Annotated in this window: 54 protein-coding genes and 1 pseudogene (2 of these 55 running past the window's edge); 31 read left to right on the forward strand and 24 right to left on the reverse strand. The window is 73.1% G+C overall.

Going from position 1 to position 55419, the window contains the following annotated elements; translation table 11 throughout:
- Positions 1-516: the 3' portion of a helix-turn-helix transcriptional regulator gene (locus tag OO62_RS11205; RefSeq protein WP_033267173.1), read on the forward strand. 438 nt of this gene lie to the left of the window's left edge; 516 of the gene's 954 nt are visible here — the last part of the coding sequence; its start codon lies beyond the left edge, outside the window; the stop codon is at positions 514-516.
- Positions 517-962: 446 nt separating this feature from the next.
- Positions 963-1178, forward strand: a complete 216-nt coding sequence (locus OO62_RS11210; RefSeq protein WP_033267174.1) for an I78 family peptidase inhibitor — start codon at positions 963-965, stop codon at positions 1176-1178.
- Between the two features lie 201 nt (positions 1179-1379).
- On the opposite strand, the gene OO62_RS11215 is transcribed toward OO62_RS11210, so the two are convergent.
- Both OO62_RS11215 and OO62_RS11220 read right to left on the reverse strand, forming a co-directional pair.
- Positions 1380-2408, reverse strand: a complete 1029-nt coding sequence (locus OO62_RS11215; RefSeq protein ID WP_033267175.1) for a phosphatase PAP2 family protein — start codon at positions 2406-2408, stop codon at positions 1380-1382.
- Positions 2409-2681: 273 nt separating this feature from the next.
- Complete coding sequence (locus tag OO62_RS11220; RefSeq protein WP_033267176.1) at positions 2682-3890, reverse strand: glycosyltransferase family 39 protein; 1209 nt, start codon at positions 3888-3890, stop codon at positions 2682-2684.
- Positions 3891-4101: 211 nt separating this feature from the next.
- Here OO62_RS11220 and OO62_RS11225 point away from each other — a divergent pair, with 211 nt between their 5' ends.
- Together OO62_RS11225 and OO62_RS11230 are read left to right on the forward strand one after the other, a co-directional pair.
- Positions 4102-5757 carry an MFS transporter gene (locus OO62_RS11225; RefSeq protein ID WP_077192066.1) on the forward strand — a complete coding sequence of 552 codons (1656 nt, stop codon included), beginning with the start codon at positions 4102-4104 and terminating at the stop codon, positions 5755-5757.
- A 145-nt stretch (positions 5758-5902) separates the two neighbouring features.
- Entirely contained in the window at positions 5903-7153 is a 1251-nt protein-coding gene (locus OO62_RS11230) for an acyl-CoA dehydrogenase family protein (protein ID WP_033267178.1), read from the forward strand.
- Between the two features lie 101 nt (positions 7154-7254).
- Here the strand turns inward: OO62_RS11230 and OO62_RS11235 are convergent, their stop codons facing one another.
- The 4 genes from OO62_RS11235 to OO62_RS39550 form a co-directional block, all read right to left on the reverse strand.
- Entirely contained in the window at positions 7255-7707 is a 453-nt protein-coding gene (locus tag OO62_RS11235; RefSeq protein ID WP_033267179.1) for a cell division protein SepF, read from the reverse strand.
- Between the two features lie 487 nt (positions 7708-8194).
- On the reverse strand, positions 8195-9139 hold the full coding sequence (locus OO62_RS11240; RefSeq protein WP_033267180.1) for an ABC transporter substrate-binding protein: 945 nt from the start codon (positions 9137-9139) through the stop codon (positions 8195-8197).
- The gene (locus tag OO62_RS11245) at positions 9136-9642 is read right to left on the reverse strand and encodes a GNAT family N-acetyltransferase (protein ID WP_033267181.1); all 507 of its coding nucleotides are present in this window, start codon (positions 9640-9642) and stop codon (positions 9136-9138) included. The genes OO62_RS11240 and OO62_RS11245 overlap by 4 nt, the downstream gene beginning before the upstream one ends.
- Positions 9639-9800, reverse strand: coding sequence for a hypothetical protein (locus OO62_RS39550; protein ID WP_157850135.1), 162 nt, complete (start codon positions 9798-9800; stop codon positions 9639-9641). The genes OO62_RS11245 and OO62_RS39550 overlap by 4 nt, the downstream gene beginning before the upstream one ends.
- Before the next feature lie 478 nt (positions 9801-10278).
- Here OO62_RS39550 and OO62_RS11250 point away from each other — a divergent pair, with 478 nt between their 5' ends.
- From OO62_RS11250 to OO62_RS11300, 11 genes are all read left to right on the forward strand, one after another.
- Positions 10279-11160, forward strand: a complete 882-nt coding sequence (locus OO62_RS11250; RefSeq protein ID WP_033267276.1) for an amino acid ABC transporter permease — start codon at positions 10279-10281, stop codon at positions 11158-11160.
- On the forward strand, positions 11157-13094 hold the full coding sequence (locus tag OO62_RS11255) for an FAD/NAD(P)-binding protein (RefSeq protein ID WP_228332413.1): 1938 nt from the start codon (positions 11157-11159) through the stop codon (positions 13092-13094). Before OO62_RS11250 ends, OO62_RS11255 begins: the two co-directional genes overlap by 4 nt.
- A complete protein-coding gene (locus tag OO62_RS11260; RefSeq protein WP_033267277.1) occupies positions 13078-13977 on the forward strand; it encodes an amino acid ABC transporter permease in 900 nt (299 codons plus the stop codon). The genes OO62_RS11255 and OO62_RS11260 overlap by 17 nt, the downstream gene beginning before the upstream one ends.
- Positions 13974-14744: an amino acid ABC transporter ATP-binding protein gene (locus tag OO62_RS11265; RefSeq protein ID WP_033267183.1), complete on the forward strand. Its 771-nt coding sequence runs from the start codon at positions 13974-13976 to the stop codon at positions 14742-14744. The genes OO62_RS11260 and OO62_RS11265 overlap by 4 nt, the downstream gene beginning before the upstream one ends.
- A gap of 2 nt (positions 14745-14746) precedes the next feature.
- Positions 14747-15769: an ABC transporter substrate-binding protein gene (locus OO62_RS11270; protein ID WP_078617115.1), complete on the forward strand. Its 1023-nt coding sequence runs from the start codon at positions 14747-14749 to the stop codon at positions 15767-15769.
- Positions 15770-15804: 35 nt separating this feature from the next.
- Complete coding sequence (locus tag OO62_RS11275) at positions 15805-16881, forward strand: LLM class flavin-dependent oxidoreductase (RefSeq protein WP_033267185.1); 1077 nt, start codon at positions 15805-15807, stop codon at positions 16879-16881.
- Complete coding sequence (locus OO62_RS11280) at positions 16881-18218, forward strand: NtaA/DmoA family FMN-dependent monooxygenase (RefSeq protein WP_033267186.1); 1338 nt, start codon at positions 16881-16883, stop codon at positions 18216-18218. The genes OO62_RS11275 and OO62_RS11280 overlap by 1 nt, the downstream gene beginning before the upstream one ends.
- The gene (locus tag OO62_RS11285) at positions 18215-19033 is read left to right on the forward strand and encodes a DUF1684 domain-containing protein (RefSeq protein ID WP_033267187.1); all 819 of its coding nucleotides are present in this window, start codon (positions 18215-18217) and stop codon (positions 19031-19033) included. The genes OO62_RS11280 and OO62_RS11285 overlap by 4 nt, the downstream gene beginning before the upstream one ends.
- 289 nt (positions 19034-19322) lie before the next feature.
- Positions 19323-20222 (forward strand): S1 family peptidase, encoded by a 900-nt coding sequence (locus tag OO62_RS11290; protein WP_033267188.1) that lies wholly within the window; start codon positions 19323-19325, stop codon positions 20220-20222.
- Between the two features lie 195 nt (positions 20223-20417).
- The gene (locus tag OO62_RS11295; RefSeq protein WP_033267278.1) at positions 20418-21410 is read left to right on the forward strand and encodes a slipin family protein; all 993 of its coding nucleotides are present in this window, start codon (positions 20418-20420) and stop codon (positions 21408-21410) included.
- Between the two features lie 364 nt (positions 21411-21774).
- Positions 21775-22839: a S1 family peptidase gene (locus tag OO62_RS11300; RefSeq protein ID WP_033267189.1), complete on the forward strand. Its 1065-nt coding sequence runs from the start codon at positions 21775-21777 to the stop codon at positions 22837-22839.
- 126 nt (positions 22840-22965) lie between these two features.
- Here the strand turns inward: OO62_RS11300 and OO62_RS11305 are convergent, their stop codons facing one another.
- Together OO62_RS11305 and OO62_RS11310 are read right to left on the reverse strand one after the other, a co-directional pair.
- Positions 22966-23400, reverse strand: coding sequence for a subtilase-type protease inhibitor (locus OO62_RS11305; RefSeq protein ID WP_033267190.1), 435 nt, complete (start codon positions 23398-23400; stop codon positions 22966-22968).
- Between the two features lie 369 nt (positions 23401-23769).
- Positions 23770-24471 carry a TetR/AcrR family transcriptional regulator gene (locus tag OO62_RS11310; RefSeq protein ID WP_033267191.1) on the reverse strand — a complete coding sequence of 234 codons (702 nt, stop codon included), beginning with the start codon at positions 24469-24471 and terminating at the stop codon, positions 23770-23772.
- Between the two features lie 131 nt (positions 24472-24602).
- Here OO62_RS11310 and OO62_RS11315 point away from each other — a divergent pair, with 131 nt between their 5' ends.
- The gene (locus tag OO62_RS11315; protein ID WP_033267192.1) at positions 24603-25373 is read left to right on the forward strand and encodes an SDR family NAD(P)-dependent oxidoreductase; all 771 of its coding nucleotides are present in this window, start codon (positions 24603-24605) and stop codon (positions 25371-25373) included.
- 27 nt (positions 25374-25400) lie between these two features.
- Here OO62_RS11315 and OO62_RS11320 read toward each other — a convergent pair whose 3' ends face one another.
- Together OO62_RS11320 and OO62_RS11325 are read right to left on the reverse strand one after the other, a co-directional pair.
- Positions 25401-25724 carry a nuclear transport factor 2 family protein gene (locus OO62_RS11320; protein ID WP_033267193.1) on the reverse strand — a complete coding sequence of 108 codons (324 nt, stop codon included), beginning with the start codon at positions 25722-25724 and terminating at the stop codon, positions 25401-25403.
- Between the two features lie 95 nt (positions 25725-25819).
- Positions 25820-26887 carry a membrane protein gene (locus OO62_RS11325; protein WP_033267194.1) on the reverse strand — a complete coding sequence of 356 codons (1068 nt, stop codon included), beginning with the start codon at positions 26885-26887 and terminating at the stop codon, positions 25820-25822.
- Positions 26888-27121: 234 nt separating this feature from the next.
- On the opposite strand from OO62_RS11325, the gene OO62_RS11330 reads away from it, so the two are divergent.
- Together OO62_RS11330 and OO62_RS11335 are read left to right on the forward strand one after the other, a co-directional pair.
- On the forward strand, positions 27122-30673 hold the full coding sequence (locus OO62_RS11330; protein ID WP_033267279.1) for a DNA polymerase III subunit alpha: 3552 nt from the start codon (positions 27122-27124) through the stop codon (positions 30671-30673).
- The gene (locus tag OO62_RS11335) at positions 30670-31704 is read left to right on the forward strand and encodes a DNA polymerase Y family protein (RefSeq protein ID WP_033267195.1); all 1035 of its coding nucleotides are present in this window, start codon (positions 30670-30672) and stop codon (positions 31702-31704) included. The genes OO62_RS11330 and OO62_RS11335 overlap by 4 nt, the downstream gene beginning before the upstream one ends.
- Here the strand turns inward: OO62_RS11335 and OO62_RS11340 are convergent.
- Positions 31695-32342 carry a pyridoxamine 5'-phosphate oxidase family protein gene (locus tag OO62_RS11340; protein WP_033267196.1) on the reverse strand — a complete coding sequence of 216 codons (648 nt, stop codon included), beginning with the start codon at positions 32340-32342 and terminating at the stop codon, positions 31695-31697. The genes OO62_RS11335 and OO62_RS11340 overlap by 10 nt on opposite strands.
- A 307-nt stretch (positions 32343-32649) precedes the next feature.
- Between OO62_RS11340 and OO62_RS11345 the strand changes: the two genes are divergently transcribed.
- Positions 32650-33501 (forward strand): esterase/lipase family protein, encoded by an 852-nt coding sequence (locus OO62_RS11345; RefSeq protein ID WP_033267197.1) that lies wholly within the window; start codon positions 32650-32652, stop codon positions 33499-33501.
- A gap of 82 nt (positions 33502-33583) precedes the next feature.
- Here the strand turns inward: OO62_RS11345 and OO62_RS11350 are convergent, their stop codons facing one another.
- Both OO62_RS11350 and OO62_RS11355 read right to left on the reverse strand, forming a co-directional pair.
- Entirely contained in the window at positions 33584-34171 is a 588-nt protein-coding gene (locus OO62_RS11350; RefSeq protein ID WP_033267198.1) for a TetR/AcrR family transcriptional regulator, read from the reverse strand.
- A gap of 280 nt (positions 34172-34451) precedes the next feature.
- Positions 34452-35735 carry an APC family permease gene (locus OO62_RS11355; RefSeq protein WP_033267199.1) on the reverse strand — a complete coding sequence of 428 codons (1284 nt, stop codon included), beginning with the start codon at positions 35733-35735 and terminating at the stop codon, positions 34452-34454.
- A gap of 80 nt (positions 35736-35815) precedes the next feature.
- Here OO62_RS11355 and OO62_RS11360 point away from each other — a divergent pair, with 80 nt between their 5' ends.
- The gene (locus OO62_RS11360) at positions 35816-36283 is read left to right on the forward strand and encodes an Lrp/AsnC family transcriptional regulator (protein WP_033267280.1); all 468 of its coding nucleotides are present in this window, start codon (positions 35816-35818) and stop codon (positions 36281-36283) included.
- Positions 36284-36379: 96 nt separating this feature from the next.
- Here OO62_RS11360 and OO62_RS11365 read toward each other — a convergent pair whose 3' ends face one another.
- On the reverse strand, positions 36380-37399 hold the full coding sequence (locus tag OO62_RS11365) for a lytic polysaccharide monooxygenase auxiliary activity family 9 protein (protein WP_033267200.1): 1020 nt from the start codon (positions 37397-37399) through the stop codon (positions 36380-36382).
- A gap of 730 nt (positions 37400-38129) precedes the next feature.
- The gene (locus OO62_RS11370; protein ID WP_033267201.1) at positions 38130-38423 is read right to left on the reverse strand and encodes a DUF1330 domain-containing protein; all 294 of its coding nucleotides are present in this window, start codon (positions 38421-38423) and stop codon (positions 38130-38132) included.
- A 203-nt stretch (positions 38424-38626) separates the two neighbouring features.
- On the opposite strand from OO62_RS11370, the gene OO62_RS11375 reads away from it, so the two are divergent.
- Positions 38627-39514 carry a LysR family transcriptional regulator gene (locus OO62_RS11375; RefSeq protein ID WP_277753337.1) on the forward strand — a complete coding sequence of 296 codons (888 nt, stop codon included), beginning with the start codon at positions 38627-38629 and terminating at the stop codon, positions 39512-39514.
- Positions 39515-39991: 477 nt separating this feature from the next.
- Positions 39992-41161, forward strand: a complete 1170-nt coding sequence (locus tag OO62_RS11380; protein ID WP_078617116.1) for a methyltransferase domain-containing protein — start codon at positions 39992-39994, stop codon at positions 41159-41161.
- A 57-nt stretch (positions 41162-41218) separates the two neighbouring features.
- Here OO62_RS11380 and OO62_RS11385 read toward each other — a convergent pair whose 3' ends face one another.
- A complete protein-coding gene (locus tag OO62_RS11385; protein ID WP_033267203.1) occupies positions 41219-42148 on the reverse strand; it encodes a GNAT family N-acetyltransferase in 930 nt (309 codons plus the stop codon).
- 92 nt (positions 42149-42240) lie between these two features.
- Between OO62_RS11385 and OO62_RS38875 the strand changes: the two are divergent.
- From OO62_RS38875 to OO62_RS11410, 4 genes and pseudogenes are all read left to right on the forward strand, one after another.
- Positions 42241-42369: pseudogene (locus tag OO62_RS38875) on the forward strand (asparagine synthase-related protein); the annotation flags it as partial.
- Positions 42370-42606: 237 nt separating this feature from the next.
- Positions 42607-43002, forward strand: coding sequence for a GntR family transcriptional regulator (locus OO62_RS11395; protein ID WP_033267205.1), 396 nt, complete (start codon positions 42607-42609; stop codon positions 43000-43002).
- Positions 43003-43185: 183 nt separating this feature from the next.
- The gene (ddaH, locus tag OO62_RS11405; protein WP_033267207.1) at positions 43186-43965 is read left to right on the forward strand and encodes a dimethylargininase; all 780 of its coding nucleotides are present in this window, start codon (positions 43186-43188) and stop codon (positions 43963-43965) included.
- A gap of 120 nt (positions 43966-44085) precedes the next feature.
- Positions 44086-45048, forward strand: coding sequence for a pirin family protein (locus OO62_RS11410; protein ID WP_033267208.1), 963 nt, complete (start codon positions 44086-44088; stop codon positions 45046-45048).
- Positions 45049-45104: 56 nt separating this feature from the next.
- On the opposite strand, the gene OO62_RS11415 is transcribed toward OO62_RS11410, so the two are convergent.
- The gene (locus OO62_RS11415; RefSeq protein ID WP_033267209.1) at positions 45105-45545 is read right to left on the reverse strand and encodes a MarR family winged helix-turn-helix transcriptional regulator; all 441 of its coding nucleotides are present in this window, start codon (positions 45543-45545) and stop codon (positions 45105-45107) included.
- Positions 45546-45621: 76 nt separating this feature from the next.
- On the opposite strand from OO62_RS11415, the gene OO62_RS11420 reads away from it, so the two are divergent.
- Positions 45622-45996 carry a cupin domain-containing protein gene (locus OO62_RS11420; protein ID WP_033267210.1) on the forward strand — a complete coding sequence of 125 codons (375 nt, stop codon included), beginning with the start codon at positions 45622-45624 and terminating at the stop codon, positions 45994-45996.
- 197 nt (positions 45997-46193) lie between these two features.
- Here OO62_RS11420 and OO62_RS11425 read toward each other — a convergent pair whose 3' ends face one another.
- The 6 genes from OO62_RS11425 to OO62_RS11450 form a co-directional block, all read right to left on the reverse strand.
- A complete protein-coding gene (locus OO62_RS11425) occupies positions 46194-46793 on the reverse strand; it encodes a hypothetical protein (protein ID WP_033267211.1) in 600 nt (199 codons plus the stop codon).
- A 34-nt stretch (positions 46794-46827) separates the two neighbouring features.
- On the reverse strand, positions 46828-47508 hold the full coding sequence (locus tag OO62_RS11430; RefSeq protein WP_033267212.1) for a hypothetical protein: 681 nt from the start codon (positions 47506-47508) through the stop codon (positions 46828-46830).
- Complete coding sequence (locus OO62_RS11435) at positions 47495-48796, reverse strand: hypothetical protein (protein ID WP_129323013.1); 1302 nt, start codon at positions 48794-48796, stop codon at positions 47495-47497. Before OO62_RS11435 ends, OO62_RS11430 begins: the two co-directional genes overlap by 14 nt.
- A complete protein-coding gene (locus OO62_RS11440; RefSeq protein WP_033267213.1) occupies positions 48793-49104 on the reverse strand; it encodes a hypothetical protein in 312 nt (103 codons plus the stop codon). The genes OO62_RS11435 and OO62_RS11440 overlap by 4 nt, the downstream gene beginning before the upstream one ends.
- 263 nt (positions 49105-49367) lie before the next feature.
- Positions 49368-50660, reverse strand: coding sequence for a cytochrome P450 (locus OO62_RS11445; protein ID WP_033267214.1), 1293 nt, complete (start codon positions 50658-50660; stop codon positions 49368-49370).
- Positions 50657-51508 carry an alpha/beta fold hydrolase gene (locus OO62_RS11450; RefSeq protein ID WP_051732999.1) on the reverse strand — a complete coding sequence of 284 codons (852 nt, stop codon included), beginning with the start codon at positions 51506-51508 and terminating at the stop codon, positions 50657-50659. The genes OO62_RS11445 and OO62_RS11450 overlap by 4 nt, the downstream gene beginning before the upstream one ends.
- Before the next feature lie 177 nt (positions 51509-51685).
- On the opposite strand from OO62_RS11450, the gene OO62_RS11455 reads away from it, so the two are divergent.
- The 3 genes from OO62_RS11455 to OO62_RS39555 all read left to right on the forward strand — a co-directional run bounded on the left by OO62_RS11455 (position 51686) and on the right by OO62_RS39555 (position 52954).
- Complete coding sequence (locus OO62_RS11455) at positions 51686-52459, forward strand: DUF72 domain-containing protein (RefSeq protein ID WP_033267215.1); 774 nt, start codon at positions 51686-51688, stop codon at positions 52457-52459.
- Positions 52460-52520: 61 nt separating this feature from the next.
- A complete protein-coding gene (locus OO62_RS11460) occupies positions 52521-52787 on the forward strand; it encodes an acylphosphatase (RefSeq protein ID WP_206738506.1) in 267 nt (88 codons plus the stop codon).
- 17 nt (positions 52788-52804) lie between these two features.
- A complete protein-coding gene (locus OO62_RS39555; RefSeq protein WP_157850136.1) occupies positions 52805-52954 on the forward strand; it encodes a hypothetical protein in 150 nt (49 codons plus the stop codon).
- Positions 52955-52993: 39 nt separating this feature from the next.
- Here the strand turns inward: OO62_RS39555 and OO62_RS11465 are convergent, their stop codons facing one another.
- Positions 52994-54106, reverse strand: coding sequence for a DUF5925 domain-containing protein (locus tag OO62_RS11465; RefSeq protein WP_033267216.1), 1113 nt, complete (start codon positions 54104-54106; stop codon positions 52994-52996).
- Positions 54107-54231: 125 nt separating this feature from the next.
- Here OO62_RS11465 and OO62_RS11470 point away from each other — a divergent pair, with 125 nt between their 5' ends.
- Positions 54232-55419, forward strand: partial view of a GH39 family glycosyl hydrolase gene (locus tag OO62_RS11470; RefSeq protein WP_033267217.1) — the 5' portion only. The gene runs 186 nt beyond the window's last position; 1188 of the gene's 1374 nt are visible here — the first part of the coding sequence; the start codon lies at positions 54232-54234; the stop codon falls past the right edge of the window.

The raw sequence follows: 55419 nt of genomic DNA on the forward strand, positions 1-55419 counted from the left end.
CACGCCTGCCGGGACTCCCGGCAGCTGCGGTTCGACTACACCGCTCACGGCGGGACGGTCTCCGGCCGCACCGTCGAACCGCACCGGCTGGTCTGCGCCCAGCGCCGCTGGTACCTCGTGGCCTGGGACACCGGCCGCGAGGACTGGCGCACCTACCGCGTCGACCGCATCGTCCCCACCCCGCCGCACGGCCCCCGCTTCACGCCCCGCACGCCGCCCGCCGAGGACCTCGCGGCCTATGTCTCGCAGGGCATCTCCACCCGCGTCTACGCCCGGCAGGCCACCGTCCTGCTGCACGCCTCGGTGGAAGAGGCCGCGGCACACATCAGCCCGTCGGCGGGCGTGCTGGAGGCCGTCGACGAGGGGCGCTGCCTGCTGCGGACCGGGGCGCACACGCTGGAGATGATGGTGGTCCACCTCGTGATGACCGGTTTCGACTTCGAGGTCCGCGAGCCGCCGGAGCTGGTCGACCGGCTGCGGGAGATCAGGGACCGGCTCTCCCGGGCACTGGGGTGACGCACCGGCGCGGGGCGCCGGCCCGGCGGCCGTCGCGGGCGGTCCGCAGGGCCGGGGGTGGGCCACGGTGAAGTGTCCGTGATCCGGCGGGCTGGGCGATGTGCGGAAAATGTGTGTGGAGTGTGTCGCGTTGGCCAATTCTCGTCCGGCTGATTAAAGGGCCGGGGTAAAGGGAATCCGGCACTGACGCAGGATTAATTTCGGACTGCGCTCCGCCCGGTCCGGGACGGCCATGCCCGTTCCGTGTTCGATCAAGGCGGAATTCCGGCCGGTTTATTTTTCCACCCGGTTGCCCCGTCACTCGGCGCGTACGGGTGACGGAAGTCCCGGCAAACCCGGGAACGCGCGCTGTGACACAAGTGTGACCATCGGCGGACCGGATAGTCATCGAGGTGTGCGATGGGCGGCCCTTCCGCGGGCCCGGGCGGGCGCCTACGGTGGCTGCCATGGCTGATGTACCGAACCTTCCGGACAACCCTCAGGACGACGTCGAGACGTACGTCGGCCTCGGTCGGCAGGACGCCGAGGAGCTGGCCAGAGCGCGTGGCTGGAGCACCGTCCGCTCGCTGCCGCCGGGCGCGATCATCACGATGGAGTACGTAGCGGGCCGCCTCAACTTCGAGGTGAAGGACGACACGGTGCACCGCAGCTGGCCGGGCTGAGCCCCGCTCCCGACCCGTACCGACGACTGCCGACGACGAAGGCCCCGGCCGCTCCAGGAGGAGCGGCCGGGGCCTTCGTGGCGGGGCGGGGATGTGCGTACCGGCCCCGCGGTCGGTGGGGCGGTCAGCCGCCGGTGTTGCGGCCGCGGCCGGAGGCCGGGCTCAGCGGCGTGGTGACCGGCCCCGCGGTCGGTGGGGCGGTCAGCCGCCGGTGTTGCGGCCGCGGCCGGAGGCCGGGCTCAGCGGCGTGGTGCGCGGTACGCGGTCCGCGTGCGGCGGCCGGCGGCTGCCCGCCGGGGTGACCGGGGTCCGCTCCGAACGCGTGGTGTGCGGCCGCGCCGGGTGGTGCGGCCAGCCGTCCGGGGCGCGGCTGGCGGCGCGGGGCGCGGCGCCGATGGCCTCGCGTACGAGCACCTCGCCATCGGGGGCGATGCGCTGCCGCGACAGCCCGGGGGCCAGCGCGTCGGCCGGCAGCGGGCCGCGCAGCGAATCGGGGCGCAGCCGCAGCCACAGCCGCAGCAGGATGCCCATCAGGCGGTCCTCCACCCAGGTGATGCCGGGCTCCAGCCACGGCATCGCCAGCAGCACCAGCAGGCCGGCGGCCCAGCCCAGCAGCACGTCGCTCACCCAGTGCGTGCCCAGGTAGACGGTCGTCATGCCGACGCCCAGCGCGCCCAGCGCGGCGATCACCGACAGCGTGCGGCGGCGCAGCGGGGTGGTCGCCAGGTAGGCCAGCACGCCCCAGGTGACCACGGCGTTCGCGGTGTGACCCGAGGGGAATATGTCGCCGCCCAGCCACATCTCGTTGGAGCCGACGGTCGTCGCGTAGTGCGGGCCGAGCCGGCTCATGCCGAGCTTGGCCGCGCCCACGGTGATGTTCAGCAGCAGCAGTGAGGCGCCGAGCACCAGCAGCGGGTGGAGGTTGCGCTGGCGCCAGCAGCGCCAGCCCAGCCAGGCCGCCACCGCCACCGCGGTCGGCCCGCGCTGCCCCAGCACGACGAAGTAGTCGAGGAAGGCATGGATCGAAGGCCATTGCTTGTACGGCCTGAAGAACATGACTTGCCAGTCGAAGGTGACCAGCCATGAAGTGGCCAGCACTCCGACCACGATCGCCGCGTACACCGCCAGCGTGCCGCCGAACAGCCACAGGCGGGTCCGGGTCATCTGGGGTGGCCGGGCACGATCGGTCGGGCGCTCCTCCATCTGGTCGAGCTTCTCATCGGTACGCACTCAATCGACGTTACCGCGTGTGATGTAGGCGCTTGGTCAAACTGTGCGCTTTGTAATGACGATGTGATGTGGAATGCGTCTCAAACGAGGCTTCGCCGCTGGGATTTGGAAGGGAATTCCTGGCGATTCTCAATCCCTTCCGCGCGGTCGCGTGTCGGCCTGCTCAGCGCGTTATCTGCTTTTCTCCGGGGGAGTTTATCCGTCATTTGCCCGGGTGTCGTGCACCGTTTCCCCGGGGCGGGCGGCGGCGGAAGGGGGCCGGAGCAAAGATGATCATGGCGGGCCGGATCCGTTCAGCCAGAACGCCCCGTAGGCCGCGGAGGCCACCGCCACCACCCCGATGACCAGCCAGGAGCGCACCGGACGGCACCGTGCGAGCGCCGCCGCCGGCGGCAGCAGCAGCGGGTAGGCCGGCATCATCAGCCGCGGCTTGGAGCCGAAGTAGCCCTTGGCGGTCAGCGCGAGCAGCAGCACCACCCCGCCGTAGACGGTCAGCGGCAGCGGCTCGCCCTGCCGCACGCCGCGGACGTACAGCCAGATCACCAGGCCCACGCCGATCAGCAGTCCGAGCCCGGCCGGGAAGGCGGGCCCGGACAGCTGGTGCCAGACGAAGGCACCGAACGCGAGGCCGCCGTCGAAGCCGTTGCCCCAGCCGCCCTGGACGTCCAGGTATCCGGTGAGCGAGCCCTGCCGCGCGCCGACCCAGAGGAAGTAGCCGCACCAGCCGAGGGGCGCCACCAGGACGCCCGGCAGCAGGCCCGGGCGCGCCCGCAGCGCGGCCCGCACCCCCGTGCCGCCGGCCCGCTCCCGCGCCTGCCACAGCGTCACCGCCGCGGTGATCCACACCGCCGCGACCACCGCCGCACCCACCGGCCGGGTCAGCCCGGCCAGCGACGCCAGCACCCCCGCCGCCACCCAGCGGCCGGTCATGACGCAGTACACGCCCCAGGCCGCGAGCGCGGTGAACAGCGCCTCCGAGTACGCCATCGACTGCACGATCCCCACCGGGAGCGCGGCCCACAGCGCCGCCAGCGCGACCCCGCCCCGCGGCCCGTACAGCCGCTCGCCCGTCGCGTACAGCGCCCAGGCCGCGGCCAGCGACGCCAGCCAGGCCACCGCCATCCCGGCGTCCGCGGGCGACAGCGGGGAGAGTGCCGACAGTCCGCGCTCCAGCCACGGCAGCAGCGGGAAGAACGCCAGGTTGGAGTGGACGTCGCCGTTCGGCAGCTGCACCGCGTAGCCGTAGCCCTGCTCGGCGACCCGGGTGTACCAGAGCGAGTCCCAGCGGGCGGTCAGCAGGGTGTGCCAGTTCTTGCCGTCCGCCGCCGACCACACGGCCAGTACGGCCAGGCCCAGGCCCCGGATCGCCGCGTAGGCCGCCAGCGCGGGTGCGGCGCGGCGCAGCGCGGCCCGTACGCCCGGTGTGCCGGGGGCGTCGCGCAGGGCCGGGCCGGGAACGGCGGCGGCGGCAAGATCGTTCATCCGGACGATTATCCCTGTGGCCGGAGAACGCCCGACGGCCGCGGGTGGGGGAACGGATGGCGCTGCGATGAGCGTCTCATCGTGAGGTGAGCCACGCGGCACATGTGGGGACTCGCGTAGTCTGACGTCTCAACTCGCCCGTGCCGCCGGTTCCCCCGGGGCGTTTTCGCGCCCTGATCCGTGGCCGCGAGAGCATGACTGGAGGTGCTGCATGTCCGGGACGACCGCGTCCGGCAGTGGACGGACCGCTGGTGTTCCCCGGCTTTCAAGCGGCGGTGTGAATCGCTGGACCGTGCTGATCGTGCTCTGCGTCAGCCTGCTCTTCGTCGCGCTGGACACCACGATCCTGTACGTCGCCGTGCCGTCGGTCACCGAGGACCTGCGCCCGGGGCCGGTGGAGCTGCTCTGGATCGTCGATGTCTACCCGCTGATCGCGGCCTCGCTGCTGATCCTCTTCGGCACCCTCGGCGACCGCGTCGGCCGCCGCCGCATCCTCCTTCTCGGCTACGGCCTCTTCGGCCTCGCCTCGGCCGCCGCGGCGCTCGCGCCCAATCCGCAGATCCTGATGGTGGCCCGTGCCCTGCTCGGCATCGGCGGCGCGATGATCATGCCCGCGACGCTGTCGATCCTGCGGCAGGTCTTCCCGGACCGGCGCGAGCGCGCGGTCGCCATCGGCGTGTGGAGCGCGGTGGCCGCGGTCGGCGCCGCGGTCGGTCCGGTCCTCGGCGGCTTCCTCGTCGAGAACTTCTGGTGGGGCTCGGTCTTCCTCATCAACATCCCGATGATGGCCGCGATGCTGCTGATAGGCCGGTGGCTGCTGCCGGAGTCGCGCGGTGAGCGCAACGGCCCCTGGGACGTGATCGGCGCGATCGTCGCGGCGCTCGGCGTGCTGGGCGTCGTCCTCGGCGTCAAGCGGATCGGCAGCGGTGCCGCGGTGGTCGGCCCGACCACGCTGCTGCCCATCGTCCTCGGCGTCGCGCTGCTGATCCTCTTCGTACGGCGCCAGCGTCGCCGCGAGCACCCGCTGATCGACATGCGGCTGTTCGCCCGGCCCGCGTTCGGCACCTCCGTCGGCTGCATCGTGCTGGCCATGCTCGCGCTGGTGGGCCTGCAGCTGATCGCCGTGCAGTACCTCCAGCTGGTCCTGGGTCTCAGCCCGCTGGAGACCGGTCTGCGGATGCTCCCGCTGGTCTTCGCCGCGATGGCCGCCGGCCTCACCGGCTCGAAGATGCTGCAGGCCCTCGGCCCGCGCGCGATGGTCTCGCTGGGCTTCGTGCTGACCGCGGCCGCGGTGCTCTGCCTGACCGCGATGTCCGCCGACGACCGCGTCTGGCTGCTGTCCGGCGGCTTCGTCCTGCTCGGCTTCGGCTTCCAGTCCACGCTTTTCGGGGCGTACGAGTCGATGCTCAGCGAGGCCCCAGCCGAGCAGTCCGGCGGCGCCGCCGCCCTCGGTGAGACGTCCTACCAGCTCGGCGCCGGCATCGGTGTCGCGCTGCTCGGCAGCGTCATGAACGCCGCCTACGCGCCGGGCCTGGCTCATGTCGGGGGCGTCGCCGACAAGGCGTCCCGGTCGGCCTCGCACTCCCTCGGCGAGGCGTACAAGGTGGCCGCCGGCCTGGAGCCGGCCGCCAGGGCCGCGCTGCGCGAGGCCGCCCGGGACTCCTTCGTCCGCGGGCTGCACGTCACCCTCGTCGCCAGCGCCGTGCTGCTGCTGGTCGGCGCGGGGATCGCGCTGCGGCTGCCGCGGCGGGCCGCGGAGTCCACCGAGCGCGCGGAGGCCGAGGGCGAGGCTGCGCAGGCCGAGGGCCCGGCGGCGGGCGCCGGGCGGGGCAGCGGTGAGCCCGCCCGGGCGACCTCCGGCCGCTGAGCCGCCTCACCGCTCGTTCCCTTTCCTGTCTTCGTCCTGCCGCGCGGCGGGTGACCCTTGCCGCGCGGGGGCGCGGGCCGTACCGTCGGACGCGCATAACTACCACTGCTAGTTTTACGCGCGCTGAACCCGCCGGAGGCCCGCCATGCCCGCCCAGCCGTCCTCAGCTTCCTCCGCTGCCTCTCCCGTTCCGCCGTTCGATCCCGGCGACCCCCTGGGCCTCGACGATCTGCTCAGCGACGAGGACCGTGCGGTCCGCGACACCGTCCGGCAGTGGACCGCCGACCGGGTCCTGCCGCACATCGCCGAGTGGTATGAGGCGGGCGAACTGCCCGGCATCCGCGAACTGGCCCGCGAACTCGGCTCGATCGGCGCGCTCGGCATGTCCCTGACCGGCTACGGCTGCGCCGGCGCCTCGGCCGTCCAGTACGGCCTGGCCTGTCTGGAGCTGGAGGCCGCCGACTCCGGCATCCGCTCGCTGGTCTCCGTCCAGGGCTCGCTCGCGATGTACGCGATCTGGCGCTTCGGGTCGGAGGAGCAGAAGCAGCAGTGGCTGCCGCGGATGGCGGCCGGCGAGGTCATCGGGTGCTTCGGCCTGACCGAGCCCGACCACGGCTCCGACCCGGCCGGGATGCGGACGTACGCCAAGCGGGACGCTGGGGGTACCTCCCGCTCGAGCGGAGCCGAGAGTGGGGGAGACTGGGTGCTCACCGGGCGCAAGATGTGGATCACCAACGGCTCGGTGGCCGGTGTCGCGGTGGTCTGGGCCCGGACCGACGAGGGCATCCGGGGCTTCGTCGTCCCCACCGACGCACCCGGGTTCGCCGCCCCCGAGATCAAGCACAAGTGGTCCCTGCGCGCCTCGGTGACCAGCGAACTCGTGCTCGACGAGGTGCGGCTGCCGGCCGACGCGGTGCTCCCCGGGGTCATCGGCCTGCGCGGCCCGCTCGGCTGTCTGAGCCACGCCCGCTACGGCATCGTCTGGGGCTCCATGGGGGCCGCCCGCGCCAGCTTCGAGGCGGCGCTCGACTACGCGAAGACGCGGGAGCAGTTCGGCAAGCCGATCGGCGGCTTCCAGCTCACCCAGGCCAAGCTCGCCGACATGGCCGTCGAACTGCACAAGGGGATTCTGCTGGCCCATCATCTGGGGCTGCGGATGGACGCGGGGCGGCTGCGGCCCGAGCAGATCAGCTTCGGGAAGCTGAACAACGTGCGGGAGGCGATCGAGATCTGCCGGACCGCGCGGACGATCCTCGGCGCCAACGGGATCTCGCTGGAGTACCCCGTCATGCGGCATGCGACCAACCTGGAGTCCGTGCTGACCTACGAGGGCACCGTCGAGATGCACCAGCTGGTGCTGGGCAAGGCACTCACCGGTCTGGACGCCTTCCGGTGAGCGGCCCCGCCCTCAGCTCTGGTCGCTGCGGCCCCCCGGGGTGACCCCCGGGCCCCGGCCGGAGGCATCGGGACCCCGCTCGTTCGCGTCGGGGTCCCGGCTCAACTCTGGTTGAAGAAGCCGCCGTTGCGGTGGTCGCGGGACTCGCCGCTGAGCACCTTGTAGTCGGCGGGGGTGAGGAGGAAGACGCGGGTGGCGACGCGCTCGATCGATCCGCGCAGGCCGAAGGTCAGGCCGGCGGCGAAGTCCACCACGCGCTTGGCGTCGGCGGACTCCATGGCCGTCAGATTGACGATCACCGGGACGCCGTCGCGGAACAGCTCGCCGATGCCGCGGGCGTCCCGGAAGCTCTCCGGGGTGACCGTGGCGATGCGGGTGCCCTGGTCCTGGGCGGTCTCGTCGGCCACCTGCACCCGGGGGTCGGTCACCCAGGGGCTGCTGCCGCCCGCGTCACCGGCGCCGGGTCCTTCGGCGTAGTCGTCGTCGTAGTAGCGCTCGTCATCACTGTCGTCGACGAGCCCCAGCCAGGCACTCGCCTTGCGTACCGATCCCATTGACGCCTCCTCTCACCCGCGTGTCTTGGTGTCCTGCCCCCTATCGTCGTTCATCAGGCCAAGGGAGTGCCAAGTGGATAGCCGCCGCACGGGGGGTTCGTGACACATCTGGTGCAAAGAGGGTGGCGCACCATCAGCTTGCGCGCCGGGCAAGGAAACTGACAGTACGAAGAACATCACAGTCGGTACCCGACCGGGTGATGCCGAGTGATGACGGCATCTGGTCGCGGCGGGTTCGCATCCGCCCGGACCACCCCGCGCACGGGACCAGGGCAAATGCCAGAGGTCTCCGCACCGGGTGTGCGCCGGAGCCCGGCAGGCGGGGTCGCGGCCGCATGTACGGGAGCTGATCCGGCGTCGGGTTCCGGTGCGCGCGGGGGACCGGCCTCCCTCGAAAGGGGGGTTTGCGGATGATCGGACAAAGCGGGACTGCGGCGGTGCCGGGCCGGGGCGCGTTCCCCGGAACGGGGTGGTGGCCCGGCCCGGCTCACTTGACCTCCGGCGGGCTGATCCGCGAGGTGGCGATCGCCGACGGGCCGGTGCCCCACTTCTTCAGGATCCGGTCGTAAGTGCCGTCCTTCTTGAGCCGGTTGACCGCGGCCCGGACGGCGGGCGCCAGCGGGGTGCCCTTCTTGAAGGCGAAGCCGACGTCGAGCCGCTTGAACTCGTTGAGGAACCGCAGCCCCGGTTGCTGCTTGACGGCGTAGCGCAACCCGTTGATCGTGCTCATCACCACGTCGCTGCGGCCCTGCTGGAGCGAGATCCACAGGGCGCCCTGTTCGGCGTAGGTCTTGACGTCGTACGGCTGCTTGCCGGCCTCCTTGCACAGGTGCGCGTTCTCCTCCAGCGTCGTCTCGAAGGTGGTGCCGGCGCCGGTGGCGACGGTCAGTCCGCACAGCTGCCGCAGTGAGGTGACCTTCCTGAGCGGGCTGTCCTCGCGGGCCGCGAAGCCCTGCCCGTCGTTGACGTAGGTGACGAAGTCGATGGTCCTCCGGCGTTCGTCGGTGACGCCGAAGTTGCCGGTGCCCAGGTCGTACTTGCCGCTGCCGAGGGCCGGCAGGATCGCCTCGAAGCCGGCCACCTCCCGCTTGATCCGGACGCCGAGGACCTTGCCGACCGCGTCCGCGAAGTCGATGTCCTGGCCGGCCAGGGTCCTGCCGTCGGGAAGGTAGGTGGCGGAGGGCGGGCTGCCGACGCTGGAGGCGAGGGAGAGGCTGCCGCGGGCGCGGACGCCGGCGGGCAGCAGCTTCGCCGCCGCCGGGTCCTTCTTGACGCCGGAGACCACGTCCGTGGTGGGGATCCGGGCCGTGGCGGCGGCCGGTCCGGTGCCGTCCGACGGGTCGCCCGAGCCGCAGGCGGTGAGCGCCAGGGCGGCGGTGGCCAGGAAGGCCGCGGCGCGCAGTGCGGTGGCGCGGGGGGTGCTGGTGGTCATGGGCGCGGAATCTCCAGATGCTTGACGAACGGCAGCGGGCCGATCGACTCCGGGGGGACGGACAGGTCGAACAGGGGCCGGTAGCCGGCGGCGAGGTACAGGCCCTTGGCCTCGGGCTGGCGCGGGCCGGTCGTCAGGTACACGCGGGAGTAGCCGTGGGCGGCGGCGTCCTCCTCCAGGGCGGCCAGCACCCGCCGGCCCAGCCCGCGGCGCCGGTGCGCGGAGTGCGTCCAGATCCTTTTGAGCTCGGCGGTACGGGCGTCGTAGCGGCGGTACGCGCCGCCGGCGACCGGGGCGCCGTCCGCCAGGAGCAGCAGGAACGCGCCTCCGGGCGGGGCGAACTCCTCGGCCGGGTACTCCCGGCTCAGATCGACGGGTCTGGCGTAGCGGGTGCTGTACTCATGGGTCAGCTCGTCCAGCAGCGGGCGGGCGAGTGGGTCGGCGACGGTGGTGCGACGGATCGTCAGCCGGGCCGGCCACGGCGGCCGGGGCGTGGTGGTCATCGGGCCGCCGCCGCGGAGGCCGGGGGACCGGCACAGTCCGACCCGGCGTCCGGAAGCGCGCGTTCCGCGGCCTCGTGGAGCCGGTCGGGCGGGGCGAGGAGGTGCCCGGACCGTGCGGCCGGGGCGTTGTCGAGCGGGATCGTGACGCCGAAGTGCATACCGCGCCCTTCTGCGAGCGGGGAGGAAGAGGACACAAGGGTGGCAAGGCGGGAGGACGGGGGACGGCGGATGCCGGTGGAGCGAGGGGAGGGTGCGCCGGACGGGCGGCGCGAGGTGTGAAGGCGCGCGGTTGACGGAGGTGCGGAAGAGCGAGAACCGCGAAACGGCCCGGCCTCAGGGGCAACGGGCGTCAGGGCAGGGCGTCAGCTCAACAGGACGACGACCACACGCGACCGAAGTCGATGTGGTCACGGGTGACCAGCCGCTGCCATGCATACATGCGGCTAAGTGGAACAGGCATCCGTTTGCCCGTCAACTGTCAGATGCTGTGACGCCCACAGTGTGGACACCCTTGACAGCGGGGCGTGTTCACTCCATAGCATCAAGAGGCGGTCGTGCTGAGGGGCGCGACCCGTTTTGGTCTGTGTGAAGGCGCCGGAGTCGGAGTTCGCTCTCGGCCACCACGGAGCCTTCGCCATGTCTTCGGTAGATCCAGTTTCCGCCACCCTCGACGCCCCCGCCCCGTCCGCCGCGGCCCCGCCCGGCACCTCGCGGCCCGCCGCCCCACGCATCGTGCCGCGCCGCCGCACCGGCCAGTGGGCCTCGGCCGTCGCCGTCCTCGCCCTGCTGGTGCCGGCCGCCGTCTCCGTCGTCCGCAACGACGCCTTCCAGTGGGACGTGGTCGCCGACTACTTCCTGACCGACGCCGTCCTGCGCGGACTGGGCCTGACCCTCTGGCTGACCGTGCTCGTCATGGCGCTGGGCTTCGCGCTGGGCACCCTGCTCGCGACGATGCGGCTGTCGGCCAACCCCGTGCTGCGCGGCGTGAGTTGGGGCTACGTCTGGCTCTTCCGGTCGATGCCGGTCCTGGTGCAGCTGCTGTTCTGGTTCAACATCGGGGCGCTCTACCCGACGATCCTCGGAGTCCGGACCGTCGACCTGCTCGACCCGGTCGCCATCGCCGTCATCGGCCTGACCCTGCACGAGGCCGCCTACGCCGCCGAGGTGGTGCGCGGCGGCATCCTCTCCGTCGAGAAGGGCCAGCTGGAGGCCGCCCAGTCGCTGGGCCTGGGCGCCTGGCGGCGGCTGCGCCGGATCGTGCTCCCGCAGGCCATGCGCGCCATCGTGCCGCCGGCCGGCAACATGCTGATCGGCACCCTCAAGGGCACCTCCATCGTCAGCGTCATCGCCGTCCAGGACCTGCTCTACTCCGTCCAGTTGGTCTACCACCGCACCTATCAGGTCATCCCGCTGCTGCTGGTGGCCACCCTCTGGTACGTCGTGGTCACCTCGGTGCTCAGCGCCGGCCAGTACCTCGTCGAGCGGCACTACGCCCGCGGTGCGGCCGGTGCCCGGTGAGCCGCCCCGTGAACAACTCCGTACGGCCGTCCGTGGTCATCGTGGGAGCCGGGCCGCGCGGCACCGGCCTGATCGAGCGGATCGCCGCCAACGCGCCCGAGCTCTACGGGGACGCGCCCCTCGACCTGCACCTGGTCGATCCGCATCCGCCCGGCGGCGGCCGCATCTGGCGCCGTGACCAGTCCCCGCTGCTGTGGATGAACTCCACCGCCGAGGACGTCACCATGTTCACCGACGAGAGCGTCGAGCAGGCCGGCCCGGTGCGCCCGGGCCCCTCGCTCGCCGAGTGGGCCGCCGCGGTGCGGGCCGGCGAGATCGCCGTCGACCCGGGCCTGGCCGAGGCCGTCGCGGCGCTCGGACCCCGTGACTTCGCCGGCCGGCGGCTGCAGAGCGCCTATCTGAGCTGGGTGTACGAGCGGTCGGTGGCCTCGCTGCCGCCCTCCGTCGCCGTCCATGAGCACCGGCGCCCGGCGGTACGGGTTTCCGGCTCGCGCGCGGGCCGGCAGCAGGTGTGGCTGGCCGGCCGCCCGGCGCCGCTCCTCGCCGACCTCGTGGTGCTCGCCCTCGGCCATCTGGAGTCCGAACTGCCGCCGGAGCAACAGGAGTTGAGTGACTTCGCGGCGCGCCACGGGCTGGTGCACCTGCCGCCCGCGTTCACCGCCGACAGCGATCTGAGCGCCCTGCGGCCCGGCGAGCCGGTCCTCGTCCGCGGCTTCGGGCTGGCCTTCGTCGACCTGATGGTGCTGCTGACCGAGGGCCGCGGCGGCAGGTACGTGGAGGGCGCCGACGGGCAGCTGACCTACCGGCCCTCGGGGCGCGAGCCCGTCCTGCACGTCGGCTCGCGGCGCGGGGTGCCGTACCACTCCAAGATCGGCTACGAGCTGTCCGGCGAACGCCCGCCGGTGCCGCGCTTCTTCGGACCGGCGCAGGTCGACGAGCTGCTCGCCCGGCCCGGCGGCGTCGACTTCCGCCGCGACGTCTGGCCGCTGATCGGCAAGGAGCTGGGCTTCGCCCACTACCACCGGCTGTTCACCGCGCACCCCGAGCGCACCCGGATGAACTGGGCGGACTTCGAGGAGGAGTACGCCGCCGCCGACCCCGGCAGCCCCGCGCTCGGAGCCCTGGCCGGCGCCGCCGTCCCGGACCCCGCCGACCGCCTCGACCCGGACGCCCTCGACCACCCGCTGGCCGGTGTGCGCTACCCCGACGGGGAGGCGCTGCAGGAGGGGCTGCGCGGCTGGATCGAGGCCGACCTCGCCCGCCGCCACGATCCCGCGCACAGCCCCGACCTGGCGGTCTTCCTCGCGCTGCTGTCGGTCTACGGCCAGCTGGTGCGGATCGGTGACCGCGGCCCGTGGTGGCACGGCTTCTTCAGCTATCTCGCCTCCGGCCCGCCCGGGCCGCGGCTGCGGCAGCTGCTCGCGCTCTCCCGCGCCGGAGTGGTGCGCTTCCTCGGCGCCGGCACCACCGTCACCGCCGACGAGCGGCGCGGCGTCTTCCGCGCCGGGAGCGCCGCCGTACCGGGGGAGTGGGTGGCGGCCCGGGCGCTGGTGGAGGCCCGGCTGCCGGAGCCGACCGTCGAGCGCACCCGCGACCCGCTGCTGCGCGCCCTGTACGCCGACGGGGCTGCGGCAACCCCCGCCGGGCTGCTGGCCGTCGACCCCGCCGACGCCCGGATCCTGGACCGGGCCGGCCGCCCGCACCCGCGCCGCTTCGCCCTCGGCCCGCACACCGACGCCCGCTCCGGCGGCGCCTTCGCCCGCCCCCGTACCAACGCACCCGCCTTCCGGCAGAACGACGCCACCGCGCGGGCGCTGCTCACCTTCCTGCGCGCCCGTGCGACCCGCACGGTCCCCGCTTCTCCCCGCACCGTCACCGTCCCCGCCGCCCGCACCGCACCCACCCCCGAGGACTCCCATGCCGCTGACCACTGACCCGCCCGCGGAACGGACCGCGCCCGAACGGGCCGCGCCGGCCCCCGCCGACGACCCGCCACCCCTGAAGGTCGTGCCGGTACGTCACCCCTGGCGCTGGGCCGCCGTCGCCGTGACCGCCGTGCTGATCGCCCAGTTCGTGCACGGACTGGTCACCAACCCCGCCTGGGAATGGGAGGTGTTCGCCCAGTTCTTCACCGCGGAGACGGTGCTCAAGGCGGTCTGGGTGACCCTCCAGCTCACCGTCTACGGCACCGCCCTCGGCTTCGTGCTGGGCGTGGTGCTGGCCTTCATGCGGCTGTCCGCGAGCCCCTTCCTGCGCTGGGTCGCCTTCGGCTACGTCTGGGCCTTCCGCTCCATCCCGCTCATCGTCCAGCTGCTGTTCTGGTTCAACCTCGCCTACCTCTACAAGCGCCTGGACTTCGGCATCCCCTTCGGCCCCGGCTTCTTCCACTTCGACACCATGGGCCTGGTCGGAGCGATGGGCGCGGCGGTGCTGGGCCTGGCGCTGCACCAGGCCGCGTACGCCGCCGAGATCGTGCGCGGCGGGGTGCTCGCGGTGGACGCCGGGCAGCTGGAGGCGGCCGCCGCGCTCGGGCTGCCGCGGCTGCGGCAACTGCGCCGCATCGTCCTGCCGCAGGCGATGCGCTCGATCCTGCCGAACGCCACCAACGAGGTCATCTCCCTCTTCAAGGGCACCTCGATCGTCTCCGTCATGGCGATCGGCGAACTCTTCTACCAGGTCCAGGTCATCTACGGACGGAACGGCAGGGTCGTGCCCCTGCTGATGGTCGCCACCGCCTGGTACGTCCTCCTGACCACCGTGCTCTCCGTCCTCCAGCACTACGTGGAACGCCACTTCTCCAAGGGAGCCACCCGATGAGCACACCGAGCGCGATGGTCGAGGCCCGCGGGATCCACAAGAGCTTCGGCTCGCTCGACGTCCTCAAGGGGGTGGACCTGGACGTCCGCGCCGGTGAGGTCACCGTCGTCCTCGGGCCGTCCGGCTCCGGGAAGTCCACCCTGCTGCGCACCCTCAACCACCTGGAGAAGGTCGACAGCGGCTCGGTGCGCGTCAACGGTGAGCTGGTCGGGTACCGGAGGTCCGGCAACAAGCTCTATGAGCTGCGCGAACGCGACATCCTCAAGCAGCGCACCAAGATCGGTTTCGTCTTCCAGAACTTCCACCTCTTCCCGCACCTGACCGTGCTGGAGAACCTCGTCGAGGCGCCGGTCGCCGCGCTGCGCCGCCCCAAGAAGGACGCCGTGGCCGGCGCGCGGGCGCTGCTCGACCGGGTGGGGCTCGCCGACAAGGCGGACGCCTACCCGAGGACGCTGTCCGGGGGCCAGCAGCAGCGGGTCGCCATCGCCCGGGCGCTCGCCCTGGAGCCCGAGCTGCTGCTCTTCGACGAGCCGACCTCCGCGCTCGACCCGGAGCTGGTCGGCGAGGTCCTCGACGTCATCAAGGACCTGGCGCACCGGGGCACCACCATGATCGTCGTCACCCATGAGATCGGCTTCGCCCGCGAGGTCGCCGACACCGTCGTCTTCATGGACGGCGGCCGGATCGTCGAGCAGGGCCCGCCCGGCCAGGTCCTCGACCACCCGCGCCACGAGCGCACCAAGTCCTTCCTCTCCAAGGTCCTTTGACCATGTCCCCGCAGAGATCCACGCACCCGAGGAGCACTCCGTTGAACCGCCGCCGCACCACCCTGACCGCCGCCCTCGCGCTCGCCGCCGGCTCCGTCCTGCTGACCGCCTGCGGCGGGGGCACGACGGCGGGCGGTGCCGGTGACGTCGTCGCCGCCGGCGCACGGGGACCGAAGATCAACATCGGTCCCGACCAGCACCGTCTGCACGGCACCGAGGACCCGGAGATCGCCGCCCTGGTGCCCGCCCGGGTCCGCAGGACCGGCGAGCTGCGGATCGGGGTGAGCGCCGACGGCAGCCCGCCGCTGACCTTCCACGCCACCGACGACAAGACCCTCATCGGCGTCGAGGAGGACCTCGCCACCCTCGTCGCCGACACCCTCGGTCTCACACCCCGCTTCGAACCGCTGTCCTGGGAGAACCTCTTCGTCGGCCTGGACAGCGGCAAGCTCGACGCGGTCTTCTCCAACGTCACCGTCACCGAGGAGCGCAAGGACAGGTACGACTTCGCCACCTACCGGCGCGACCAGCTGGCGATGGAGGCGAAGAAGGGCAGCGGCTGGAAGGTCCGCGGCGCCAAGGACGTGGCCGGCCGGACCATCGCGGTGGACTCCGGCACCAACCAGGAGAAGATCCTGGTCGACTGGAGCAAGGAGAACGAGAGGGCCGGCCGCAAGCCGGTCGACATCAAGTACTTCAAGAAGCCCTCCGACACCTATCTCGCGCTCCAGTCGGGCCGTCTCGACGGCTTCTTCGGCCCCAACCCGACCGCCGCGTACCACGTGGCCACCGCGGGCCGGACGGAGGTCGTCGGCACCTTCTCCGGGGGTGGCAAGAGCGTCCAGGGCAAGATCGCCGCCACCACGAAGAAGGGCAGCGGCCTGGTCAAGGCGTACGCCGCGGCCCTGCAGAAGGTCATCGACAACGGCCGCTACGGCAAGGTGCTGGCCCGCTGGGGCCTGACCGGCGAGGCGCTGAAGACCTCGCAGATCAACCCGCCCGGCCTGCCCCGGACCGCGAACTGACCGGCGCCCGGCGCAGAAAGGAAGGCCCCCCTCTCATGTCCGCACCCCGCCCCCCGCTCCGGCTGGCCGTCGCGCTGGATGCCCCGCCCGGATCCGGCGCCCCGGTTCCCTACGACGCGCAGCACTTCGTCGCTCTCGCCCGGCGCGCCGAGCGCGGCGCCCTCGACTTCGTCACCCTCGGCGACAGCTTCGCCCGGCCCGGTCTCGACGCGCCGGCCGTGCTGGCCCGGGTCGCGCCCGCCACCGACCACATCGGCCTGGTCCCCACCGTCACCACCACCCACACCGAGCCGTTCCACGTCTCCACCGCCGTCGCCACCCTGGACTGGGTCAGCCGCGGCCGGGCCGGCTGGGCCGTGGCGGTCTCCACCACCGAGGCCGACGCGGCGCTCTTCGGCCGCCGCGCCGCCGCCCCGCCCGCCGAGGTCTGGCGGGAGGCCGGCGAGGTCGCCGACGTCGTCGCCCGGCTGTGGGACAGCTGGGAGGACGACGCCGAGATCCGCGACCGGGCCGGCGGCCGGTTCATCGACCGCGACAAGCTGCACCACGTCGACTTCACCGGCAGTTCCTTCGCCGTCCGCGGCCCGTCCATCGTGCCCAGGCCCCCGCAGGGCCGGCCGGTCACGCTCGTGGACGTCCCGCCGGCCGCCGGCCCGGCGGGCGTCCCGGGCGCGGGGGAGACCACCGACGTCTCCGACCGCGCCGTACGCGAGGTGGCCGCGGCGCACGCCGATGTCGCACTGGTCCGTGCCGACGACCCGCAGACCGCCGGTGCCGCCCGCGCCGAACTGCGCGCCCGGGCCCGCGCCCTCGGCCGTGACCCGGATCTGTTGCTCGTCCTCGCCTCGCTGCCGGTCGAGCTGGCCGGCCCGGCGGACGCCGCCGGGCTGGCCGAGCTGCTCGGCGACTGGCACGCCGCCGGGGCCGCCGACGGCTTCCACCTGCGGCCCGCCGACCCGGCCCGCGACCTGGCGCTGCTGGTCGACGGCACCGTTCCCGCCCTCCGCGACCGTGGGCTGCGGCCGCCCGGCCGGCCGGGCGGCACGCTGCGCGACCACCTCGGCCTGCCGCGCCCCGCGAGCCGGTACGCCCCCGCCCGGGAGGGTTCATGATGTCCCCGACGAGCCCCACCCCTCCGCCCCGCAAGCAGATCCATCTCGCCGCCCACTTCCCCGGCGTCAACAACACCACCGTCTGGGCCGACCCCGGCTCGGGGAGCCACATCGCCTTCTCGTCCTTCGCCCACCTGGCCCGGACCGCCGAGCGCGGCCTGTTCGACTTCTTCTTCCTCGCCGAGGGGCTGCGGCTGCGCGAGCACAAGGGCCGCATCCACGACCTCGACGTGGTCGGCCGGCCCGAGTCGCTCACCGTGCTGAGCGCGCTGGCGGCGGTCACCGAGCGGCTGGGCCTGGCCGCCACCGTCAGCGCCACCTTCAACGAGCCCTACGAACTCGCCCGCCGGCTCGCCTCCCTCGACCACCTCAGCGGAGGGCGGGCCGCCTGGAACGTGGTCACCACCTCCGACGCCTTCACCGGCGAGAACTTCCGTCGCGGCGGCTACCTGGACCGTGCCGACCGGTACACCCGGGCGGCCGAATTCGTCGCCACCGCACGGGAGTTGTGGGATTCCTGGACCGCGGACGGGCAGCCCCGCCCGTTCGCGCACCGGGGGGAACACTTCGCCGTGCACGGGGAGTTCACCGTGCCGCGCAGCCCCCAGGGCCACCCCGTCGTCATCCAGGCCGGGGACTCGCCCGAAGGCCGGGAGTTCGCCGCCTCGGCCGCCGACGTGATCTTCACCCGGCACAGCGGGGCGGAGGCCGGCCGGGCCTTCTACGCCGACGTCAAGGGCCGGCTCGCCCGGTACGGGCGGCGGCCCGGCGACCTCAAGATCATGCCGGGCGTCACCTTCGTCCTCGGCGACACCGCGGCCGAGGCCCAGGAGCACGCCGCCGAGATCCGCCGCCGGCAGGTCTCGCCGCAGCACGCGCTGCTCGCACTGGAGCAGGTCTGGGGCGTCGACCTCTCCGCGTACGACCCGGACGGGCCGCTGCCGGACATCGACCCGGATCCGCACGGCGAGCTGGCGCAGGGCCGGGTGCGGATCGCCGACCCGAAGGCGGTCGCCGACAAATGGCGGGCGCTGTCCCGCGCCAAGGGCCTGTCGATCCGCGAGACGGTGATCGAGACCACCGGCCGGCAGTCCTTCATCGGCACGGCGCAGGACGTCGCTGCGCAGATGGACGCCTTCGTGCAGACCGACGCGGCCGACGGGTTCATCCTGGTGCCGCATCTGACGCCGGGTGGGCTCGACCCGTTCGTCGACCGCGTCGTACCGCTCCTCCAGGAGCGCGGAGTCTTCCGCACGGAATACTCCGGTGCGACCCTGCGCTCCCACCTGGGGCTGCCGGAGCCCGCACGCACCGGAGGAAAGGGCGGACGGCCATGAGTACCGACGCACACCAGGAGTGGCGGGAGTGGCACGAGCGGCGCGTCGCCGCGGTCTCCGGGCCCTACGGTCCGCTCGCCGTGACCGGCACCCACTGGCTGGACGACCGTCCCGACGGCCGGATCGAGGGGCTGCCGGGCCTCTGGACCGCGGAGGGCGACGAGGTGGTGCTGCGGGCCGCCGCCGAGGACGGGCTCGCTGTCGACGGCGCACCGGCGGCCGGTGGTCCCCCTCTGCCCGACCGGCGTGGGAGGTACACCCATCGGCTCGGCCCGGACGGCGGCCCCGAGACCACCCGTGTGACGTGGGGCGCGCGGCACCTGCTGGTGCTGCGCCGCGAGGGCCGGTGGGCGGTGCGCGCCCACGATCCGGACGCCGCGGCCCGCCGCGGCTTCGCCGGCATCGAGGTCTACCCGTACGACGAGCGCTGGGTGCGGCCGGGCCTGTTCCGCCCGTACGCGCAGCGCCGCACGGCCCTGGTGCCCAACGCCGACGGGCAGCGCCGGAGTCTGGGCCTCGCGGGGGAGCTCGCCTTCATCGTCGCGGGGGACGAGCACACCCTGCAGGTCGCGGTCGAGGGTGACGGCTCGCTGTGGGCGGTGCTCGCCGATGCCACCAGCGGCACCGACAGCTACCGCTTCCGCTTCCTGCGGCCGTCCGCGCCCGCCGAGGACGGCACCGTCACCGTGGACTTCAACCGCACCCTGCTGCCGCCCTGCGCGTTCGCCGACCACTTCCTGTGCCCCTTCCCGCCGCCCGGGAACACCCTGCCGTTCGCCCTGCGGGCGGGGGAGCGGAACCGCATCGACCACTGAACCGCCCCACCCCCGCCCGAAGAAGGCCCGAAGAGGGCCCGAAGCCGCCCCGGACAGCCCGTCAACAGGGCTTCCGGGGCGGCGCGTTGCGGTGCTGACGGGATGGACACCGTGTATCCCGCACGAAACTTTCGGGAGACCCTCTTGCGCGGCGGGGGCGGTGCACCCGAGACTCCGCTCAGCGCTTGTCAGGGGCACGCTGAAAGTGAACGTGCGGATTCCAGCGTGCCTTCGGCTGCGCCTCACCGGGCTGCTCACCTGCGGCCCCCGATCCCCCTCGGAGGAATCAGTGAGGAACGAGCGCACCACCCCCCGCAGCGGCATAGCGAGACGCACCCGGCTGATCGCCGTGGCGTCCGGACTGGTGGCCGTCGGGGCCATCGCCATTCCGACTGCCAATGCCCAGGACCCCGCTCCTGCCAGGACGTTCAGCGCGGCGCAACTCTCCGCCGCCGGTGACGCGGTACGTGCCGCGGACGTCGCCGGAACCGCCTGGCGGGTCGACAGCAAGACCCACACGCTGGTCGTCACCGCCGACAGCACCGTCTCCCAGGCCGAGGTCGCCAAGATCGAACGGGCCGCGGGCGGCAACGCGGACGCGGTCCGCATCGACCGGATCGCGGGCACCTTCCGCAAGCTCATCTCCGGCGGCGACCCCATCTACGCCCCCAGCTGGCGCTGCTCGCTCGGCTTCAACGTCCGCAGCGGCAGCACGTACTACGCCCTGACCGCCGGACACTGCACCGACGGCAACCCGCCGTGGACCACCAGCTCCGGCGCGAGCATCGGCCCGACCGCGGGCAGCAGCTTCCCCGGCAACGACTACGGGATCATCAAGTACACGGGCTCGGTCGCCCACGCGGGCACCGTCGGCAGCCAGGACATCACCAGCGCCGGCACCCCGAGCGTCGGCCAGACCGTCACCCGCCGCGGCTCCACCACCGGCATTCACAGCGGCAAGGTCACCGCCCTGAACGCCACGGTCAACTACGGCGGCGGCGACATCGTCTCCGGCCTCATCCAGACCACGGTCTGCGCCGAGCCCGGTGACAGCGGTGGCCCGCTGTACTCCGGGAGCACGGCGCTGGGCCTGACCTCCGGCGGCAGCGGCGACTGCACCTCCGGTGGCACCACGTTCTTCCAGCCCGTCACCGAGGCGCTCAGCGCGTACGGCGTGAGCGTCTACTGACGCCGACCGGCTGATCCGCGTCCGCACGTCCTGCCGTGAACCCTGGCCGGGGTCCGGCGGGGCGGGGCCCCCGTCCGCCGGCGGACGGGGGCCCGCAGCGGGCGTTCCCCCGCTTTTCGCCCCCCTTTTCCGGGCCGGGCCTACCATGGAAAAGCAGGCCCGGTCCGGGTGGCATACGGCACACAGGGGGCCGTGATGGTCCAAGAACTGGTGACGGCGGGGGTGGCGCTGGGCTGCGCCGGCGTGGTGTATTTCATGGCGGCGGCCCGCGTGATCAAGCAGTACGAACGCGGTGTGGTGCTCCGGCTGGGGCGGCTGACCTCCGCGGCACGGGAGCCGGGCTTCACCATGATCATCCCGGGTTTCGACCGGCTGCGTAAGGTCAACATGCAGATCGTCACGCTGCCGGTGCCCGCGCAGGAGGGCATCACCCGTGACAACGTCACGGTCCGGGTCGACGCGGTGGTCTACTTCAAGGTCGTGGACGCCGCCGACGCGGTCATCCGGGTCGAGGACTACCGCTTCGCGGTCTCCCAGATGGCCCAGACCTCGCTGCGCTCGATCATCGGCAAGAGCGAGCTGGACGATCTGCTGTCGAACCGCGAGAAGCTCAACCAGGGGCTGGAGCTGATGATGGACAGCCCCGCCATCGGCTGGGGCGTGACCGTCGACCGGGTGGAGATCAAGGACGTCTCGCTGCCGGAGACGATGAAGCGCTCGATGGCCCGCCAGGCGGAGGCGACCCGCGACCGGCGCGCCCGGGTGATCAACGCCGACGCCGAGCTCCAGGCGTCGAAGAAGCTGGCCGAGGCCGCCGCGGCGATGTCCGGCCAGCCCGCCGCGCTGCAACTGCGGCTGCTGCAGACCGTGGTGGCGGTGGCCGCCGAGAAGAATTCCACCCTCGTCCTGCCCTTCCCCGTCGAGCTGCTGCGGTTCCTGGAGCGCTCCGGGACGCAGGCCCCCGTACAGCCCGGGCCGGCCGGGGCGGAGGCCCCGCAGGCCGCGGCGGTGACGGAGGAGCCCCGGCCGCCGGCCGCCGCGCAGGTCCCGGAGGAGCCGGCCCCTGAGCGCCCGCGGATCACCGAGGAGCCGTCGCGCACCCCGGACGGGGACGGTACCGGCATCGCGCCGGAGCCCGCGCCGGCCCCTGACCTGGAGCCGCTGCCCGACGTGGAGGAACTGAGGTAGGCCGGCGCACCCGGCTGCCGCGCCCCCTCTCTCCGGAGAGGGGGCGCTTTTTGGTCAGTCCCGGCCCTCACACTTCGCGCACCGCCGGCCGGACCGTCCCGCCTCTGATGTCCGGAGCAATGACCGGTGCGCGCGGACACCGGTGTGATGGCCGTGTGACGAAAACGTGAACTCCCGTATGTGAGACCGGAACTCGGTCTTGTGCGCGAGTGAGGCGGATGGGAATACTCGGCTCCGCACTTCGGCACGGACGTCCGGCGGAGCGCCGTTCCGCGGGGCGGGTCGGTCCGTGCCGCGAACCTCACTCTCCGGGCCCGCGCGACTCCCCACAGTCCGGGTCCATCCCCCCACGGGAGGCTCCGAGTTGAAGCACCGACGCATACCCAATCGGCGCGCCGTCGTGGCGGGCGCGGGAGCGCTCGCGCTCGCCGCCACCGCCACCGTGACCCTCGCCAACGCCAACGCCGCACCGGCCCCTGAGCCGGCCGAGCTGACCTCCGCCGCGGCGACCGCCCTGGCATCCCAGCTCAAGACCGGCACGGCCGGTGCGTTCTACGACGCCAAGGCCAGAAAACTGGTGGTCAACGTCGTCAGCGAGGCGGCGGCCAAGGCCGTACGGGCGAAGGGGGCCGAGGCCAGACTCGTGCGGCACACGCTGGCCCAGCTCGACACGGCCCGGCAGACGCTGAAGACAAAGGCGACCATCCCGGGCACCTCCTGGGGCATCGACCCGCAGCGCAACAAGGTCGTGGTGACCGCCGACCGCACGGTCAAGGGCGCCCGGCTGGACCGGCTGACGAAGGTCGCCGAGGCCCTCGGGGACAAGGTCGAGCTGCGCCACAGCAAGGGAGAGTTCAAGCCCTTCATCGGTGGCGGCGACGCGATCTGGGGGAGCGGCGCCCGCTGCTCGCTCGGCTTCAACGTCGTCAAGGACGGCCAGCCCTACTTCCTCACGGCCGGCCACTGCGGCAACGACGTCAAGAGCTGGTCCGACAAGCAGGGCGGCTCGGAGATCGCGACCACCGAAGCCTCCACGTTCCCCGGGCACGACTACTCCCTCGTCAAGTACACGGGCAGCACCGAGCACCCCAGCGAGGTCGATCTCTACAACGGCAGCACCCAGAAGATCACCAAGGCCGCGGAGGCCACCGTCGGCGAGAAGGTGCAGCGCAGCGGCAGCACCACGCAGGTGCACGACGGCACCGTCAAGGCGCTGAACGCGAGCGTCAACTACCAGGAGGGCACGGTCGACGGGCTGATCCAGACCGATGTCTGCGCCGAGCCCGGTGACAGCGGCGGCGCGCTGTTCGACGGCGAGACCGCGCTCGGCCTGACCTCGGGCGGCAGCGGCGACTGCTCCGCCGGCGGCGAGACCTTCTTCCAGCCGGTCCCGCAGGCCCTGGAAGCCTACGGCGCGCAGCTCGGCTGACGCCGAGGGCGCCTGCCGGCAGGCGCCGGCCCCCGGATGCGTGAGCGGTCCGGGGGCCGGCGCGGCCGGTGCGCGACGGTTCCCGGGCACCATCCACCGGTGCCCGGGAACCTGCACCACGCGGTGTCAGAACTGGAAGACCGAGCTGCTGCCGGCCATCATGCAGGAGTTGGCGAAGGTGTAGGTGTACGAGACCCGCTTGCCCTGCCACACGCCGTCGGCGGTGACGAGGACGGGCGCCCACTCCTTGGTGCACAGGCGCTGCGACGGTGCGCCGGTCACGGCGTTGAAGTCACCGGCCACCGCGCGCAGTTGGGCGCAGGCGGATTTGGGGTCGGGGTGGCTGCCGGTCGCCACCGGCGTACAGCTGAGCGTCACCGCGCGCTGCACCGTGGTGGTCGCGCGGCTTTCGCCCTGGCCCATTGTCAGCACCAGTTCCGTCGGGGCGTAGAGGCCACCGGACCGCGAAGGCTGCGCCGGTGCGGCGGCCTGCGCGGAGGTGGCCAGTGTGCCCAGGACCAGCGCCGCGCCGAGCGCGACCGCCCCAGTGGTGTACCGCATGACGAACACTCCCTTGCTCGAAGGTGCAGATACCGGACGGGAGTCTGGCCCAACCGCACCCCGAAAGCATCTTGAGCGGACACCAGCCGATCGCTTTGAGTCGTTGAATGAAAGCTGAGGGTAATGGCGCGAACAATTCGGGGCCGTTACGGGGGAGTTGCCGCGGATCGCTGTGCGGCCAGCGGGGATGCCCCGGCCTTCATGCGCGTGGCAAGGGCCGGCCGGACCCGGAAGGAAGGGATCCGGCCGCCGACCGGTCGTTCGGGTGGGTTTCGATCTCCGTCGATTGGCTGAAGAGGGGGGCCGGAGGTGGCCTCCGTACCGGCCGCGGCGCCCCTGGAGGTAAGGGCCCTCCGCCGCCGGGCCGGCTTACCGTCCGCCGCCGGGCCCGTTCGCCGCCCGTCGGCCGGTCTTCGCCGGCGGGCCGTCCAGCTCCGGCAGCCCCGCCGTCAGGGCGCGCACGGCCCGCGCCACGGTCGCCGCCGGCCCCTGCGGTCCGTCCGCCGGGCCGTCCCCCGCCGCCCACTCCTCCACCGCGACCCGCATCGCGGTGTTCGCGGCGGCCGCGGCCAGCCGCACCTCCAGCGGGCCCGCCCCGGTCAGCCGCGCCAGGACCGGCCGCAGCGCCTCCTCCGAGTCGTGGTGGACCCGGTGCCAGACCGCCCGCAGCGCCGGCTCGCCCGGCATCGCCCGCAGCAGCCCGCGGGTCCGGCGCAGCGCCTCCGCGGCCGGCTCGTCGGCGGGCGTCAGGGCCCGCCGGGCGGCCCACTCCAGCCGCTCGCGCACCGGGGGCGCGTCCGGCCCGTCCGCCGGTGCGGCCAGATCGTCGATCCACTGCCGTACGCCGACGGCCAGCAGCGGCGCGACCGCGTCCTCCTTGGTGCGGAAGTAGCGGTAGAAGGTGCGCAGCGCGACCCCCGCGGTGCGGGCGATCTCGTCGGCGGTGACCGCGGCGCCGCGCTCGGCGAACAGCGCCGCCGCGGTGCGGGCGATCTCCAGCTGGGTCTCGGCCTTGCGCCGCTCGGTCAGCGAGGGGCGGGGGAGGGGCGCGGGGCGCGGCTCGGTCGGCATGACCTCAGCTTACGCAGCGGGACGCCATTTCGGCATGGCGCGCAGAGTTGGCACGTTGTGCCATCCAGGCGTACAGTGCGACCGATCCACGCTCCTCCTTCATCGGCTCCCGCCGGGATCGGATCCGCCCCATGAACCGCTTTGCAGACCGCCGTGTCCTGATCACCGGAGCCGGCTCGGGCATCGGCCAGGCCACCGTCCACCGGATCCTCGCCGAGGGCGGCCGGGTGGTGGCGGCGGACGTCGACCCGGCGGGGCTGCGCCGTACCGCCGACCGGGCCGCCGCCGACGGTGCCGCGGACCGGCTGCGGACGGCGGTGCTCGACATAGCCGACGAGGCGGCGGTCCGCTCCGGCGTCGCCGCCGCGGTGGCCGGCCTCGGGGGGCTGGACGTCCTGGTCAACGCGGCCGGCGTGCTGCGCTCCTCGCACACCCATGAGACCGGCCTGGACTTCTTCAACGAGATCATCGCGATCAACCTGACCGGCACGTTCCTGATGATCCGTGAGGCGCTGCCCGCGCTCCTGACGGGCGAGGAGCCGGTGGTGGTCAACTTCAGCTCGACCTCCGCCTCGTTCGCGCACCCGTACATGGCGGCGTACGCGGCGAGCAAGGGCGGCATCCAGTCGATGACGCACGCCATCGCCGCTGAGTACGCCGAGCAGGGGCTGCGGGCGGTGTGTGTGGCGCCGGGGTCCATCGCCAGCGGAATGACCAGCGGCCGCGGCCCGGGGCTGCCGGAGGACGCGGACATGTCGCTGTTCGCCAAGCTCTCCCCGGCCCTCGGCGAGGGGTTCGCGGGGCCGGAGACGGTCGCCGGTGTCATCGCGATGCTCGCCTCGCGGGACGGTGCGTTCATCACCGGTACGGAGATCCGGATCGACGGCGGCACGCACATGTGAGCCGCCGGGGCCCGCCGCTTCGCGCGCCTATGCCTGCCCGGTCTCGAACCGGCTGACCTTGCCGTCCGTCACCGTGAACCGCCAGCGGGTCCGCATCGCGCCCCACGTGTCGTTGCGGTAGTCCGCCACGAGCGACAGCCCGTCGTCCGACTGGGACTGCACGTCCATGTGTCCGCGCGAGCCGAAGATCTCCCGGCCGGTCCACTCCCGCAGCGCGCGGTCGGAGCCGTCGTCGGACATCGTCGCGTCGGGGGTGAGCGCGGCGAAGAACGCCTGCTCGTCGCCCGCGTTGAGGGCGGTGTCCAGGGCGCGTACCGCGGGGTGGGTCAACTGGTCGGGGGAGAGGGGCATGGCGTTGCTCCTCGCTGTGGTCCGTCACTGGGGTCCGGGTGTCCGGCGGGGCACGGGCGCGGACACGGGGTGCCGTCCGGGGGCGGACGGGGTGGTCAGGCGGCCGGCAGCCGTTCCTCCGGGGCGGGTTCGTCCGCGGCGTTCCCCGGTTTCCGGAAGACCGACAGCAGGAGCGTGAGCACCGTGCCGCCCACCGCCCAGGCGGCGAGCACCAGCAGCGGTCCGGTTACCGCGTGGCCGCGGAAGTACGCCACGGAGCGCGCCGTCCAGGTGCCCGCGCCCGGTGGCAGGGCGGGGCCGATCGCCCGCCAGAAGGGCGGCAGCAGCGGGTACGGGTAGGCGCCGCCCGCGCTGGGGTTGCCGAGGATGACGATCAGCAGGATGGCCAGGCCGATGCCGAGGATGCCCAGCAGGGCCTGGCAGGCGAGGGTCGTCGCACCCACCGCGAAGACCACCAGGGCGCCCAGGCCCCACAGTCCGAGGAAGGTGCCGGGCAGGGCGGCCAGCACCGGCCCGACGACGATCGCGCCGGCCAGTCCGGCGGCGAGCGCGTACAGGGCGAGCGCGGCCAGCCGGATGACCGCGCGGTGCCCGTTGGAGGGGCGCGCCCCCGCGCTGATCGCGAGGATCGCGGCGCACAGATAGCCGCCGACGCACCAGCCGACGACGAGGTAGAAGGACGACAGGCTGCGGGTGTCGCCCCGGTCGGCCGGGATCACGTCCACCGTGCGCACGGTGCGGTGCCGGCTCTTCTCGGCGGTGGTCACGACCAGTTCGACCGCCTGGGACAGCGAGGCCCCGCCGCCGCCGGCGACCAGCAGCCGGTCGGTGGTCCCGTGCGGATTGACGAGCAGCACGCCGTCGATCTCCCGGTCGGCGAGCTGCTGCCGGGCGGCGCGCTCGGAGGGGACGGCGCGCGGGTCGAGCGGGGAGCCGGGCAGCCGGTCCAGCTGGCGCACCAGCTGCCGGGCGGCGGGCGGGGGAGCGACCACGCCGAGCGGTACATCGGTCGGCCGGGGGTGGTGGAAGGCGCCGGCGTACGAGGTGATGAACGCGATCATCAGGCCCAGGACGCCGAGCACCAGCAGGAAGGCGTGCGGCGTCACCGCGCTCCGGACCTCCCGGAGGAAGGTGGCGCGGGTGCCGTGGTCCGTCGCTGCCATGCCGTGCTCCTCGCCGCTCGCGACTGCCGGTACAAGGCTTTTGCCCCCTTATCTTGCGGTTGGTGAGGGGGGTGTGCGCCTCGGGTGGGGCTGATCGGCGGACGGGTGGTCGGTGATCTTTCCCGCACCCCCGGCGTGTTGTTCGTACGAATGTTCGATGAGCGGGTTATGGTGGAGGTGAGGAACGAGAGACACAGGTCAGCCGGGGGGCCGGATGAGGTGCAGGAGGTGCGGATGCCAGGGTTCACGCATCTGCACACCGCTTCGGGCTTCTCCCTGCGCTACGGCGCCTCCCACCCGGAGCGGCTGGCCGAGCGCGCCGCCGAGCGCGGCATGGACGCCCTCGCGCTGACCGACCGGGACGGCCTCTCCGGAGCCGTACGCTTCGCCAAGGCCGCAGCCGGGGCCGGCATCCGCCCGCTGTTCGGCAGCGAACTCGCCGTGGCGGAGCGCGCGCCCGCGCCCGCGGCCGGCAGCGCCACCGTGCGCCGCCGCACCCCGGTGCGCGGCGGCGCCTTCCTCGACGAGTCCGCCGCCCGCGCCGTCTTCCTGGCCCGTGACGGAGCGGCCGGCTGGGCCGCGCTGTGCCGGCTGGTCTCGGCCGCCCACGCGGGCCGGACCGAACAGCCCGTCCTCCCCTGGAGCGCCCTGGCGTCCGCCGCGGACGGACTGACCGTGCTGCTCGGACCGGACTCCGAGGTCGGCCGGGCGCTGGCCGCCGGCCGCCCGGACCGCGCCGCCCGGCTCCTCGTCCCGTGGCGCGAGCTGTACGGCGACGCGCTGCGCCTGGAGGTCGTCGACCACGGCCGGCCCGGCAGCGGCCCCGGCTCCCCGCGGCTGGCCGCCCGCACCCTCGGCTTCGCCGTCGACCAGGGCGTCCGCGCCGTGCTGACCAACGCGGTCCGCTACGCCGACCCCGGCCAGGGCCCGGTCGCCGACGTCCTGGACTCCGCCCGTCGCCTGGTGCCGGTGGACCCGCACCGCCCCGACTCCTGGGACAGCGGTGAGCGCTGGCTCAAGGACACCGCCGCGATGGGCCGCACCGCCGAGCGGATCGCCGAGGCGGCCGGTTTCCGCCGCGGCCTGGCGCACCGGCTGCTCGCCATGACCGAGGAGACCGCCGGCGCGTGCCTGGTCGACCCGCAGGACGACCTCGGGCTCGGCCGGATCCACTTCCCCGAGCCGCGGCTGGTCGGCGCGGAGCACCGCACCGCCGCCCGGGTGCTGCGCTCGCGCTGCGCCGCCGGGATGGTGCTGCGCGGCTACGACCACGACCGGGAGCGCTGGGCGCGGCTGAACGACGAGCTGCGCACGATCGAGCGGCTCGGCTACCCCTCGTACTTCCTGACCGTCGCCCGGGTCGTGGACGACGTCCGGGACCTGGGCATCCGGGTCGCGGCCCGCGGGTCCGGCGCCGGGTCCCTGGTCAACCACCTGCTGGGCATCGCGCACGCCGACCCGGTCGAGCACGGGCTGCTGATGGAGCGCTTCCTGTCCGAGCGGCGGGCGGCGCTGCCGGACATCGACATCGACGTGGAGTCCGCCCGCCGGCTGGAGGTCTACCGCGCGATCTTCGACCGCTTCGGCGCCGAGCGGGTCGCCACGGTCTCGATGCCCGAGACCTACCGCGTCCGGCACGCCGTACGCGACGTGGGCGCCGCCCTGGGCATGGACCCGGCCGAGGTGGACCGCCTCGCCAAGGCGTTCCCGCACATCCGCGCCCGCGACGCGCGGGCGGCGCTGGCCGAGCTGCCGGAGCTGCGCGGGGTGCGCGAGGCCGGCGACGACCGGCTGTGGCAGCTGGTCGAGGCGCTGGACGCGCTGCCCCGCGGGATCGCCATGCACCCGTGCGGGGTGCTGCTCTCCGACGCCACGCTGCTGGACCGCACGCCCGTCGTGCCGACCAGCGGCGAGGGCTTCGCGATGTCGCAGTTCGACAAGGACGACGTGGAGGAGATGGGGCTGCTCAAGCTCGACGTGCTGGGCGTGCGGATGCAGTCGGCGATGGCGCACGCGGTCGCCGAGATCGGCCGGGCCGCCGGCCGCCGGATCGATCTCGACGACCCCGCGCAGGTCCCGCCCGGCGACCGGGCGACCTACGACCTGATCCGCTCGACCGAGACGCTCGGCTGCTTCCAGATCGAGTCGCCGGGCCAGCGCGATCTGATCGGCCGGCTGCAACCGGCCACCTTCCACGACCTGGTGGTCGACATCTCGCTGTTCCGGCCCGGCCCGGTCGCCGCCGACATGGTGCGGCCCTTCATCGACGCCCGGCACGGCCGCAAGCCGGTCCGCTACCCGCACCCCGACCTGGAGGAACCGCTGCGCGAGACCTACGGCGTGGTGGTCTTCCACGAGCAGGTCATCGAGGTGCTGCGGATCATGACCGGCTGTGCGCGGGACGAGGCGGACGAGCAGCGGCGCGCGCTGTCCGACCCGGAGCTGCAGGGCCGGGTGCGGGCGTGGTTCGCCCGGTGCGCCGAGCGCCGCGGCTACCCGCCCGAGGTGATCGCGCGCACCTGGGAGATCGTCGAAGCCTTCGGCTCGTACGGCTTCTGCAAGGCGCACGCGGTGGCCTTCGCGGTGCCCACCTACCAGTCCGCCTGGCTCAAGGCGCACCACCCGGCGGCCTTCTACGCCGGGCTGCTCACCCACGACCCGGGGATGTACCCCAAGCGGCTGCTGCTGGCGGACGCGCGGCGGCGCGGGGTGCCGGTGCTGCCGCTGGACGTGAACCGGTCGGCGGTCGCCCACCGGATCGAACTGGTGTCCGGTGCGGGTTCCCGTGGCGTCTGGGGGCTGCGGCTGGCCCTCTCCGACGTCCACGGCATGAGCGAGGCCGAGGCCCGGCGGATCGAGGACGGGCAGCCCTACCACTCCCTCCAGGACCTGTGGCAGCGGGCCAGGCCGAGCCGCCCGGTGGCCGAACGGCTGGCCCGGGTCGGTGCGTTGGACGCCTTCGGCGCGAACCGCCGGGACCTGCTGCTGTACCTCGCCGAGCTGCACCACCACGGGCGGCAGGCGTCCGGTGGCCAGCTGACGCTGCCGGCCGCGGCGCTCGACGGCGCGGGCACCGGGCCTGCCGGGCGGGCGGCGCCGGCCGACCTGGTCGAGCCGGTGGGGCTGCCCGACCTCAGCGAGGTCGAACGGCTCAGCGCCGAGCTGGGCGTCCTCGGCATGGACACCTCCCGCCATCTGATGGCCGATCACCGGGAGTTCCTCGCCGAGCTGGGCGCGCTGCCGGCCCGGCGGCTGCGGGACGCCCGGCACGGCGAGACGGTGCTGGTCGCCGGGGCCAAGGCGGCCACCCAGACGCCTCCGATCCGCTCCGGCCGCCGGGTCATCTTCACCACCCTCGACGACAGCACCGGCCTGGTCGACTGCGCCTTCTTCGACGATTCCCACGCGGCCTGCGCCCACACCGTCTTCCACTCCTGGCTGCTGCTGGTACGCGGCACGGTCCAGCGGCGCGGGCCGCGCAGCCTCAGCGTGGTCGGCGCGGCCGCCTGGAACCTCGCCGAGCTGGCCGAACTCCGCCGCGAGGGCGGCCTGGAGGCGGTCGTCGCACGGCTCGCCGAGGAGCCGGCACACCCCGCGGCCCCGGGGCCCGACGGCGGGTCCGGCGGGAAGGACGGCCAGGAGGCCGGGACGGCCGGTGCCCCGGCCCGCACCATCCGGCTGGAGACCGGCTACGAACTGCACCCCTGGGCCGACCTCCAGCCTCCGGGTGAACGCGCCGCCACCGGCCGCAAGCTGTGGCACTCCAGCCCGGGGAGCGCCGGATGAGCACCCCCGACGCCCCCCGCCCGCCGGGCATGCTCCATGTACGCTTCCGGGCCACCGACGGCACGCCGGTGAGCGCCGGGCAGTTCGAGCAACTGCTGCGGCTGCTCGCGCAGTTCACCCCGGTGATCGAGGCGCTGCCGCCGGACGCCGCGCTGGCGGACGTCCGCGGTGCGCTGCGCTACTTCGACCGGGACGCGGCGGGCATCGCCGAGCTGATCCGGCTGCGCGCCCTGGTCTGGCACGGCGTACGGTGCACGATCGGCATCGCCGCCAACCCGCTGCTCGCCCGGATGGCGGCCCAGGGGGCGGCGCCCGGGGAGATCCGGACCGTGCCCGACGAGCCCGGGGCCGTCACCGCCTTCCTCGACCGCCGGCCGGCCTCCGCGCTGCACGGCGTCGGCCCGGCGACCGCCCGCACCCTGTCCGCGTACGGACTCGACAGCGTCGGCCGGATCGCCGCCGCACCGCCCGCGACCCTGCAGCGGATCCTCGGCGCGAAGACCGGCCGGGTCGTCCACGAGCGGGCCCGCGGCATCGACCCGACGCCGGTGGTGCCCAATGCCGCCGCCCGCTCGACGGGCGCCGAACACCGCTTCGCCCACGACGAGCTGGACCCCGCCAGACGCCGCCGGGCCCTGCTCTCGCTCGCCGACGACCTCGGCGCCAGGCTGCGCGGGAGCGGGCAGGTGGCCCGCGCCCTCACCCTCACCGTCCGCTACGCCGACCGCTCCACGACCACCCGCACCCGGCGGCTGGACGGGCCGACCGCCCACGGCCCCGCGCTGACCGAGGCGGCCTATGCGCTGCACGCCGCGCTCGGGCTCCAGCGGGCCCGGGTGCGGTCCGTGGCACTGCGGGCCGAGGACCTCTGCCGCGCCGAACTCGCCGCCCGCCAGCTGTCCTTCGACCCGTCCGACGACAAGGCGCACCGCATCGAGGCGGCCGTCGACCGCGCCCGGGCGCGCTTCGGCGCGGACGCCGTGCACCCCGCGGCGACGCTCCACCGGGGGACCCCGCGCGCTCAGTCGTAGAGCCGCTCCCCGTACCGCGGGCCGTAGTGCTCCTCCAGCTCCGCCAGCGATCTGGACGGGTCCTCGACGCCGTTGACGATCCGGGCCCGGGAGGGCAGCGCGTCCGGCTGCCAGGTCTCCGGCTGCCACATCCGGGAGCGCAGGAACGCCTTGGAGCAGTGGTAGAAGACCTCCTCGACCTCCACCAGCAGCGCCAGCCGCGGGCGGTTGCCCCGGACCACCAGCTCGTCGAAGAACGGGGCGTCACGCAGCAGCCGGGCCCGGCCGTTGATCCGCAGGCTGTCGCCGCGCCCCGGGATGACGTAGTTCAGCCCGACGTGGGGGTTGGCGAGGACGTTCAGGAAGCCGTCCATCCGCTTGTTGCCGGGCCGGTCGGGGAGGACGAGGGTGGTGTCGTCCAGGACATGGGTGAAGCCCGCGGGGTCGCCCTTGGGCGAGACGTCGCACCGGCCCCGGGCGTCCGAGGTGGCGATCAGGCAGAACGGTGAGCGCGCCAGCCACTGGCGGTCGAAGTCGTGCAGCCGGTGCCGGGTCTTGTTCGCGGCGTGCGGAGTGGGTTCGCCCATCAGCTCGCGCAGCTCCGCCGCCGACGAGATCTCCTCGATCCCCGTGAGATCCGCCGTCCCTGCCGTCTCCATCGGTCACTCCCCTCGGTCGATGCCCTGGTCAAGGCGTTACCGACGATAGGCGACCGGTCCGACGATCGTGCCGCTGCGGCGCAGGAGTGATGTACGGGACACGGCGCACGCATGGAACGGGCGCCGCGGGCCCCGCACGTACGGTGAGGGTTGTGTGTCGTTTCCTTCACCGTCACACCGCTGGTACGCCCTGCTTACCCAGCCGTAACTTACTTGCCAGTCAACTGCGTTGGCCCTTGCGATCCGGATCGCAGGTGAACGGCTCACCGAGCACTTCGGAGTCCCCTCACCCCGCAAGGAGCATCGTATGAAGCTGCGCTGGTCAAGAGCGCTCACCTGCCTTCCCGCCCTCGTCCTGGCCCTCGGTGTCATCACCGCCCCGTCCGCTGCCGCCGCCCCCACCGTCAGCAGCGGCTGGAACAACTACTCCTGCAAGCCCTCCGCCGCGCACCCGCGCCCGGTGGTGCTGGTGCACGGCACCCTGGGCAACTCCGTCGACAACTGGCTCGGCCTCGCGCCCTACCTGGTGGCCCGCGGATACTGCGTCTTCTCCCTGGACTACGGCCAGTTGCCCGGCGTCCCGTTCTTCCACGGCCTGGGCGCGGTCGACGCCTCCGCACAGCAACTGGCCACCTACGTGGACCGGGTGCTGGCCGCCACCGGCACCCGGAAGGTCGACCTGGTCGGCCACTCGCAGGGCGGCATGATGCCGCGGGTCTACCTGAAGTTCCACGGCGGCGCCGACAAGGTGAACGCCCTGGTCGGGCTGGCCCCCGACAACCACGGCACGGACCTCAGCGGCCTGACCCGGCTGCTGGACCAGTTCCCCGGCGCCAAGGACTACCTCGGCAAGCTGACCCCCGGCCTGACCGACCAGATCGCCGGCTCCGACGTCCTCAACCGCCTCAACGCGGGCGGCGACACCGTCCCCGGGGTGCACTACACCGTGATCGCCACCAAGTACGACGAGGTCGTCACGCCCCATACCAGTGGGTTCCTCGACGGCCCCGACGTCCGCAACGTCCTGCTCCAGGACCTCTGCCCGGCCGACCGCTCCGAGCACGTGGCCATCGGGCTCGCCGACGGCGTCGCCTTCCACGAGACGGCCAACGCCCTCGACCCGGCCCACGCCACCCCGACCACCTGCGCCTCCGCCTGACCGGGAGCCGGCCCGGCCCGCGCCCGCACGGGGCCGGGCCGTGCTTCCGGGGACCTGGGCGCCCTGCGCCTGCCCGCCGTCGTCAGCCGCCCGCGAGCAGTGCGTCGGTGCACTGCTCGGCCAGCTCCTCGGCGTGCGGCGGGAGGGCTTCCCCGGCGCGCAGATGGCGGCGTACCAGTGACAGCGGCAGGTCGATGACGGCGAGCGACACCCGCTCCAGGGCGAGCCTGCCGTGCAGGCCGAGCGCCCCGGCGAGCGCCGCCACGGCCGCCCGTACCTGCATGTTCCCCTCGTCCGCGCGCAGCAGGTGCTCCTCCGACCAGTCGTCCCGGCCGAATTCATGGGCCCCGTACAGGAGCAGCGCCGCCTCCTGCGGATGCCCGCGGCTCCACGCGACGACGTGCCGGGAGGCCGCCCGGCCCCCGGCGCGCGGGTCGTCGCTGGACTCCAGCGCGGCGAAGTAGCCCTCCTGGAAGTCCTCGACCGTACGCAGCCACACCTCGGCGAGCAGCGCCGAACGGCCGGCGAAGCGGTGGTAGAGCGAGCCGCTGGGCGCGCCGACGGTCGCCGCGACCGCGGACATGGTCACCCCGGACGGCCCGGACTCGGCGGCCAGCCGTACGGCGGCGTCGAGGAGCTGCGGAAGGTCGAAGCGGGAGGGGCGGGCCATGTTCTAGAGGCTACTCTCCACTATATTAGAGAGGCATCTCTAGAACGTCTCCGGGCGCGGGGCTGTCCCCTGCCCGGACGGAAAGGACCGGGGAGGGGTGTCCACAACGTGCACGAACGGGTGCTGCCGGTATCCGGAGCCGAGGCCGGCCTGCTGATCGACGGCCTGTCCGGCACCGGCGACCGGCTCCGGCCGCGCTCCGGCCGGCCCCCGATGCGGCCGGCCCGCCCGCTGGAGCCGCTACGTGCGCCTGCCGCGGCGCCTCGTCCGCTGATGCAGCTCAGGGCAGCACCCGGCGCAGCGTCAGGAAGCCGAAGGCCGCGCACGCGAGGACCGCCGGGAGGACCAGCAGCCAACCGGAGAAGGCCAGTACCGCCGCCGTCAGCAGGGCGCTCGCGCACACGCCGCACCACAGGGGAGTGCGACGCGGCAGCAGCACCAGCGCGGCGGCCAGGCCGGCGAGGGTCACCGCCGCCAGACAGGTGGCGGTGGCCCTCATCAGGAGGTCCAGATCCGCGCCCCCGGAGCCGGCCGCCGCCCCCAGTGCCACGGCCACCCCGCCGAGCACCGCCAGCGAACGCCGCGGCACCTCGCCCGGCGCGCCCCCCTTGGCCAGCCAGCGGGGCGCCGCACCGTCCCGGCCGAGCGCCGCACCGAGCCGGGAGGCCCCGGCCAGATACGAGTTGACCGCGCCGAAGGTGAGGAACAGCGCCGCCGCGGCGGCCACCGGGCGCGCGGCGGAGCCCGCACTCCGGGCCAGCAGCTCGGTCAGCGGGGTGTCGGTGCGGGCCGCGGCCGGACCCAGCGCACCGATCGTGGTCACCGCGAGCCCCAGGTAGAGCACGGTGATGACGGCGAGCGTACGGCGCGTCACCCGCGGCAGGTCCCGCGCCGGATCGGCGAATTCGCCCGACAGATGGCTGGCCGCCTCCCAGCCCGCGAACGCGAAGAACAGCACCGACGCCGCCGAACCGACCGACGTCCAGCCGCCGGGCAGGAACGGTGCGAAGTGCGCGGCGGACACCTGCGGCGCGGCGGCCAGCACCGCGCACAGCAGCACCGCCGCCAGCACCCCGCCGAGCAGCAGCTGCACCCGGCCCGACATCCGCAGTCCCACCGCGTTGGAGACCAGCGAACCGGCCAGCACCACCCCGGCGACCGCGGTCGCGCCCGTGTCGCCCCAACCGGCCGCGTCCGCCACGTACTTGCCGCCGATCAGCGCCGCCGAGACCACACCGATCGGCACCGCGCCGTAGAACCACCAGCCCACCACGGCCGCCGCGCGCGGCCCGATCGCCCGGTGCACATATGTCGCCACGCCCCCGCCGTCGGGGAACCGCGCGCCGAGCGCGGCGAAGGAGGCGGCCACCGGCACACACATGGCCAGCAGCACCACCCAGGCCAGGAGGGAGGCGGGGCCGGCCGCCGCGGCGGCCAGGGACGGCAGGGTCAGCACACCGGGGCCGAGCACCGCACCGGCACACAGCGCGGTGCCGCTGCCGACGCCCAGCCGCCGTACATCTGCCCGTTCAGAAGCAGGAAGAGAAGTCTGTTGCACGGTCACAGTCGCAGAACGTAACCGTTCAATTGATCAAAAAGAGCTGGCGCCGAACGAAATTCGGCAGGTGGGTCACCATGGATCTCATGGACGACATTGATTCGGCGATTGTCCGCGAACTGCAGCGCGATGCACGGCAGACCAACCGCGAACTGGCCCGCACGCTCAACATCGCCCCCTCGACCTGCCTGGAGCGGGTCCGCGCGCTGCGCGCCCGTGGAGTGATCACCGGCTATCGCGCCACGGTGGACCTGCGCACCCTCAACCGCCCCGTGCAGGCGCTGCTCACCATCCGGATCCGCCCGATGAACCGCGAGGTCATCGAGCGGTTCAAGGCTTTCCTGACCTCCCTGCCGGAGGTCCTCAACGTCTATGTCGTCGCGGGCGGCGACGACTTCCTGGTCCATGTCGCCGTCCCGGACGTCGACCGGCTGCACGCCCTCCTCATGGACCAGGTGTTCAAGCGCCGCGAAGTGGTCGACTGCCGCAGCTCGGTCATCTACCAGCACGTCGCCAACGAGATCATCGAGCCGCTGCCGCCGAACGGCCCGTAACGGCACACCTCTCAGGGGCCGCGCGGCCCCGGGGTACGGCGCGGCGCCGCCCCCGAGGTGAAGGAAGGGGACGGCGCCGCTGCTGTGGGGGGTGGTTCAGCCGCGGGGGCGGGCGGCCCGGCGGCGGCTGGTGGTGAACAGGACGGCCGCACCCAGGGCCAGCACGGCCGCGCCGCCGATGGCGAGCGGGGCGGTGGAGCCGTCCCCACCGGTCTCCGCCAGCCGCCGGCCGCCCGCCGGACCGGAGCCACCGGCGAGCGGCTTGGCCGCGCCGTCGGTGTGCGCGGCGTTGCCGCCCCCGGCCGGCGCCGGCTTGCCGGCCTGGGCCGACCGGAGCGTGGCGCCGTGCCCGGCCGTGGCGCCGCCCTGATGGCCGTGCGCGCTCATGTCCATGGACGACTTGTCCGCACCCGCCGCGAGCTGACCCTCGGTCGGCACGGACGCGGCCGGCGCCGCGGCTGTGGTGCCGGCCTTGCCGCTGTCCTTGCCGAACACGACGTCCGAGCAGGTGTAGAACGCCTCCGGGCTGTCCGACCGCTGCCAGATGCTGTAGATCAGATGGCGCCCGGACCGCGCCGGCACCTTCCCGTCGAAGACGTAGGACCCGTTCACCAGCTTCGGGTCGGTCACCTTCGCGAACGGCTTCGACTCCAGGTCCGACCACTTCAGCGGCTTGGCCGGGTCGTAACCGGCCTTGGTGAGGTACAGCTCGAAGGAGCCCCGGTGCGGTGCGGTGGCCCGGTAGCGGAACGTGTGGTTGCCGGCCTGCATCTTGGTGGCCGGCCAGTCGGCGCGCGGCAGGTCCAGCCCCTTGAACGCGGCGTCACCGGCACTGCAGAGCTTGCCGTCCGGGATCTTCTCCTTGGACTTGCCGCCCGCGTTGCCGTCCCGCACCCCGTTCCAGTCGTAGAACTCCTGCGCCCCGCCGGCCTGCACGGCCGCCTTGCACGCCGCGGACTTCGGGCTCTCCGGCCCCTCCGCGTAACAGGCGAGGACCCGGCTGACCGGGTCGGACATCGAACCGTGCGCGACGGCCGGACTCGCGGTGAGCAGGGTCAGTGCGAGCGGCGCGAGGCCGGCCAGCGCGATCCCGGTGGCCTTACGACGAGCGGTCATCGTGGGGGTCTCCTTCATCAGTTGCGTCGAGCGGGGCACGAGGCAGCGGAGGGGTGGGGGGGCGGTATGCGGACGCCCGCGCCGTCCCCCGGTGAACGGCGCCGACGACCCGCAACGCCGCCTTGCACCCCGCACGCTAGCCCCGCTGAACAGCCCCTTTGAGCCCGGAAAGCCGATCCTGGAGATCTTTATGGTCTGCTTAAGACACGGCTAAGCGGGGGCACAGGAAGAGGGCCCAGGAGGGGCGCGCCGACCGGGAGTTGGGCCGCGGACCGTCCGTGACGGTCCGCGCCGGTCCACCTGGATTCGCCTCCTTTGGCTCCCGGTTTGGCTCCCAGTGGCTCCCCGTCTGGCTCGCCGGGCAACGGACTGTCGCCCGCTCCGGCAGCCGAACTGAGCGTCCGCCCCCCACTGCCCGGGGGACCCGCTACTACTGTTGTTGTGGTCGCGGGGCCCGTACAGCCCGGCCGGCTGCCAACCACGGAGGAATTCGTGGAGACTGCCCAGTTCGACCCCTACGACATCAAGATGGTCGGTGGGCCTCTCGGCGGCAGGGCCATTAAGAGGGTGACTGGCGACCCAATGACACCGCCCGACAGCGTCCGCTACTCGCCTGCGCCAGGCCAGCCTGCGGCCGTGTATAGCCAACGGCCCGCCACCGGCGATGGCCCGCTTTGGACCAACGAGAGCCATCCGCAGACGGATGCTCAGCGATGGCTGGGCCCGTCGGTCAGTCGATGCCTTCGATGATGCGGAAGTCGCGCTCGAAGCCGTCGGGGAGGGCTACCAGCGCCTTCTGGTATGCCTCGCTCTCGTATGCCGCGACCGCCTGTTCACAGCTGTCGAACTCGATCAGAACGACGCGTTGCGTGATTCCGGCCTCGTGGGCGACGACTCGACCGCCACGGGACAGGACGCGCCCGCCCGCAGCCCGGACAGCCGGACCCGCCAGCTTGTTGTAGGCAGTCAGCCTCTCAGGGTCGGAAATGGCGGGGTAGACACTGACCCAGTACCCCTTGGCCATGGAAACCTCCCGTGTTCGGCCGGACACGTCCGACTTCGAATTGACACTCAGATCGATCGATCCCGGCGACGGGTACTGCGGTCAGTGGAATCGTCATATGCGCAGGTTAGGGCTTGATGTGCGGTCGAGGGAAAGACCGGTACGGGATAGACTCAGAACGGATCGTTATCAATCGGCAGGGAGGGCACGTGGCGCCGGATACGGTGAGCCTGCGGTACTTCCTGGTGCTGGCACAGGAGTTGAACTTCACCCGCGCGGCCGCACGGATCGGTATCGCACAGCCCGCGCTCAGCGCCCGGATGCGCCGATTGGAGGCGGAACTCGGTACGGCCCTGCTGGTCCGCAACACGCGTAGCGTCGTATTGACCACGGCCGGTGCGGCTTTGGCGGAGTCCGCGCCGCCCGCGCTGGCGGCGCTGGACCGGGCATGGGACACCGCCCGGAGCGCGGCGGCCGGTGAACTGGGCACGCTGCGCATCGGATACAGCCTCAGCGCCGGGGCCGAGACGGCACCGGCCCTGGTGGACAGGCTGATTCGCGGCAACAGCGGACTCGAGGTCGGCGCGGTCCCGATGGCGACACCGGAGATCTCCCCCGCGGTCGCCGACGGCCGCATCGATGCCGGGATCACCCGCGGTGAACAGCCTGGCCGTGGCGTGCGCCGGTTCCTGCTGCGGCGTGTGCGCGTCGGGGTCCAGCTGGCGCAGCACCATCCGCTGGCCGAACACCCGGAGATCGAGATCGCCGACGCGGCCGCGTATCCGCTGCGACTCCCGGACCGTGCGGCCAACCCCGTGATCCACGATCAGCTGTCCGCACTGTTCCGAGACACCCGACCACACCCCCGATTCCACACGCCCGCAGTCTCTTTCGACATGTCTCAGCGCGACCTGCGCGACGGGGTCACCCTCGCCCCGGCCGGAGAAGCCGCGGTTACGGCACAACCGGCCGGTCTCACCTGGCGACCACTGCGAGGCGCGTCCAGCCTGACGATCCACCTGGTCCTCCCACGCGAGCAGTCGCCGCTACACCGCCGCATCCGTGCCGTCGCCAAAACCCTGGCGCACGAGCTGCACTGGCTGCCGGACTGACGCGCAAGAGGTCAAGCGACACGGACGCCTGCGGTGGCGAGACCGAAGACCTTGCGCCCCGGCGGACTTCGCGGTGATGACGACGACGGCGGTCTTGCTGAATGTCCGACACGACCTCGCTAGCCGGCGGATCAGCATCCGATGATGGCCCTGGGTCCGGTCCGAGTCGTACACCGCGGCGACGTCCTCGCCCAGCCCGAGATCTCGGCGGATACCGCGCCTTCGCCGACGCCGAACCGGACAAGCACGGGTAACCAGCGGGAACGCCCGCCGTCAACGGCGTCCATGACGTCGGTCAATGCTTCAGGCCACCAGCAACCCGAAAGGGTGCTGTACGCGCCGAACGGAGACGGCGCGAGCGTTGCTGAGTGGGAGATGGCGCGGAAGTAGCGAAACACTCCGGAGCGCGCTTTGGCGACCGTTCGTCGGTTGTGCCAGGTCAGGGGCGTTGTCAGTGGGGGGTGGCAGCATCGGGGTATGAGCAACGACGTGTCCGCGGAAGCGGCTCCGCAGTCCATCGTCCGGCCCGACGCCGCCTATTGGGAGGCGATCGCGGCGACGTACGACGACGATCCCGACCACGGGCTGCGTGACCCCGGCGTGCGGTCGGCCTGGGACGCGCGGCTGCGGTCGTGGCTGCCGTCCGCGCCCGCCGACATCCTCGACCTCGGGTGCGGCACGGGAAGTCTGGCGCTGCTCGCCGTCGAGCAGGGGCACCGGGTCACCGGCGTCGACCGGGCGGCGGGGATGGTCGAGCGGGCGCGCGCCAAGCTGGCGGGGCGGGACGCCGCCTTCCTGGTCGGCGAGGCGGCCGAACCTCCCGTGGGGGAGCGGCGGTTCGACGTCGTGCTGGTGCGGCATGTGGTGTGGGCGCTGCCCGACCCGGCGGCCGCGCTGCGCCGGTGGGCCGGGCTGCTCGTGCCTGGTGGGCGGCTGGTGCTGGTGGAGGGGCGGTGGGGAGAGGCCGAGCCGGTCGGGCTCCGGGCCGGGGAACTCGCCGCGCTGGTACGCCCGTTGGCGGAGTTCGCGGTCCTGGAGGACCTGACCGGCGAGCCGGCGCTGTGGGGCAAGGAGGTGAGCGACGAGCGGTATGCGCTGGTCGCCGACCTGCCGCGTCGGCACACCGAAGTGGTCGATGTGCACCTCGTACTGCGCCGCGGCGAGGAGGTGCTGCTCGCCCGGCGGGCCGGTACGGGCTATGCGGACGGTCTGCTGAACGCCCCTTCGGGGCACGCCGAGGACGGTGAGGATGTCCGGGAGGCCATGATCCGGGAGGCCGCGGAGGAGCTGGGGCTGCGGCTGACGCCCGAGGACCTGACGGTCGGGCTCGTCATGCAGCACCGCGCCCCGCCGCCCGCCCGGCCCCGGATCGGCTGGTTCTTCGAGGCGGCGTACGGTGCCGGCGGCGAGCCCCGGAACCGGGAGCCGGACAAGTGCGCCGGGCTGACCTGGCACCGGCTGGACGCGCTGCCGGACGACATGGTCGCGTACTGCCGCGCCGGGCTGGAGGGGCTGCGCGCGGGGCACCGCTTCCTGCTCCATTGGCACCGCCCAGGCGACGCCGTCGCCCACGACCCGGCGGCCCCCGGCCGCGCGATCGCGCTGGACGCCACCGACGCCACCGACACGAACGCCGTGGCCCCGTGACCGCCGCGCCCGCCGGGCCGCTGCCGTCCGGCGGGGCCGTGTCCTGCCGTAGGTGACTCAGTCGTGCCCCAACTCCCTTGCGTACCGCCACTCTGCGGCGAACGGCTGATAGCCGAAGGCGTGGTTGATCGCGAGCATCGGGGCGTTGGCGGCGTCATTGCCGGTGAACGCCTCGGTGCAGCCGGCGTCGCGGGCGCGGTGCAGCGAGGCGGTCTTGGCCAGCCGTGCCAGGCCCCGTCCGCGGAAGGCGCGGCGGGTGCCGGTCATGGCCGAGGTGTAGCGGCCCAGGCCGTCGGTCGCGGCCAGGCTGTAGGCGGCCACTTCGCCGTCGACGGTGACGACCGAGGTGAGGTCCAGGTCGATCAGGGGGTGTTCCCAGGTGCGCACCAGCCAGTCCTCGTACGTCATGGCGTCGGCCGCGACATCGCCCGGTTCGTCGGCGCTCACCTCCACGTCCGCCGCGTGGAGCGGGCGCGGGTCGGCGTCCAGGTCCGCGCCGGTCCGCAGCCGGACGCCGGGCGGCAGCGGAGAGGGCAGCGGCGGCAGGGCGGCCGCCGCGAGATCGAGCCGGAGGAAGCGGGCCGGGCGGGTGCGGCGATAGCCGCGGCTCTCGGCGAAGGCGTGCGGTCCGGGTGCGTCGACCGCCCAGGCGAAGAGCTGGGTGGCGCCGGCCGCGGAGAGATGCTCCTCGGCCGACGTCAGCAGGGCGTGCCCGATGCCCCGGCCGCAGTGGTCGGGATGCACGTGCAGGGCGGCCGCGGCCCGGCCCGGCACGCTGCTGTCGTGCAGCAGCGTGGCGTGGACCGCGCCGACGATCCTGCCGTCCAGCTCGGCGACGCTCAGCCGCAGGGACTGCGCGGGGGCGGCGTGGGCCACCTCGTAGGCGATGCTCTGCGGGGTGGCGATGCGATGCGGCACGGAGAGCCGGCGCAGGTCGGCGACGGCCTTGGCGTCGGCGGGGCGGAAGTCGCGCACGGTAAGCGTCATGCCGCCGGACGGTACGCGCCGCCCCTCCGTTTTGCCGCTCCTTTTCCGGCGGCCGAGGCGCCGTTTGCCTCCGCTTTTGCGTACCGCGAGAAGTCTTCAACACCCCCTGGTCGATGAAGACCTTCGACGGCCGGGAGAAGTCGCTGCTGCGCGCCGCCACCCGCGACGTGCTGCCCGATCCGGTGGCCGACCGCGTCAGGAGCCCCTACCCCAGCCCCCAGGCGAACGACTGCTCTGACTCCTCGGCGCGGGCCACGTACCGGCCCTGGGCGAGACTCCCGGGGCCGGTCCCGCGCCCGGCCGGGCCGGTCACCTCCCGGCGCGGCCGGCGCTCCTGACGCACAATGGGTGCGACAAAACATGCGCACCGACGGGTACGGGCACCACGGCGCCTCCCGGTCTCCCCGGGGGCGCGGCCCCGCGCCCGCCCGCACCGCCACCAGCACCAGGAGCGCCCCGTGTCCCCGCAGGCCCCGACCCTGACCCTCACCATCGACCCGGCCTCCGCCGTCGCGCCGTTCGAGCAGGTACGCACCCAGATCGCGGATTGTGCCAGGGACGGCTCGCTCCCGGTCGGCTACAAACTCCCCACCGTCCGCGGGCTGGCCGAGGAGCTCGGCCTGGCCGCCAACACCGTCGCCAAGGCGTACCGCGCCCTGGAGACCGACGGTGTGATCGAGACCCGCGGCCGCAACGGCAGCTTCATCGCGGCGGCCGGCGAGGCCGCGGACAAGGAGGCCGCCGCAGCCGCCGAGAGCTACGCCCGCCGCGCCCAGCGTCTCGGCCTGGACCACCGTGCCGCCCTCGCCGCCGTCGAGAACGCCCTGCGCGCGACGTACGGCGCCGACGCCTGAAAGGATCACGGGGAAGCCGGATGCTCCGGATGCACCGGGAGCACCGGGAGCACCGGAAGCACCGGAAGCACCGGGAGCACCGGAAGCACCGATAACGCCCGGAGCACCCGGAGCACCAGAACCGTCAGGACCATCAGGAACACCAGGGCCGTAGGGGCCACCACCGGAAGGAACCCGCACCGCATGACCGACGGCAAGCAGGCCCTCGTCCGCCGCCCCGGCCCCCGCCTGGCCGAGGGCCTGGTCACCCACATCGACCGGCGCCCGGTCGACCCCGCACTGGCCCTGCGCCAGTGGGAGTCCTACGTACAGGTGCTCCGCGACCACGGCTGGCGGATCACCGAGGTCGCCCCCGCCGACGACTGCCCCGACGCGGTCTTCGTCGAGGACACCATGGTCATGTTCCGCAACGTCGCCCTGCTCGCCCGGCCGGGCGCCGACCAGCGCAGGCCCGAGATCGCGGACGCCCGCGCGGCCGTCGAGGCGCTCGGCTGCTCGGTCAACGAGATCCGGTCGCCCGGCACGCTCGACGGCGGCGACATCCTCAAGATCGGCGACACCGTCTACGTCGGCCGCGGCGGCCGCACCAACGCCGACGGCGTACGCCAACTCCGGTCCGCCTTCGAGCCGTTGGGCGCCCGTGTGGTCGCGGTGCCGGTCTCCCGGGTACTGCACCTGAAGTCCGCGGTGACCGCGCTCCCCGACGGCACCGTCATCGGCTACCCGCCCCTGGTCGACGACCCCGCCGCCTTCCCCCGCTTCCTGCCCGTCCCCGAGGAGTCCGGCGCCCACGTGGTGCTGCTCGGCGGCGGCCGACTGCTGATGGCGGCCGGCGCGCCCAGGAGCGCCGAACTCTTCGCCGACCTCGGCTACGAGCCGGTCGTGGTGGACATCAGCGAGTTCGAGAAGCTGGAGGGCTGCGTCACCTGTCTGTCCGTACGGCTGCGCGCGCTGTATGCGTAACGGGCGCCAGGCGCACCCGCGCCGGCCTCGCCCCACCTGACACGGCCACCCCGGGCGGCCGGGTGCGGCGTCTCGTGTGCCTCTCCCGGTCGCGCGCCCGCCCGCGCCTATCGTGACGCCATGAGCAACCTCGATCTGAGACCTTCGCCCAGCCTGTGCGGCGGCAACGGCCGCACCGGCCCGGTCCGTGACGTCCAGCCCGGCAAGCAGGTCCCGCTCGGCGAGAGCACCGTCGTCCGCAGACTGCTGCCCAACCTGGGCCGCCGGATGGTCGGCGCCTGGTGCTTCGTCGACCACTACGGCCCCGACGACATCGCCGACCAGCCCGGGATGCAGGTGCCGCCGCATCCGCACATGGGGCTGCAGACCGTCAGCTGGCTGCGCGAGGGCGAGGTGCTGCACCGCGACAGCCTCGGCAGCCTGCAGACCGTACGGCCGCGGGAGCTGGGACTGATGACCTCCGGCCGGGCCATCGCCCACTCCGAGGAGTCCCCGTACGGGCACGGCCCGATGCTGCACGGCGCCCAGCTCTGGGTCGCGCTGCCCGGCGAACACCGCGACACCGCACCGCATTTCGAGCACCACGCAGAGCTCCCGGTGATCACCGGAGGCCGCGGCCTCACCGCCACCGTCATCCTCGGCGAACTGGCCGGCGCCACCTCGCCCGGCACCACCTACTCGCCCCTGGTCGGCGCCGACCTCGCACTCACCGACGGCACCGACACCCGCCTGCCCCTCGACCCCGACTTCGAGTACGCGGCCCTGACCATTTCCGGCCAGACCGAGGTCGACGGTGTCCGCCTGGCCCCCGGCGCCCTCCTCTACCTGGGCTGCGGCCGCACCGAACTGCCCCTGCGCGCCCACTCCGACAGCAGCCTGATGCTCCTAGGCGGCGAGCCGTTCGAGGAGAAGATCGTGATGTGGTGGAACTTCGTCGGGCGCTCGCACGAGGACATCGAGGAGGCCCGCGCGGCCTGGACGGACGGCACCCGCTTCGGCGCCGTCCACGGCTACGACGGCGCCCGTCTCCTCGCCCCTGAACTCCCGCCCGGCCCCCTCAAACCCCGCGGCCGGGTCCGCTGACCCGGGCCGAGAGGGCCCCGGCGCCTCCCCGGCGACCGTCGTCGTGACGTACGGGCCTACCAGGCGGGGCGGATGGGGCCGCGGGGGGCGAGCCGGGTCAGGTCGGTGACGAGGCTTGTGAAGCGCTCCTCGCCGAGGGCCTCCCGCCAGGGTGCCACCGCGGCCCGGGCGGCCTCGTCGGCGGCGCGGGTGGCGGCCCGGCCCTGCTCGGTCAGTTCCAGGAGCCGGGCGCGGGCGTCGTGCGGGTGCGGGCGACGCAGCACGTATCCCTTGCCGACCAGTTCCGTGACCAGCTGCGCGGCGGCCTGCTTGGTCACGCCCAGGTGTTCGGCCAGGTCGGCCGTGGTGGCGTCGCCACCGGAGATGCGGGCGAAGGCGAAGCCGTGCACGGGGCGCAGGTCCGCGAACCCGCGCTGGGACACGCGGGCGTGAATGTCCTGCACCAGCTGCCCGGAGAGTGCCAGCAGGAGCGTGGAGAAGGTCAGGGCGTCGTCCATGGCTTGACTATAGCTAGACAAGTTGCTTGTCTATATGGGCAAGCTACTTGTCCATATGATCCAGGTGGAGGCCCGCATGCCGTTCATTCGCAGCGACGAGGCCGTGGTGTACGACATCCACGGCGCCCACTTCACGTCCTACGTCAGCGCGTCCACCGGCAGCCGGGACCTCGCGGCCTGGCGGGGCGAGATACCGGCCGGGACGGTGGCGCCGGTGCACACGATCAGCCACGAGGAGGTGTTCTACGTCCTGTCCGGCCGGCTGCGGCTCACCATCGACGGTGAGACCGCGGAACTCGGCGCCGGCGACGCGGCGGTGGCCCCCGCGGGGGCCACCCTGGGGGTGACCAACCGGACCGACGAGCCCGCGCGGATGTGGGTCACGACCCGCCTCGGCCTCAGCGCCGAGCTGGCCAACGGCGAAACCCTCACGCCGCCCTGGGCCAACTGAGCCGTGGCGTCGCGGGGCGGCGCCGTCAGCCGTCGAGGATGGTTTCCAGCGCCGCGAGGAGCAGCTTGGGGGTCTCGACCTGGGGAAGGCTTCCGGTCCCGGCGTGCGGTACGAACCGCACGCCGGGATCACATGCACCGCGTCGTCGGATGAGGGCGGGCGCGGAGTGCGCCTTGCGACAGGGGCGCCCTCGTGCGTCAGTCCCCGCCGACCCGTGCCCCGGCGGCTCGCGCCCGTGCCCGGGCCTCGGGGCTGACGCCGCGTTTGCGGGGTGACATCCGGGAGTCCGTCGCCTCCCGTTGGGCGACCAGTACGAGGTGGCGCGGACCGGGAGTCGCCACGACGCCCAGGTATCGGGGGTCGCCGGCGAACCACGCGGCGGTGACCTTCCCGGACTTCACGGCGCGCACCCAGAAATGCTGACCGGTACCGATCATGCCCCCGTACCCGAGGCTCACGGACTTCTCGGGCCGCTCCGGGTTCGGGACGACGAACTGGGTGCTGCCGTTCTTCTTCGACCTGACCTCGGTGAGGTCCAGCTGCCAAGGGTAGACACGCAGCACTCTTCGCGTTCCCGCCAGGGAGGCGACCGCGACGATCGCGAGCAGCGCGTACCACAGGCCGACGCACAGGACCGGCAGCCACAGCACCAGCAGCCACGCCGGCGTCATGACGACGGCGAACAGCCATGCCGGAAAGGCCACGAGCGAGGCCAGCAGTGCGGCGCACCGAAACATCGCGGTACGGCGCCATGCCTGGCGCGTGGCGGGGTCCTCCCAGGCCGTCTTGTACTGCACTGGCTACGTCACCTCTGTTCTCGCAGGTCTCTGCTCAGCCGAATACATCTCGCGCGGCGGCGACTTCCCGAGCCTCCGGCACCTGCTCGCGCAGCTGCGGCGGCAGAGGGTTGTCGAAGCTCACCATGCGGGTGATGCCGTGAAACATGTCACGGTAATTCTCGTGGTCGGAGGCCGCTGTCGTGCTCAACGCAAGCACTGCGACCCGGCGGCCGTCGGGGTGCGGGAGATAGCCCGTCAACTGGAAGACCTTCTGGCCTTCCCGCTCACCCAGACTCTCCACCACAGCAGCCGGACCGCACGGTAGGTCCACCAATTCGGCATCGCGCGCTTCCGCCGAAGCAAGAGCGGCCTTCGCTGCCGCGAGTTTCGGCGGGGCCCAGGGCACCTCTTCCCACTTGATAAGGAAAACGGAGTGCAGAACATCGCCCGACTCGTCCTGGTGCATACCCATGGAGAGGTGGACGGCGCCGGCCCCTGCGAGCAGACGGCCCACGGCCTGCGCTTCGTCCATGTTGGAGCGGAACGACTCGTACTGCTCCTGCGGTACCAGTTCGGTGAGTAGCTCCAGTCCACCCCTCGCCGCCGCGTCGGGCGGGGACTCCAGTGGCACTTCCACGAATCCGGGCGGTACGGCGAACCAGATGTCGCATTCGGCGCTCATCGCAGATTCGGTGACGGCGAACCCGTCCATGATTTCGTCAGTGGCGGACATTGAACAATACCTTCAGGGTCTTGAGCGCGGCGGATCCGTTGCCGGCGCCGTCGAAGCTGCCGGCGCGGGCGCCGTCCATGCCGGTGCCCACATTGTTTACGGTGTCGTTGTCCAGCGTGTCGATCAGGTCCTTGGCCGTACCGTACGTGCCGGTGGCTGCACCGGCACCCGCGACTCCGAGGTCGATCATCTGCCCGGCCCGCTCGGGGTTGGCGGCGCCTTTGACCATCCAAGCGGTCAGGGGGTTCTCAGCCCCGGCGATCCGATTCGCGGCGAGCCATGTCTTGCTGCCGGCGCTCGCCAGGTGATCGGTAAGGGACAGGGCCTCGCTTGCCGCCCCGGCTGAGCGGACCGCTCCGTTGACGCCGCGTGCCACGGCGCCGACTCCTGGCACCATCCCCAGTGTGTCTCCCGCCACCCCCACCGCGTTGCTCCAGAAGTCAGCATCGAACTCGCCCTTGGTGAACCCGTCCTTGAGCGAGGCACGGACGGCGGGGTCCGACAGGCGAGTGGCAAGAGTGGCTGCACTCGCTGCCGCGGCTACCAGAAGGAAGGCCACGCCGACGGGGCCACTCAGGATCAACGCGAGGAGACCGGCGATCGCGGCCACTGTGCCCAGCACGTCTGTGAGGTTGTCGTCCAACCAGTCCATGGCCTTGCCGAACCAGCCGGGCTCCTCCGGTGCCAGCTTGTCCGTCGCGTCCCGGATCAGGGTGGCTTTCTTGCCCGCCGTGGACGAGTGCTCAGCCTCCAGATCGTGAGCGCGCCGTTTGATCGACGAAAGGTGTTCCTGCGCGTCGGTGACGGCGTCCCGCGCATCGTTGAGGGAAGTGGTGGCCTTGTCCAGTCGGGCCTGTGCGTTCTGCAGCGACGCTTCGTCGTCGAACGTCTGGTGTGCGAGCTGCAGGTCCGGGTTGCTACTGGCGTTCTTCTCCCGGCCCTGGGCCGCGTCGAGCTTGTCCTGCGCGGCTTTCGCCTCGTCGTCCAGCTTCTTCGCATCGCTCTGGTAGCCGTGCAGTGCGCGGTTCCAACCGTCCAGAGCAGTTGCAGCCTTCAGCAGGGAGGTGTGCGCCTTCTTCAGATTGTCCGGAAGGGCGCCGTCCAGCTCCTCACGGAAGGCAACGGCCGCGTCACCCTCCCAAGAGGCACCGGACTGCAACTGTTGCACCAGCCGGTGCGCCTTTGCCAGGGTTTCCGCTGAGGACGTCAGCTTCGACTTCAGGGCAGCGACGGCGGTCGCGTTTCCGGGGACGGGGTTGAAGCCCAGATGAGGGTATGGCTGTGTCACTTCGATCCCGCCTTGCCAGCGGCCTTTTTGAACGCCTCTTCCAGGGCCTGCTCGACCTCTTCGTAGTTGTCCTTGGTCTTGCCCACGGCTTCAGTCAGCTTCTTGGTCTGCTCGGCAATCTGCTCGGAGCCGTACTTCCAGTGTTCCTGGAAATCGTTGCAGGCGTCGTCCAGCTCCTCCGTGCCCATGCGGTCCGATGTCGTCTGGTTCATGAGCTTGCGCACGTCGTCGAGCGAGTCGTGGGCTTTTTTGAGTGTTCTCATGAAGTCGCCCAGTTCCCCGGTGTCGACCGAAAACTTCTCTCCCACGTGATCCCCCTAGACCTGGATCTGGCATCTTGACGCGCCGCGCAGCTGCCCACGCGTCCGAAGACCCTACATGGGTTGACGGTGACGCCAACTCCACCTGAGGCCGCTGGTGGCTCCCGCTGACGAGGCCCGCTACCAGGGCATGCGGGACGTTGCTGATGACCGCACTTCAGTTGATCGTTGGAGGCCACGGCAATGAAGGTGCGTGGCGGACGAGGCTTATGAGGACGGAACGGGAAGTCTCATCGCCGTCACCGTTCCCCCTAAGGGCCCGCGGTTTCCGCCACCCTGAGCGGCAGTGACTTGAGGCCGTTGATGAAGTTGGAGACCAGGTGGCGGGGTGGGGCGGCGAGGGTGAGGGTGGGGAGGAGGGGGCAGAGCTCCGCGTAGAGGAGGCGGAGTTGGAGGCGGGCGAGGTGGGCGCCCAGGCAGACGTGCGGGCCGTCGCCGAACGAGACGTGCGGGTTCGGGGCGCGGGTCAGATCGAGGCGGTGCGGGTCGGTGAAGACCCGCTCGTCGTGGTTGGCCGAGCCGTGGAAGACGACGACCTTGTCGCCGGCGCGGATCCGGCGGCCGCCGAGTTCGGTGTCGTGGACGGCGGTGCGGCGGAAGCTGAGGACCGGCGGATGCCGGCGCAGCAGCTCTTCCAGGGCGGTCGCCGGGTCCGCCCGGCCGGTGCGCAGCTCGCGGTAGGCGTCCGGCTGCCCGGCGAGCGCCAGTACGCCGCCGGGGGCCGCGCTGCGTACGGTGTCGTTGCCGGCGACGGTCAGCAGGAAGAAGAACATCTCCAGCTCGGGCGGGGTCAGTTCGGGGTCCGCCGCGAGGACGGTCATGACGTCGTCGGCCGGGTGGCGGCGCTTGTGGGCGGCCAGGTCGCGGGCGAAGGCGAACATGTCCCGCAGCATCGCGGGGGAGCGGGGGTTGGCGGGGCGGCCGTCCGGGCCGGCCGCGGGCGGGCCCGCCTCGTCCGGGTCCTGGTAGCCGATGACCCGGCGGGTCCAGTCCAGCAGCAGCCCGCGTTCGCCGGGCGGCACCCCCAGCAGGTCGGCGAGGTTGAGCAGCGCGAAGTCGTCCGTGACGTCGGTGACGAGGTCGCACACGCCGGTGGTGGCGCGTGCCGTGCCGACCGCGGTCCGGAGGAGGTCGCGGGCGCGGGCGCGGAGGGTGGCGGCGAACCGGTCGATGCGGCCGCGGGTGAAGGCGCGGCTGACCAGGCGGCGCAGCCTCAGGTGGTCGGGCGGGTCCTGGTTGAGCATCATGCCGCGCAGGAACGGCAGGTCGGCGGGGTCGGGGTCGCGGATCTGGGTGGCGCCCAGCCGGGACGAGAAGGCGCGGGCGTCCTTCAGGACCCGTACGACGTCGTGGTGCCGGGTGACCGCCCAGAAGCCGGGGCCGGCGGGCCAGCCCAGCACCTCGGGCTCCTCCTGCCAGGCCACCGGGTGGTGGTCGCGCAGGAGCCGGTAGGCGGCGTGCGGCAGGCCGTTCGCGTAGCCGCGGGGGTCGAAGACGTCGGGAACGACGGCGCCTTCCGGCACGTCGGGTGCGGGCCGGGTCATCGCGCCGCGGGCCGGTCGTTCCGGGCGTCGCTCCCCTCACCGCGGGGGCCGTCGTCCCGGCCGTCGCCGTCGGACCCGCCGTCGTCGGCGCGCAGGAAGTCCTCCACCGCCCGGATCAGTTCCAGGGGCGACTCGTCCATGGCGTAGTGCCCGGCCGACGGCAGTTCGACCAGCTCGCTGTCGGCGTACCACCGCAGCCAGGTCTGACGCATCAGCTCGGCGGACAGCGCGGGGTCCAGCGCCCCGGTCACCGCCAGCGCCGGCACCGCCGCGCCCTCGATCTGCGCGGCGAAGCCCTCGGTGGCCCAGGAGTCCAGCCACGCCCGGAACGCCTTGGGGTCGCTGCGCTCCAGGGACCGGCGCACCATCCGGTCCAGCCAGGCGGCGGGGCGCCGCCCGCCGGTGGTGACGTCGATGATGGTCCGTCGGCTGTCCGGGGTGTGCGCCGCGGAGGAGAACAGCTCCCACTGCTCCGGCGGCAGCGGCAGCCCGGAGGCGGGCACCGGGGAGACGCCGACGAGCCGGCGCACCCGGTGCGGTGCCGCGGCCAGCACCCGCTGGGCGACGCTGCCGCCCATCGAGTGGCCGACCACCGAGAAGCGGTCCCAGCCCAGCCGGTCGGCGAGCGCCAGCACGTCGTCCGCCCCCTCGGCCGTGGTGTAGGCGCCGGGGGCGTCCTTGGCCTCGCCGTAGCCCCGCAGGTCGACCAGCGCGTACGCGAACGCGTCCCGGTCGAGGTCGGGCAGGACCGGGTCGAAGGCCGACCGGTCGGCGAACCAGCCGTGCACCGCCACGACCTTGTGCGGTCCCGTGCCGTGCAGGGCATGAGGCAGGACGAAGGAAGCCACGCGCGCTCCAGAGGTGTCGGGGGTCCGGGCGGGCCGTGCATGTCAGGGGGCCGGTCGCCGGCCGGCGGCGGTCACCTGCGACCACAGTGGCGGTAACCTCCCTGCCCCGCAAGGGCGTCCGGGCGTACGGGGGCGGGGCCGGTAGCGCGCCCCGGGAAGCGGGCAGGGATCGGGGACATGACCGTCCTCCTGGGAACCTCCGGCTGGCAGTACAAGGACTGGCGCGGCGTCCTCTACCCGCAGGGCTGCCCGCAGCGCCAATGGCTGGAGGAGTACGCGCGCCACTTCGCGACCGTGGAGAGCAACGCCGCCTTCTACCGGCTGCCCGAGGAGAAGACCTTCGCCGACTGGCGGGAGCGCACCCCCGGCGGGTTCGTGATGGCGGTCAAGGCCAGCCGCTATCTGACGCACATCAAGCGGCTGCGCGAGCCGGAGGAGCCGGTGCGGCGGCTGATGACGCGCGCCGCGGCGCTCGGCCCGCGCCTCGGACCGGTGCTGCTCCAGCTGCCGCCCACCCTGCGGTGCGACACCGGACTGCTGGACGACTGCCTGGCCTGCTTCCCCGCCGGCACCCGGGTGGCCGTCGAGCCCCGCCACGACTCCTGGTGGACGCAGCAGGTCCGTTCGGTGCTGGAGCGGCACCGCGCCGCGCTGTGCTGGGCGGACCGCGGGTCCCGGCCGGTGACGCCCCTCTGGCGGACCGCCGACTGGGGGTATCTGCGGTTCCACGAGGGGCGCGCCCGGCCCTGGCCGCGCTACGGCGCCCAGGCGCTCACCACCTGGGTGCGGCGGATCGCCGACACCTGGCCCGACCGGGCCGACGTCCACGTGTACTTCAACAACGACCCGGGCGGGGCGGCCGTCCTCGACGCCGTCCGCTTCGCCCGCGCCACCGCGGCCGCCGGCCGCTCCGTGAGCCGTACGCCGTCCGGGCGTGCCTCCGCCGCCTGACCACCCCGCGGGGATATATCTGCGCTCGTACCGCGGGGCGAGCGAACGAGGTGAGGCACGGATGATCCGCAGACGGGTGGTGGTCTCCGGGAACGTGCAGGGCGTGTTCTTCCGCGACACCTGCCGGCGCATGGCGAACGGGCTCGGGGTGGCCGGCTGGGTGCGCAACCTCCCGGACGGGACGGTGGAGGCCGTTTTCGAGGGGGAGCCGGAGGCGGTGCAGCGGATGGTGGAGTGGGCCCACGAGGGCCCACCGATGGCGAGCGTCGACGCGGTCTCGGTCCACGAGGAGGAACCCGAGGGCCTGCGGGGCTTCGAAACCCTGTAGACGCCGGGGGAGTCCTGGTGACCGGCCCGGAGATCACCGTCTACAAGTGCCCGCGGCCCGTGGAGTTCGTCGACGCGTTCCCGCTCGGCCCCAGTGGCAAGGTCCTCAAGCGGGAACTGGCCGCCACCTACGCCCCGCGCCGCACCGCGCCCTCGGACCGCCCCTAGCGTCCCCGCGATCGGTGCCGCCGGGGTGGCGGCACCGCGTCACAGGTACAGCCCCGCGTCGGCCCCCGAGTCCTGGGGCGGGACCGACGCGGGGCCGGTGCCGCGGCGGAGCGCGTAGAGCTCGGCCAGGGAGGCGCCGTCCCGGCCGATGCCGCGGTCGGTGCCGAGCCAGCCGGCCGCCTCGGCCCGGGTCAGTGGGCCCACCTCGATCCGGGCCAGACAGCGGCCGGGCCGGATCACCGCCGGGTGCATCCGCTCCAGGTCCTCGTTGGTGGTCACCCCGACCAGTACGTTGCGGCCCTGGCCCAGCAGTCCGTCGGTGAGGTTGAGCAGCCGCGACAGGGCCTGGCCCGCGGCGTGCTTGGCCTCGCCGCGGATCAGTTCGTCGCAGTCCTCCAGGAGCAGCAGCCGCCAGCGGCCCTTGCCGGTGCTGTCGTCCTCCCCGATGGCGATGTCCATGAGGTAGCCGACGTCGTTGAACAGCCGCTCCGGGTCCAGTACGCAGTCCACCTGGCACCAGTCGCGCCACGAGCGGGCGAGGGTGCGCAGCGCGGAGGTCTTGCCCGTACCGGGCGGGCCGTGCAGCAACAGCAGCCGGCCGGAGATCTCCTCGGGCGCCACCTTCATCAGCCGGTCCATCGCCTCGGCGACCGGCGCGGTGTAGTTGGGCCGGATCTCCTCCCAGGTCCCGGCCGAGATCTGCCGGGAGGTGCGGTGCGGGCCGCGGCGCGGCGAGAAGTACCAGAAGCCCATCGGGACGTTCTCCGGCTGCGGCGCCGGCTCGTCCTCCGCGCCGTCCGCGGCCTGCCCCAGGACGTTCTCGGCCAGCTCGTCGGTGACGGCGGTGACCGACACGTCGGCGCCGCGGTTCCAGCGGGACACCAGCAGCGTGTAGCCGTCGCCCTCGGCGAGGGTGGCGCTGCGGTCCTCGTCCCGCGCCGAGCGCAGGATCCGCGCGCCCGGCGGCAGCAGCGTCAGCCCGGACCGCACCCGGTCCACCGACCGGCTGCGGGAGTACGGCTGCTCGCCCTTGGTGAACCGTCCCAGGAAGAGCGCATCGATGACGTCGGACGGCGAATCACTGTCGTCCATGGTCAGACGGAGCGGAAGGGATTCCTCCGCGGCGGACGGCGGGACGTGGTCGGCACACATGCCGCCATGATCCGGCACCCGTCCCGCCCCGTACACGGAATTTCCCGGTGATTTCCCCGTGCGGAGCAGCAGCCGTTTACCCGGAAACCGGGTGTACCGGCCGGTTGGCTCGCTAATCTCCCTTTGTGAGACGTCATGGTGGGGAACGTCGGAGTACCGCCCTGGTGATCGCGGCCGGTGCGACCGCGCTGGCGTTGCTGCTGGTCACCCTGGTGATGTGCGCGGGACCGGGCGGCCGGGACCGGGACCGGGACGCGAAGGGCGTCGCGCCCCCGCACCCCACCGGTCCGGCCGTGGGCTGGGGGTTCACCCACACCCAGTTCAGCGCGGACCGCGGGGCCGACGGGGCCACCGAGCGGGCCACCCGGCTGCTGGCCGGCAGCCCCGTGCCGCAGAACCAGCACATCATGGGCTGGGGCGCCCGGAACCCCGAGCCGAGCCCCGGCCGCTACGACTTCGCCGACCTGGACCGCCGGCTCGCGCTGATCCGTCGCACCGGCGGCACGCCCGTCGTCACCCTGTGCTGCGCGCCGGACTGGATGAAGGGCGGCCGGGCCGGCAGCACCGACTGGAGCGCCCTGGAGAAGGCCCCCGACCCGGCGCACTACGCGGACTTCGCGGCCCTCGCGGGAAAGATCGCCCGACGCTACCCGGACGTACGCCACTTCGTCGTCTGGAACGAGTTCAAGGGGTTCTTCGACGACGCGAAGGGCCGCTGGGACAGCGAGGGCTACACCCGGCTCTACAACCTGACCTACCGCGCGCTGAAGAAGGTCAACGACGCCGTCCAGGTCGGCGGCCCCTATCTGGTGATGGACAGCTACCTGCCCGGCGACGACACGCATGCCTCCCGCGTCACGGGCCCCTGGGGCAGCCTCGACCAGCGCACCGTCGACGCCCTGACGTACTGGAACCGGCACAAGGCCGGTGCGGACTTCCTGGTCGTCGACGGCTCCAGCTACAGCAAGGACGACCGGTACGCCCCGGACGAGTTCACCGCCGCCCGCAAGTTCGCCGACGTGGGCCGGTGGCTGCGCCGGGAGACCGGACTGCCGCTGTGGTGGGCGGAGTGGTACGTCGAGGTCGCCGCCGGCGGCGCGCGGGGCCGGGCACCGGCCTGGAGCGAGCGCAAACGCGTCGCCGCGCACGCCGCCGCGCTGATCGAGATGGCGGCGGGCGGCGCCACCAGCGGCTTCTACTGGAACCCGGAGGACGAGGGCGGGTCCGGGAACTGCCCGGGGTGCCTGTGGAGCAGCACCGAGCGGGACGACGGCGGGCGCGAACTGCCGATGTTCACGCTGCTGTCGCGGTTC

This window comes from Streptomyces lydicus, assembly GCF_000717345.1.
Taxonomy (GTDB): Bacteria; Actinomycetota; Actinomycetes; order Streptomycetales; family Streptomycetaceae; genus Streptomyces; species Streptomyces lydicus.

Excerpts from the sequence above, each read along its gene's own strand:
- OO62_RS11320 (WP_033267193.1), bottom strand. The coding sequence starts at position 25,724 with ATGCCCCTCTCCCCCGACCAGTTGACCCACCCCGCGGTACGCGCCCTG.
- OO62_RS11245 (WP_033267181.1), bottom strand. The coding sequence starts at position 9,642 with ATGACCACCACGCCCCGGCCGCCGTGGCCGGCCCGGCTGACGATCCGT.
- OO62_RS39550 (WP_157850135.1), bottom strand. The coding sequence starts at position 9,800 with ATGCACTTCGGCGTCACGATCCCGCTCGACAACGCCCCGGCCGCACGG.
- OO62_RS11415 (WP_033267209.1), bottom strand. The coding sequence starts at position 45,545 with ATGGACGACGCCCTGACCTTCTCCACGCTCCTGCTGGCACTCTCCGGG.
- ddaH (WP_033267207.1), top strand. The coding sequence starts at position 43,186 with ATGACCGACGGCAAGCAGGCCCTCGTCCGCCGCCCCGGCCCCCGCCTG.
- OO62_RS11295 (WP_033267278.1), top strand. The coding sequence starts at position 20,418 with ATGGTCCAAGAACTGGTGACGGCGGGGGTGGCGCTGGGCTGCGCCGGC.
- OO62_RS11465 (WP_033267216.1), bottom strand. The coding sequence starts at position 54,106 with ATGTGTGCCGACCACGTCCCGCCGTCCGCCGCGGAGGAATCCCTTCCG.
- OO62_RS11360 (WP_033267280.1), top strand. The coding sequence starts at position 35,816 with ATGGACGACATTGATTCGGCGATTGTCCGCGAACTGCAGCGCGATGCA.
- OO62_RS11235 (WP_033267179.1), bottom strand. The coding sequence starts at position 7,707 with ATGGGATCGGTACGCAAGGCGAGTGCCTGGCTGGGGCTCGTCGACGAC.
- OO62_RS11335 (WP_033267195.1), top strand. The coding sequence starts at position 30,670 with ATGAGCACCCCCGACGCCCCCCGCCCGCCGGGCATGCTCCATGTACGC.
- OO62_RS11455 (WP_033267215.1), top strand. The coding sequence starts at position 51,686 with ATGACCGTCCTCCTGGGAACCTCCGGCTGGCAGTACAAGGACTGGCGC.
- OO62_RS11445 (WP_033267214.1), bottom strand. The coding sequence starts at position 50,660 with ATGACCCGGCCCGCACCCGACGTGCCGGAAGGCGCCGTCGTTCCCGAC.
- OO62_RS11345 (WP_033267197.1), top strand. The coding sequence starts at position 32,650 with ATGAAGCTGCGCTGGTCAAGAGCGCTCACCTGCCTTCCCGCCCTCGTC.
- OO62_RS11275 (WP_033267185.1), top strand. The coding sequence starts at position 15,805 with ATGTCCGCACCCCGCCCCCCGCTCCGGCTGGCCGTCGCGCTGGATGCC.
- OO62_RS11240 (WP_033267180.1), bottom strand. The coding sequence starts at position 9,139 with ATGACCACCAGCACCCCCCGCGCCACCGCACTGCGCGCCGCGGCCTTC.
- OO62_RS11460 (WP_206738506.1), top strand. The coding sequence starts at position 52,521 with ATGATCCGCAGACGGGTGGTGGTCTCCGGGAACGTGCAGGGCGTGTTC.
- OO62_RS11340 (WP_033267196.1), bottom strand. The coding sequence starts at position 32,342 with ATGGAGACGGCAGGGACGGCGGATCTCACGGGGATCGAGGAGATCTCG.
- OO62_RS11220 (WP_033267176.1), bottom strand. The coding sequence starts at position 3,890 with ATGAACGATCTTGCCGCCGCCGCCGTTCCCGGCCCGGCCCTGCGCGAC.
- OO62_RS11260 (WP_033267277.1), top strand. The coding sequence starts at position 13,078 with ATGCCGCTGACCACTGACCCGCCCGCGGAACGGACCGCGCCCGAACGG.
- OO62_RS11350 (WP_033267198.1), bottom strand. The coding sequence starts at position 34,171 with ATGGCCCGCCCCTCCCGCTTCGACCTTCCGCAGCTCCTCGACGCCGCC.
- OO62_RS11225 (WP_077192066.1), top strand. The coding sequence starts at position 4,102 with ATGTCCGGGACGACCGCGTCCGGCAGTGGACGGACCGCTGGTGTTCCC.
- OO62_RS11305 (WP_033267190.1), bottom strand. The coding sequence starts at position 23,400 with ATGCGGTACACCACTGGGGCGGTCGCGCTCGGCGCGGCGCTGGTCCTG.
- OO62_RS11285 (WP_033267187.1), top strand. The coding sequence starts at position 18,215 with ATGAGTACCGACGCACACCAGGAGTGGCGGGAGTGGCACGAGCGGCGC.
- OO62_RS11270 (WP_078617115.1), top strand. The coding sequence starts at position 14,747 with ATGTCCCCGCAGAGATCCACGCACCCGAGGAGCACTCCGTTGAACCGC.
- OO62_RS11370 (WP_033267201.1), bottom strand. The coding sequence starts at position 38,423 with ATGGCCAAGGGGTACTGGGTCAGTGTCTACCCCGCCATTTCCGACCCT.
- OO62_RS11380 (WP_078617116.1), top strand. The coding sequence starts at position 39,992 with ATGAGCAACGACGTGTCCGCGGAAGCGGCTCCGCAGTCCATCGTCCGG.
- OO62_RS11365 (WP_033267200.1), bottom strand. The coding sequence starts at position 37,399 with ATGACCGCTCGTCGTAAGGCCACCGGGATCGCGCTGGCCGGCCTCGCG.
- OO62_RS11265 (WP_033267183.1), top strand. The coding sequence starts at position 13,974 with ATGAGCACACCGAGCGCGATGGTCGAGGCCCGCGGGATCCACAAGAGC.
- OO62_RS11210 (WP_033267174.1), top strand. The coding sequence starts at position 963 with ATGGCTGATGTACCGAACCTTCCGGACAACCCTCAGGACGACGTCGAG.
- OO62_RS11410 (WP_033267208.1), top strand. The coding sequence starts at position 44,086 with ATGAGCAACCTCGATCTGAGACCTTCGCCCAGCCTGTGCGGCGGCAAC.
- OO62_RS11315 (WP_033267192.1), top strand. The coding sequence starts at position 24,603 with ATGAACCGCTTTGCAGACCGCCGTGTCCTGATCACCGGAGCCGGCTCG.
- OO62_RS11385 (WP_033267203.1), bottom strand. The coding sequence starts at position 42,148 with ATGACGCTTACCGTGCGCGACTTCCGCCCCGCCGACGCCAAGGCCGTC.
- OO62_RS11430 (WP_033267212.1), bottom strand. The coding sequence starts at position 47,508 with ATGTCCGCCACTGACGAAATCATGGACGGGTTCGCCGTCACCGAATCT.
- OO62_RS11230 (WP_033267178.1), top strand. The coding sequence starts at position 5,903 with ATGCCCGCCCAGCCGTCCTCAGCTTCCTCCGCTGCCTCTCCCGTTCCG.
- OO62_RS11325 (WP_033267194.1), bottom strand. The coding sequence starts at position 26,887 with ATGGCAGCGACGGACCACGGCACCCGCGCCACCTTCCTCCGGGAGGTC.
- OO62_RS11330 (WP_033267279.1), top strand. The coding sequence starts at position 27,122 with ATGCCAGGGTTCACGCATCTGCACACCGCTTCGGGCTTCTCCCTGCGC.
- OO62_RS11250 (WP_033267276.1), top strand. The coding sequence starts at position 10,279 with ATGTCTTCGGTAGATCCAGTTTCCGCCACCCTCGACGCCCCCGCCCCG.
- OO62_RS11280 (WP_033267186.1), top strand. The coding sequence starts at position 16,881 with ATGTCCCCGACGAGCCCCACCCCTCCGCCCCGCAAGCAGATCCATCTC.
- OO62_RS11310 (WP_033267191.1), bottom strand. The coding sequence starts at position 24,471 with ATGCCGACCGAGCCGCGCCCCGCGCCCCTCCCCCGCCCCTCGCTGACC.
- OO62_RS11420 (WP_033267210.1), top strand. The coding sequence starts at position 45,622 with ATGCCGTTCATTCGCAGCGACGAGGCCGTGGTGTACGACATCCACGGC.